Annotated in this window: 44 protein-coding genes and 5 pseudogenes (2 of these 49 running past the window's edge); 41 read left to right on the plus strand and 8 right to left on the minus strand. The window is 38.8% G+C overall.

The window, feature by feature from the left end; translation table 11 throughout:
• The 7 genes from A4H00_RS09310 to A4H00_RS09340 all read left to right on the plus strand — a co-directional run.
• A protein-coding gene (locus A4H00_RS09310) for a GEVED domain-containing protein (protein ID WP_067090071.1) crosses the window boundary here: on the plus strand, positions 1-7334 show its 3' portion. The gene continues 625 nt to the left of window position 1, outside the view; only the last 7334 of its 7959 coding nucleotides appear in the window; its start codon lies beyond the left edge, outside the window; it ends in the stop codon at positions 7332-7334.
• Between the two features lie 444 nt (positions 7335-7778).
• On the plus strand, positions 7779-12683 hold the full coding sequence (locus A4H00_RS09315; protein ID WP_067090074.1) for a Rib/alpha-like domain-containing protein: 4905 nt from the start codon (positions 7779-7781) through the stop codon (positions 12681-12683).
• Positions 12684-13020: 337 nt separating this feature from the next.
• The gene (locus A4H00_RS09320; RefSeq protein WP_067090078.1) at positions 13021-13506 is read left to right on the plus strand and encodes an acyl-CoA thioesterase; all 486 of its coding nucleotides are present in this window, start codon (positions 13021-13023) and stop codon (positions 13504-13506) included.
• A gap of 288 nt (positions 13507-13794) precedes the next feature.
• Positions 13795-15000 carry an acyl-CoA dehydrogenase FadE gene (fadE, locus tag A4H00_RS09325; RefSeq protein WP_067090081.1) on the plus strand — a complete coding sequence of 402 codons (1206 nt, stop codon included), beginning with the start codon at positions 13795-13797 and terminating at the stop codon, positions 14998-15000.
• A gap of 92 nt (positions 15001-15092) precedes the next feature.
• Positions 15093-15941 (plus strand): 3-hydroxybutyryl-CoA dehydrogenase, encoded by an 849-nt coding sequence (locus A4H00_RS09330; protein ID WP_067090084.1) that lies wholly within the window; start codon positions 15093-15095, stop codon positions 15939-15941.
• Between the two features lie 25 nt (positions 15942-15966).
• A complete protein-coding gene (locus tag A4H00_RS09335; protein ID WP_067090088.1) occupies positions 15967-17145 on the plus strand; it encodes an acetyl-CoA C-acetyltransferase in 1179 nt (392 codons plus the stop codon).
• A gap of 17 nt (positions 17146-17162) precedes the next feature.
• Complete coding sequence (locus A4H00_RS09340) at positions 17163-18362, plus strand: L-lactate MFS transporter (protein WP_067090092.1); 1200 nt, start codon at positions 17163-17165, stop codon at positions 18360-18362.
• Positions 18363-18407: 45 nt separating this feature from the next.
• On the opposite strand, the pseudogene A4H00_RS12450 reads toward A4H00_RS09340, so the two are convergent.
• Positions 18408-18574 (minus strand): annotated as a pseudogene (locus A4H00_RS12450) (transposase); the annotation flags it as partial.
• Positions 18550-18864, minus strand: a pseudogene (locus A4H00_RS09345) (transposase family protein); the annotation flags it as partial. The pseudogenes A4H00_RS12450 and A4H00_RS09345, both read right to left, overlap by 25 nt.
• 410 nt (positions 18865-19274) lie before the next feature.
• On the opposite strand from A4H00_RS09345, the pseudogene A4H00_RS09350 reads away from it, so the two are divergent.
• From A4H00_RS09350 to A4H00_RS09360, 4 genes and pseudogenes are all read left to right on the plus strand, one after another.
• A pseudogene (locus tag A4H00_RS09350) lies at positions 19275-19562 on the plus strand (hypothetical protein); the annotation flags it as partial.
• Positions 19563-19575: 13 nt separating this feature from the next.
• A complete protein-coding gene (locus A4H00_RS09355; RefSeq protein ID WP_067090102.1) occupies positions 19576-20415 on the plus strand; it encodes a hypothetical protein in 840 nt (279 codons plus the stop codon).
• A 125-nt stretch (positions 20416-20540) separates the two neighbouring features.
• Positions 20541-20717, plus strand: a complete 177-nt coding sequence (locus A4H00_RS11675) for a hypothetical protein (RefSeq protein WP_099092171.1) — start codon at positions 20541-20543, stop codon at positions 20715-20717.
• A complete protein-coding gene (locus tag A4H00_RS09360) occupies positions 20717-21328 on the plus strand; it encodes a Fic/DOC family protein (RefSeq protein WP_067090107.1) in 612 nt (203 codons plus the stop codon). Before A4H00_RS11675 ends, A4H00_RS09360 begins: the two co-directional genes overlap by 1 nt.
• 533 nt (positions 21329-21861) lie before the next feature.
• Here the strand turns inward: A4H00_RS09360 and A4H00_RS09365 are convergent.
• Positions 21862-22967, minus strand: a protein-coding gene (locus A4H00_RS09365) for an IS3 family transposase (RefSeq protein ID WP_099092148.1) whose coding sequence is annotated in 2 segments (ribosomal slippage) — positions 21862-22691 and positions 22691-22967 — 1107 coding nt in all. Because the reading frame shifts where the segments join, the coding sequence is not laid out codon by codon here.
• A gap of 477 nt (positions 22968-23444) precedes the next feature.
• Here A4H00_RS09365 and A4H00_RS09375 point away from each other — a divergent pair.
• The 6 genes from A4H00_RS09375 (at position 23445) to A4H00_RS09400 (ending at position 28893) form a co-directional block, all read left to right on the plus strand.
• Positions 23445-24224 (plus strand): enoyl-CoA hydratase-related protein, encoded by a 780-nt coding sequence (locus A4H00_RS09375; RefSeq protein WP_067090111.1) that lies wholly within the window; start codon positions 23445-23447, stop codon positions 24222-24224.
• A 24-nt stretch (positions 24225-24248) separates the two neighbouring features.
• Complete coding sequence (locus tag A4H00_RS09380) at positions 24249-24971, plus strand: CoA transferase subunit A (protein WP_067090116.1); 723 nt, start codon at positions 24249-24251, stop codon at positions 24969-24971.
• Between the two features lie 6 nt (positions 24972-24977).
• Entirely contained in the window at positions 24978-25631 is a 654-nt protein-coding gene (locus tag A4H00_RS09385; protein ID WP_067090119.1) for a 3-oxoacid CoA-transferase subunit B, read from the plus strand.
• Positions 25632-25924: 293 nt separating this feature from the next.
• Complete coding sequence (locus A4H00_RS09390; protein WP_067090122.1) at positions 25925-26830, plus strand: LysR family transcriptional regulator; 906 nt, start codon at positions 25925-25927, stop codon at positions 26828-26830.
• Between the two features lie 34 nt (positions 26831-26864).
• Entirely contained in the window at positions 26865-27953 is a 1089-nt protein-coding gene (locus tag A4H00_RS09395; RefSeq protein WP_237334198.1) for an acyl-CoA dehydrogenase family protein, read from the plus strand.
• Between the two features lie 16 nt (positions 27954-27969).
• Positions 27970-28893: an MBL fold metallo-hydrolase gene (locus A4H00_RS09400; RefSeq protein WP_067090129.1), complete on the plus strand. Its 924-nt coding sequence runs from the start codon at positions 27970-27972 to the stop codon at positions 28891-28893.
• A 135-nt stretch (positions 28894-29028) separates the two neighbouring features.
• On the opposite strand, the gene A4H00_RS09405 is transcribed toward A4H00_RS09400, so the two are convergent.
• A protein-coding gene (locus A4H00_RS09405; RefSeq protein WP_099092172.1) for an ISL3 family transposase occupies positions 29029-30284 on the minus strand; the annotation gives its coding sequence in 2 pieces (ribosomal slippage) (positions 29029-29108 and positions 29108-30284; 1257 coding nt in all).
• 450 nt (positions 30285-30734) lie between these two features.
• Between A4H00_RS09405 and A4H00_RS09415 the strand changes: the two genes are divergently transcribed.
• Positions 30735-32024, plus strand: coding sequence for a poly(R)-hydroxyalkanoic acid synthase subunit PhaE (locus A4H00_RS09415; RefSeq protein WP_067090137.1), 1290 nt, complete (start codon positions 30735-30737; stop codon positions 32022-32024).
• An 18-nt stretch (positions 32025-32042) separates the two neighbouring features.
• Positions 32043-33113 (plus strand): class III poly(R)-hydroxyalkanoic acid synthase subunit PhaC, encoded by a 1071-nt coding sequence (phaC, locus tag A4H00_RS09420; RefSeq protein ID WP_067090140.1) that lies wholly within the window; start codon positions 32043-32045, stop codon positions 33111-33113.
• 5 nt (positions 33114-33118) lie between these two features.
• Here the strand turns inward: phaC and A4H00_RS09425 are convergent, their stop codons facing one another.
• A complete protein-coding gene (locus tag A4H00_RS09425) occupies positions 33119-34018 on the minus strand; it encodes an alpha/beta fold hydrolase (RefSeq protein ID WP_067090144.1) in 900 nt (299 codons plus the stop codon).
• Between the two features lie 57 nt (positions 34019-34075).
• On the opposite strand from A4H00_RS09425, the gene A4H00_RS09430 reads away from it, so the two are divergent.
• Complete coding sequence (locus tag A4H00_RS09430) at positions 34076-34477, plus strand: MaoC family dehydratase (protein WP_067090147.1); 402 nt, start codon at positions 34076-34078, stop codon at positions 34475-34477.
• A 112-nt stretch (positions 34478-34589) separates the two neighbouring features.
• Positions 34590-35519 carry a nitronate monooxygenase gene (locus A4H00_RS09435; protein WP_067090151.1) on the plus strand — a complete coding sequence of 310 codons (930 nt, stop codon included), beginning with the start codon at positions 34590-34592 and terminating at the stop codon, positions 35517-35519.
• Between the two features lie 453 nt (positions 35520-35972).
• Here A4H00_RS09435 and A4H00_RS09440 read toward each other — a convergent pair.
• Positions 35973-36341: pseudogene (locus A4H00_RS09440) on the minus strand (helix-turn-helix domain-containing protein); the annotation flags it as partial.
• A gap of 228 nt (positions 36342-36569) precedes the next feature.
• Here A4H00_RS09440 and A4H00_RS09445 point away from each other — a divergent pair.
• From A4H00_RS09445 to A4H00_RS09465, 6 genes are all read left to right on the plus strand, one after another.
• Positions 36570-37448, plus strand: a complete 879-nt coding sequence (locus tag A4H00_RS09445) for a helix-turn-helix domain-containing protein (RefSeq protein ID WP_067090158.1) — start codon at positions 36570-36572, stop codon at positions 37446-37448.
• A 219-nt stretch (positions 37449-37667) separates the two neighbouring features.
• Positions 37668-37790, plus strand: coding sequence for a hypothetical protein (locus tag A4H00_RS12295; RefSeq protein WP_257721972.1), 123 nt, complete (start codon positions 37668-37670; stop codon positions 37788-37790).
• 287 nt (positions 37791-38077) lie between these two features.
• Positions 38078-38365, plus strand: coding sequence for a hypothetical protein (locus A4H00_RS09450; protein WP_237334199.1), 288 nt, complete (start codon positions 38078-38080; stop codon positions 38363-38365).
• Between the two features lie 3 nt (positions 38366-38368).
• Positions 38369-40567 carry an ABC transporter permease gene (locus A4H00_RS09455; RefSeq protein ID WP_067090165.1) on the plus strand — a complete coding sequence of 733 codons (2199 nt, stop codon included), beginning with the start codon at positions 38369-38371 and terminating at the stop codon, positions 40565-40567.
• 4 nt (positions 40568-40571) lie between these two features.
• Entirely contained in the window at positions 40572-41156 is a 585-nt protein-coding gene (locus A4H00_RS09460; protein ID WP_418080447.1) for an ABC transporter ATP-binding protein, read from the plus strand.
• Positions 41157-41273: 117 nt separating this feature from the next.
• Entirely contained in the window at positions 41274-41498 is a 225-nt protein-coding gene (locus A4H00_RS09465) for a hypothetical protein (RefSeq protein ID WP_067090169.1), read from the plus strand.
• Positions 41499-41939: 441 nt separating this feature from the next.
• On the opposite strand, the gene A4H00_RS09475 is transcribed toward A4H00_RS09465, so the two are convergent.
• A protein-coding gene (locus tag A4H00_RS09475; protein ID WP_099092173.1) for an IS3 family transposase occupies positions 41940-43045 on the minus strand; the annotation gives its coding sequence in 2 pieces (ribosomal slippage) (positions 41940-42769 and positions 42769-43045; 1107 coding nt in all).
• A 76-nt stretch (positions 43046-43121) separates the two neighbouring features.
• Positions 43122-43991 carry a LysR family transcriptional regulator gene (locus A4H00_RS09485; protein ID WP_067090181.1) on the minus strand — a complete coding sequence of 290 codons (870 nt, stop codon included), beginning with the start codon at positions 43989-43991 and terminating at the stop codon, positions 43122-43124.
• Between the two features lie 345 nt (positions 43992-44336).
• Here A4H00_RS09485 and A4H00_RS09490 point away from each other — a divergent pair, with 345 nt between their 5' ends.
• The 14 genes and pseudogenes from A4H00_RS09490 to A4H00_RS09555 all read left to right on the plus strand — a co-directional run.
• Positions 44337-44852 (plus strand): YbhB/YbcL family Raf kinase inhibitor-like protein, encoded by a 516-nt coding sequence (locus tag A4H00_RS09490; protein WP_067090185.1) that lies wholly within the window; start codon positions 44337-44339, stop codon positions 44850-44852.
• Between the two features lie 194 nt (positions 44853-45046).
• Positions 45047-45283: a helix-turn-helix domain-containing protein gene (locus A4H00_RS09495; protein WP_067090188.1), complete on the plus strand. Its 237-nt coding sequence runs from the start codon at positions 45047-45049 to the stop codon at positions 45281-45283.
• Positions 45284-45631: 348 nt separating this feature from the next.
• Positions 45632-45865 (plus strand): DNA-binding protein, encoded by a 234-nt coding sequence (locus tag A4H00_RS09500; protein ID WP_067090192.1) that lies wholly within the window; start codon positions 45632-45634, stop codon positions 45863-45865.
• 74 nt (positions 45866-45939) lie between these two features.
• Positions 45940-47447: pseudogene (locus tag A4H00_RS09505) on the plus strand (tyrosine-type recombinase/integrase).
• Between the two features lie 90 nt (positions 47448-47537).
• A complete protein-coding gene (gene ylqF, locus A4H00_RS09510; RefSeq protein ID WP_067090196.1) occupies positions 47538-48389 on the plus strand; it encodes a ribosome biogenesis GTPase YlqF in 852 nt (283 codons plus the stop codon).
• Positions 48376-49167, plus strand: a complete 792-nt coding sequence (locus A4H00_RS09515; RefSeq protein WP_067090199.1) for a ribonuclease HII — start codon at positions 48376-48378, stop codon at positions 49165-49167. The genes ylqF and A4H00_RS09515 overlap by 14 nt, the downstream gene beginning before the upstream one ends.
• Positions 49154-49708: a sugar O-acetyltransferase gene (locus A4H00_RS09520; RefSeq protein WP_067090202.1), complete on the plus strand. Its 555-nt coding sequence runs from the start codon at positions 49154-49156 to the stop codon at positions 49706-49708. Before A4H00_RS09515 ends, A4H00_RS09520 begins: the two co-directional genes overlap by 14 nt.
• A 186-nt stretch (positions 49709-49894) precedes the next feature.
• Positions 49895-50737, plus strand: coding sequence for a DNA-processing protein DprA (gene dprA, locus A4H00_RS09525; protein WP_067090206.1), 843 nt, complete (start codon positions 49895-49897; stop codon positions 50735-50737).
• Between the two features lie 100 nt (positions 50738-50837).
• On the plus strand, positions 50838-52922 hold the full coding sequence (topA, locus tag A4H00_RS09530; RefSeq protein ID WP_067090209.1) for a type I DNA topoisomerase: 2085 nt from the start codon (positions 50838-50840) through the stop codon (positions 52920-52922).
• A gap of 300 nt (positions 52923-53222) precedes the next feature.
• Positions 53223-54569, plus strand: coding sequence for a methylenetetrahydrofolate--tRNA-(uracil(54)-C(5))-methyltransferase (FADH(2)-oxidizing) TrmFO (gene trmFO / locus A4H00_RS09535; protein ID WP_067090212.1), 1347 nt, complete (start codon positions 53223-53225; stop codon positions 54567-54569).
• 89 nt (positions 54570-54658) lie between these two features.
• Entirely contained in the window at positions 54659-55099 is a 441-nt protein-coding gene (locus A4H00_RS09540) for a MerR family transcriptional regulator (protein WP_067090216.1), read from the plus strand.
• A 4-nt stretch (positions 55100-55103) separates the two neighbouring features.
• The gene (locus A4H00_RS09545) at positions 55104-56009 is read left to right on the plus strand and encodes an amidohydrolase family protein (RefSeq protein WP_067090220.1); all 906 of its coding nucleotides are present in this window, start codon (positions 55104-55106) and stop codon (positions 56007-56009) included.
• Between the two features lie 11 nt (positions 56010-56020).
• On the plus strand, positions 56021-56662 hold the full coding sequence (locus A4H00_RS09550) for a putative quinol monooxygenase (protein WP_067090225.1): 642 nt from the start codon (positions 56021-56023) through the stop codon (positions 56660-56662).
• Positions 56653-57671, plus strand: partial view of a low temperature requirement protein A gene (locus A4H00_RS09555; protein WP_067090230.1) — the 5' portion only. Its footprint extends 97 nt past the window's final position; the window shows 1019 of its 1116 coding nt (coding positions 1-1019); the start codon lies at positions 56653-56655; the stop codon falls past the right edge of the window. The genes A4H00_RS09550 and A4H00_RS09555 overlap by 10 nt, the downstream gene beginning before the upstream one ends.

Here is a 57671-nt window from a genome sequence, read left to right on the forward strand (position 1 = left end):
ATTTGAAGATTCAGCCTGCTCTTCAAGGTTACAAATTGGCAGAGAACCAAGCTGAAACGCAGGCAGCCCTCGTTGTAGAGCGTGGTGGACGTAACAACCTTGTCAACTTCAATGTGGTTCGTGACGACCAAGCTGCTGCTGGTAATAATGATATCGAAGGCCATACTGGCTTTAGAACAATTCCAGCAGAAAAAACGCCAGAAGAAAATATCGAAAAACTGTATAATCCATCTACAGCAGAAACTGCAAAGCTCTATGAAGAAGAGGCGGCAAAAGATGTTAGCTCTCTGAAAGCACAGCTGAATTGGCTGGATTGGGGAGACCCATCAGCTGCCCATAATCTAGATGGTGATAAGCTTAAGGTTGGTTCTTATTATGAAAAAGAAATCTACCCAGGTTATGTTGTACGGGTAGAAGTAGTAGGTTTAAAACCTTTCAATGCTTCTGATACTTACAAAAAACGTGTAGAGGGAACAGAAGCAGAGTCAACTTATGATCCTAATGCTATTAATAACCAAGCAGGAAATAAAAATATTCCTAAGGAAGTTATTGTAAAGCCTCAAAATGGTTATTCTAATTTATTACAACAAGGTCTTAATGCCGGGAATAAACCAACCATTGGTGCAAATGGAAATGGTGGAAATATCGGTGTTCAATTCAAACTAAAGGCAACTTATCTTGGCAAGGAAGTTCCAGCTAACTTTTTCTTGGCTACTGGAGAGGAAGCAAGAGGAAATGAAGCTGAAATCTTTGTGACAGATGGAGAACCATTTGAGTTGTTAGCTGAATTATCAGAAGGGAAAACTAAAGGCTCTTACTTTCCAGCAACAGATCAGAAGGATAATGGTGGTCTTAATGACTTAATTAGAAAGCTGAAAGCACAGCCTAATCCTGAAGGTTACGAAGTCAAGTATCTTGCGAATGTCAATCCTGAAAAATCTAGAATCGGTATTGCCACAACTCTGGATGGTAAGCAAGTTGTTTTTGGAGATGGGATAGGTACACGAGTGGCTGGTCCAAATGTAACGGAAAGATGGAGAAGGTCTGTTCCGCTCATCGTTTCGCGAAATGCAAAAACTGCTGAGTTATATATCATTAGTAATGGTCAACAATCCTTGATGATGGGGGTGGCTGTATTTGATGAAGGAGATGCACCAGAGTCATACGGACCTGTTGCTCATATGATTTCAGACAAAGTCGTTCAACCATATTTAGGAAGCAAGAAAGCAGACCTTGATATTACTGATCCAAGCAATCTCAAAGTAGACTTTGAAACGGATGACTTGTTCAATACAGGAGACGAGGGAGTGCGTCAGTTGGTCGGTGAGGACAAGGTACATCGAACAGGTAGCGGTAAAGAAACTTATATCTTACACAAGGCGCATGATAAGACCTATACATTGGAATTCAAAGCGAGCAATGGTGCAGAGGCTAGCGATGCTGAGCAACCTACGGCTTATGCTTATGCGTGGGCAGACTTCAATAACAACGGGAAGTTTGACGAAGGCGAACGTTCTGAACTGGTAACAGTAAACAATGCAACAGGTGATTACCAGTTTACTTGGAATAATGTGCCACAGATGGTGGATCCATCCGTTCGGAAAGTGGCAGTCCGTGCCCGTATCGCCAAAAATCAAAACGACATCGCAAAACCAACAGGAATCGCTTATTCAGGAGAGGTGGAAGATTTCCAAGTACAAGTAACTCATCCACCACGCGGAGATAAGGAAGAGACCAAAGGCTATGTTGGAGAAAAACAGACTATCAATGTTGAATATATAGTAGGAGGTACTAATCCAGTAAAAGACACTTCTGGCAATGGTCGTGTCGAATTTACAGCTTATGGACGTCAAGACTATGACTTTGATACAGATAATTTGATTGAAGACAGTGCAGAAGTGAAAATCGTTGCTCCAAATGGTGATCTAGTGGACAGTTGGAAAGAGCCAGGTCAAGGTACTTATACTATTGAAGGTAAAAAAATTACCTTTACACCAGAAGTAACCTTCACAGGAAAAGCTAAAGGTGTTGTCCTTCGTGTAACTGATAAAAATGGAGCAAGCACAGGCTGGGAAGCAGCAGATCGGAATGCTTCTGAAACAAAACTTGAGAATGTGAACAACGGAAGTCATACCATTGAAACTAAGACGATGGATGCAGTTTATATTCCAGAGGTTATCAATAACAAGCCAAAAGGTAAACCAGCTGAAACAGAAGGACCTCAAGGTGTTGCTCAAACAACAGATGCAAAAGCAATGTTCAAAGAGTACACAACAGATGACCAAGGTGCACCAACTGACACTGTAACAGACAAGGAATCCTTGAAGCTTGACTCCTTGACCTTGTTGAATGCATCTGGTGAACCAACAACTTCTGTCACCGTAGACGGTCAAGGTACTTATACACTAGCTGATGGTGTGATTAAATTCCAACCCCTACCAACCTTTACAGGAACAGCTACACCGGTCAAAGTCCGTATTGCCGATGCAAGTGGTGATCAAGCAGAAACAACCTATACCCCAACTGTTAAGCCAATTAAACCAACAGCAGTTGAATCAACAACTTCAGGTATTCAAGGGGCTAAACAAACATCTCCAATCGTATTTGGCGATGACAGCCAACCGAACTCAGTGAACTTCAAAGCAGGTGCTGAATCAGCTCCGATTGATAAATCAACTATAACCTTGTTAAATGCCGAAGGGGAACCTGCTACAAGTGTAGAAGCAGTGGATGAAACCGGTAAGAAAGTAGGTACGTATAAACTTGATGGGGAAACGGTTGTTTTCACTCCAAACAAAGATTTCGTAGGAACACCAGTAGCAGTAACGGTACAAGCAAAAGACGCAAACGGAACACCAGTTACAACAACTTACACACCAACAGTTGAAGGCGTTACACCAACAGGAAAAGATGATACGTCAACAGGTAAACAAGGACAACCACAAGAGGGAACTCCGACATTTACTGAAGGTGATCCAGCTGTGCCAGTGAACATTTCAGCAGAAAATCCTGCTAAATTCATTGATCCAACAACAGGCGAACCAACTGAAAAAACAGAACTTCCGGCGAAAGATAAAGATGGCAAAGAAGTTGGCAAGTACACGATTGATCCTAAGACTGGTAAAGTAACCTTCCAACCAAATCCAGATTTCGTTGGAACAGCAGAACCAGTGACAGTTCAAGCGAAAGATGCAAACGGAACCCCAGCAGAAGCAACGTACACACCAACAGTTGAAGGTGTTACACCAACAGGTAAACCGGTAGACTCAACAGGTAAACAAGGACAACCACAAGAGGGAACTCCGACATTTACTGAAGGTGATCCAGCAGTACCAGTGGAGATTTCAGCAGACAATCCAGCAACATTCTATGATCCAGTAACGAAACAACCAATTACTGACACAACTATCCCAGCGATGAAAGACGGTAAAGAAGTTGGTAAGTACACGATTGATCCTAAGACTGGTAAAGTAACCTTCCAACCAAATCCAGATTTCGTTGGAACAGCAGAACCAGTGACAGTTCAAGCGAAAGATGCAAACGGAACCCCAGCAGAAGCAACGTACACACCAACAGTTGAAGGTGTTACACCAACAGGTAAACCGGTAGACTCAACAGGTAAACAAGGACAACCACAAGAGGGAACTCCTACATTTACTGAAGGTGATCCAGCAGTACCAGTGGAGATTTCAGCAGACAATCCAGCAACATTCTATGATCCAGTAACGAAACAACCAATTACTGACACAACTATCCCAGCGATGAAAGATGGTAAACAAGTTGGTACTTACACGATTGATCCTAAGACTGGTAAAGTAACCTTCCAACCAAATCCAGATTTCGTTGGAACAGCAGAACCAGTGACAGTTCAAGCGAAAGATGCAAACGGAACCCCAGCAGAAGCAACGTACACACCAACAGTAACAGCAGTAACACCAGCAGGTAAACCGGTAGACTCAACAGGTAAACAAGGACAACCACAAGAGGGAACTCCTACATTTACTGAAGGTGATCCAGCAGTACCAGTGGAGATTTCAGCAGACAATCCAGCAACATTCTATGATCCAGTAACGAAACAACCAATTACTGACACAACTATCCCAGCGATGAAAGATGGTAAACAAGTTGGTACTTACACGATTGATCCTAAGACTGGTAAAGTAACCTTCCAACCAAATCCAGATTTCGTTGGAACAGCAGAACCAGTGACAGTTCAAGCGAAAGATGCGAACGGTACTCCAGCAGAAGCAACGTACACACCAACAGTTGAAGGTGTTACACCAACAGGTAAACCAGCAGAGTCAACAGGTAAACAAGGACAACCACAAGAGGGAACTCCGACATTTACTGAAGGTGATCCAGCTGTGCCAGTGAACATTTCAGCAGAAAATCCTGCTAAATTCATTGATCCAACAACAGGCGAACCAACTGAAAAAACAGAACTTCCGGCGAAAGATAAAGATGGCAAAGAAGTTGGCAAGTACACGATTGATCCTAAGACTGGTAAAGTAACCTTCCAACCAAATCCAGATTTCGTTGGAACAGCAGAACCAGTGACAGTTCAAGCGAAAGATGCGAACGGTACCCCAGCGACAGCGACCTACACACCAACAGTTGAAGGCGTTACACCGACAGCAGAACCAGCAGCAACAACAGGCATTCAAGGAGCTAAACAAACATCTCCAATTGTCTTTGATAAAGATGATACCGCTAAGTCTGTGAACTTCAAAGATGGCGATCCAGACGTTAAAGTGGATCCAGAATCTGTAACGCTATTGGATGCAGAAGGTAATCCAGCTGAATCTGTAACTGTAACAGATAAAGAAGGCAAACCAGTCGGAACGTATACAATTGAAACTGGAGAAAATGGCAAAAAAGCGGTAGTCTTTACACCAGAAAAAGACTTCGTAGGCGAAGCACCAGCTGTGACGCTGCAAGCGAAGGATGTGAATGGAACAGCAGTTACAACAACTTATGAACCAACAGTAACACCGGTTAAACCAACAGGTGAATCAGCAGTATCAACAGGTAAACAAGGACAAACTCAAGAAGGAACACCAACATTTACGGAAGGTGATCCAGCTGTGCCAGTGGAGATTTCAGAAGACAATCCAGCTAAGTTCATCGACCCAGAAACTGGAAAAGAAACAGATGCAACAGAACTTCCAGCGAAAGATAAAGATGGCAAAGAAGTTGGTAAGTATAAAATTGATCCAGCAACTGGTAAAGTGACATTCACACCGAATAAAGACTTTGTCGGAACCCCAGTTCCAGTAAAAGTCCAAGCGAAAGATGCGAACGGAACCCCAGCGACAGCAACTTATACACCAACAGTAACAGCAGTAACACCAACAGGTAACCCAGCAGAGTCAACAGGTAAGCAAGGACAACCACAAGAAGGAACTCCAACATTTACGGAAGGTGATTCAGAAGTACCATTAAGTGATGAGCCAGCTAAGTTAATTGATCCTAAGACAGGAGAGGAAGTAACAAGCGTTACCATTCCAGACGAAGGAACATACACAGTTGATCCAAGTGGTAAAGTAACGTTTACCCCAGAAAAAGGCTTTGTAGGTAAAGGAACGGGTGTAACGGTTAAACGTACAGATAAAAATGGTACGCCAGTAGATGCTAAGTACACACCAACAGTTGAAGGCGTTACACCGACAGGAAAAGATGATACGTCAACAGGTAAACAAGGACAACCACAAGAAGGAACTCCGACATTTACGGAAGGTGATTCAGAAGTACCATTAAGTGATGAGCCAGCTAAGTTAATTGATCCTAAGACAGGAGAAGAAGTAACAAGCGTTACCATTCCAGGCGAAGGAACATACACAGTTGATCCAAGTGGTAAAGTAACGTTTACCCCAGAAAAAGGCTTTGTAGGTAAAGGAACGGGTGTAACGGTTAAACGTACAGATGCAAATGGTACGCCAGTAAAAGCCAAGTACACACCAACAGTAACACCAGTGACACCAACAGGTGACAATGATTCTTCAACAGGTAAACAAGGTGAAGAGCAAGAAGGAACCCCAACCTTCAAAAACGGCGATGGTACACCACTTGTTCCAGATGCTTCTAATCCAGCTAAGTTAATTGATCCTAAGACAGGAGAAGAAGTAACAAGCGTTACAATTCCAGGCGAAGGAACATACACAGTTGATCCAAGTGGTAAAGTAACGTTCACGCCAGAAAAAGACTTTACAGGAACAGGAACAGGCGTAACAGTTGTTGCTAAAGATAAGAATGGTACACCAGCTAAAGGTGTATATACACCAGGAGTTATTCCAAATACTCCTCCAACAGGTGTTTCTCCGACAGTAGTTGTACCACAAGGAAGCACGCCAATCAGTGATAAAGACTTAATTGCTTCTGTCATTCCAAATGACAAAGAAGATGGTAAAGATGTGACCGTCACGATCAAAGATAATCCAGTTGATTACAATGTACCAGGAGTTTACGAAGTAACCTTCTTGGTAACTGATAAAGGTGGTCTGACAACAGAAGTTAAGAAGACTGTAGTCGTTACACCAAAACCAGAGAATCCAGCAGTTCCGACAACTCCAATTGTTGTGGAGCAAGATACACCAATTACACCAGAAGATGTAGCTAAAAATGTGAAGTTGCCAGAAGGTGCCAAGGTGAAAAACGTTGGTAAAATTCCAACAACTGAAATCCCAGGTGTGAAGCCAAGTGTGACCGTAACGGTTGAATTACCAAATGGTGACTTGGTAGATGTAGAAGTCCCAGTGTTTGTTACACCAAAACCAGTGGTTCCAAATACGCCACCGACTGGCACCTCCCCACTTGTGACAGTTCCACAAGGAAGCACGCCAATCAGTGATAAAGACTTGATTACTTCTGTCATTCCAAATGACAAAGAAGACGGCACGGATGTAACCGTCACGATCAAAGATAATCCAGTTGATTACAATGTACCAGGAGTTTACGAAGTAACCTTCTTGGTAACTGATAAAGGTGGTCTGACAACAGAAGTTAAGAAGACTGTAGTCGTTACACCAAAACCAGAGAATCCAGCAGTACCAACCACTCCAGTGGTACCGGTTGTTCCGCATTCTCCAGTAGTGCCAACCACTCCAGCGATACCAGTTGCTCCACATTCTCCAGTAACTCCGGCAGTTCCAGCAATATCAGTCATCACTCCTTCTTCAGAAGTTTCAACGCCAAAAGAAACTCCAGTCAAAGAGAGCGATGCGCAAATGTTGCCAAATACAGGAGATACAGCGGATGGACTAGGTACAATGTACGGCATTGTCGCACTAGGTCTTGCTGGTCTGGCACTTCTAGGAAAGCGAAAAAGAGAAGAATAAGGAATCTATTCTAGCGTTAGCAGATGAGATGCCCCTCATTCTTATAGAATGATAAGACGAAGAGGGCAGGAAAGGCGGCATTTAGCCTACCTTGTCTTCTCACTTGTGCTCATCATATATCGTTCATTACTTCATTAATCAAGTCATCGTAGAACGAGATTATCAAGTTTCTCTATCAAGACCGAGAGGGATGCTTCTACTTCCCTCTTGGTTCATTGGTGGAGTATATGGTTTGCATATATATATATATATATATATATATATATACTTACGCATGTATGTAATTATGTATGTATATATGAGAAGGATACCGAACTACATTAGTAACGTTTGAGACTGATAAACGAAAATAGCTGATTGAATATCAATGATGGATGTACAAGAGATAATGAACGAATGAATACTTGATAAAACACTTAAATAGTTTTATTAAAGGAGAGAAAAATGAATTTAAATAAAAAACAAAAATTTGCAATTCGGAAATTGACAATAGGCGTCTGTTCTGTCGTGTTTGGCATTCTTATGACAACACCAGCAGTTTTAGCTCAAGAAAATACGACTGCATCAGGAGATGATTCTACTACAGCGGCTTCGAGCGTTGCAGAAACGAATAAGGTGGCAGAGAATCCGGAGCTTACTGAACCTAAAGCCGAGGATGGACAAGTTCCGAAAAATCCTACTTCACAGGGCTTTATGGTCAATGAAGAAACTCGTGAAGTAGCTGAAACAACTCCTTGGCGGGACTCGTTTGACAAAGGGGATTTTGACGATGCAGTTGAAAAAACAGCAGAGCGTGAACATGTACTAGGCTTCTATCCACAAAAGGGTGAGCCACCAGTTGAGGGTAAAGAAGAGATTGGTTCTATTCGTTACAAATGGAAAGAAAAAGAAGTAACGAAAGGAGAAGAATATGAAGGCTGGACCTTGAAGTCTGGTAATAGCTTTAACGTTGTTCAACCTGAAACTCCAGAGTATATCAAGCAAAATATGGAACGCTACCAACGGAGAAAGGTGACAGGTGATAAGGGTGAAGTTTCGTATGTTATCGAAAAAATCGATCCGTATGAATTGGGTGACAAGGATAAGTCTAAGGTTTATGAGATAAATAAAGCTGATGTATTGAAAAAAACGGACGGTATTTCTGGAGAGGGTTATTTAATTAAGGGAACACCAAAACCAGCGAGTATTGCTGCAGAAAGTGCTTCTATTGCCCCTACAAATTACTATCGTAGTCCAACTTCTACACGTTTTGTAGAGTTGAAAAACCAAGGAACTGAGATTCAATCGCAACTTTATAAAGTCAATCCAAATTCAACCATTCGGTTCCATTTCTCTTATAAGGGAGCTTTTGATAGCTGGGAGCAACGTTCAGGAGATGGTGAACAAGGGATTGGTTACCTTGTGGATCAAGACGGGAATGTTTTAACAACAGCAGATGGCAAAACGACTGAAATTGTCAATTTAGGTGGAGGTGTCTTTGGTTATAGTGAAGGAGGTGCTTTCTACAAAATTCCTGAAAATGTAACAGGTGTCCGTATGGTGCTGAAAGCTGGCGAAAAATCAAAACTTTATCCAAATCATCAGGATGCTGGATATATCTTTGATAACGTCGGTCTTGAGCTTGGAGCTGCGTTGAACCATAAACAGACTTTGACAAAGATTCCTAAAGAAGGTGCTAATGTTACTGGAGAGGGAACTTACGGAAAAGATGATGTTTATACTCGTGGTGATAAGATTAAGTATGTACTGAACGTGAAAAACGAAGGCGGGATTACTGCTGCTAACGTTAAGACGAAAATCGTCGTGCCAGAAGGGGTTTCTCTGGATGGACCATTACCGGCAGGATACACCTATGATGAGGCAAGTCGCACTATTACCGTTCCTGATGCTGTTTACGGTGCTTCAGGTGATCTATCAAATGGGTTCCAAGATTATTCGGCAGGACCAGCTTTAGCTGTTATGAAGAGTCGAGACATCACCTTGAACTTCAAGGTTGATGATAATACTGACAAGCAAGGAGTCTTCTTTAAAGCGACGACAACCTATACCAATAGTACTTATACATGGAGTAATGGTGTCTCTGTCAGAGGTTCTGTAACGTCACAAGAGGGTCTCACAGGACCACAACAACCACTTTATATTGATACCAAAGCACCAGTTGCGCCAATTGTAGACTCTATCAATACTGCAGCTAAGGTCATTCCAGTGGATGTGACAGCAGCAGAAAAAGAAAATACAGAAGAATACACAGACGGTGGCGGAATTAAGTTGAAACTTTCTGTTATCGATCCAGCTTCTCCTGATACACCTATTTTCACAGTTGAAGCAACCAGAGATGACAAGGGTGTTTGGACTTTACCAAATGGAACTGTCGTAGAAAAAAATGCAGAAGGTAAATTAGAACTTCCAGTTCCAGAAGGAACAAAATTGAAAGAGTCTGAGTTATCAATTGTAGCGACGATTCAAGATAAGTATAAAAACGAATCTGGAGCAACAAAAGCAAACATCACTAACAAAGCCCCAGAATTTGAGGTACCAACAGCTGATAAGCCAGCTGATCCAATCGAAAAAGGATCTACATTTACAGATGACCAAATCAAAGCCTTGGTAACGAACATTACAGATGAGGAAGACGATTCGGATAAAGCTGATACGAAAGAAATTGGCGCCGTTATGATTGTTGATAAAGGTGGCTTTGATCCGAATAAAGTAGACGAGTACACGATTAAAGTATCTGTAACCGATAGCGATGGTAAAAAAACCGAGAAAACATTCGTCTTGAAAGTAGAAGATAAAACAGCTCCAAAAGCTCCTACAATTGGTACAGTTGATACGGCAGCAACCAAAGTTCCAGTAACACCAAAAGATGATGACGTGACCTCTGTTGCTGTTACCTTCCCAGGGGAGAAAGATCCTGTTATCGTAGAGAAAGACAAAGAAGGAGTCTGGAAACTTCCTGACGGAACAGAAGTTTCAGTAGATGAAAGTGGAGCACTTCAAGTACCAGTTCCAGCAGATGCTAAGCTTGTACCAGGTGACGACAAGATTACAGCAACAGCGACAGATGCTTCAAAGAATACATCTGACGAAGGTAAAGGCAAAATCACCAACGAAAAGCCAGTTGTAACAGCCAAAGATCAAACTGCTGAAACTGGTAAATCAGTTGATTTGACAAAAGACGTTGTGATTACAGATAAAGAAGACGATGCTTCAGATCAGGATGCTAAGACTACACAACCTCCAACCTATCTCATTGTGAAACCGGATGGAAGCAAGGTAACCTTAACAAAAGAGGAAGCAAAAGCCTTTGTCCCAGATCAAGCAGGTGAACACACCGTGACGATTGTGACTCGCGATAGTGATGGTTTAGAAGGTAGTACGACAGTTAAGTTGGATGTTGTAACCGCTGCTCCAAAACCAAAACCAAGCCTTGACAAAGACAAGTATCAACCAGGTGTTGGAATTGTCACAGTTCCCCAAGGCACTCGGATTACCAATGATGATGTCCTCGGTAAAGTCACTATTCCAGAAGGTTCAGGAGGTACTGCAGTTGTTACAGGTATGATTCCAAGTACTGACCAACCAGGCGATAAAGGTACTGTTACAGTCGTTGTGACATACCCAGATGGTAGCAGCGATTCAGTTGAAGTACCCGTGAAGGTTACCGAAGTTCCAAAACCAGTTGAAGAAAAGGACAAAGACAAGTATCAACCAGGTGTCGGTATTGTTACAGTTCCCCAAGGCACTCGGATTACCAATGATGATGTCCTCGGTAAAGTCACTATTCCAGAAGGTTCAGGAGGTACTGCAGTTGTTACAGGTATGATTCCAAGTACTGACCAACCAGGCGATAAAGGTACTGTTACAGTCGTTGTGACATACCCAGATGGTAGCAGCGATTCAGTTGAAGTACCCGTGAAGGTTACCGAAGTTCCAAAACCAGTTGAAGAAAAGGACAAAGACAAGTATCAACCAGGTGTTGGAATTGTCACAGTTCCCCAAGGCACTCGGATTACCAATGATGATGTCCTCGGTAAAGTCACTATTCCAGAAGGTTCAGGAGGTACTGCAGTTGTTACAGGTATGATTCCAAGTACTGACCAACCAGGCGATAAAGGTACTGTTACAGTCGTTGTGACATACCCAGATGGTAGCAGCGATTCAGTTGAAGTACCCGTGAAGGTTACCGAAGTTCCAAAACCAGTTGAAGAAAAGGACAAAGACAAGTATCAACCAGGTGTCGGTATTGTTACAGTTCCCCAAGGCACTCGGATTACCAATGATGATGTCCTCGGTAAAGTCACTATTCCAGAAGGTTCAGGAGGTACTGCAGTTGTTACAGGTATGATTCCAAGTACTGACCAACCAGGCGATAAAGGTACTGTTACAGTCGTTGTGACATACCCAGATGGTAGCAGCGATTCAGTTGAAGTACCCGTGAAGGTTACCGAAGTTCCAAAACCAGTTGAAGAAAAGGACAAAGACAAGTATCAACCAGGTGTTGGAATTGTCACAGTTCCCCAAGGCACTCGGATTACCAATGATGATGTCCTCGGTAAAGTCACTATTCCAGAAGGTTCAGGAGGTACTGCAGTTGTTACAGGTATGATTCCAAGTACTGACCAACCAGGCGATAAAGGTACTGTTACAGTCGTTGTGACATACCCAGATGGTAGCAGCGATTCAGTTGAAGTACCCGTGAAGGTTACCGAAGTTCCAAAACCAGTTGAAGAAAAGGACAAAGACAAGTATCAACCAGGTGTTGGAATTGTTACAGTTCCCCAAGGCACTCGGATTACCAATGATGATGTCCTCGGTAAAGTCACTATTCCAGAAGGTTCAGGAGGTACTGCAGTTGTTACAGGTATGATTCCAAGTACTGACCAACCAGGCGATAAAGGTACTGTTACAGTCGTTGTGACTTACCCAGATGGTAGCAGCGATTCAGTTGAAGTACCTGTAGTGGTCACTGAGAAGACAAATTACCCATCAATAGGTTCAACTCAAGGTGGTCATTCTAGTCATAATAATCAGATACCTACCCCATCGTCTACTAATAGCTCTACTCTAAATCATAAGGGGAATGTGGACGTTTCCAATAGTCCTGTGCTTAATAACAATATCGTTTCTAAAGCAGATACAAAACGGGCAACTATTACAGATAGCAAGAAAGCAGATGCTCCAGAAGCTTCTTCGGCAAATTCTGATATGAATTCTATGAAAGATCAGGAGAAACGTTTACCAGATACTGGTGATGCTGCTGCGCATCATGAATTTATCTATGTTGCGACTGCGCTTAGTCTAGCAGCTTTAGGTATGGTTGGCAAAAAAAGGAAAGGAGAAGAATAGCGAAAGATGAAAGAGCAAGAATCTAGTTTGTGGTATGACAGTAGAACATTCATTTGTAAAAGATGTGGCCGAAAAGTAACTACTATCCAAGGAAAATTGGATCGTAGGACTGTGTTTTGTAGTGCTCTTTGTAGCAGACGCTATTGGCGACATCCTGATAGACGACGTCGAGCAAGTGAATGTGTCTCATGACAATCTAATGATTTTTAAGGGAGAAGGCAAATGTCTTCTCTTTTTCTATTGGATAGACTGTCAATAGCAAAACAAAGTATTGGAAACCGCTTCCAAACTGTGATATGATGAAACTATACTACAAATTGTAGATGGGAGAACAATAATGATTCAAGTTGATAAAAAAATTTCTATCCAAGATACATATGGCGATCGCTTTCAGCATTGTTGGGGCTGTGGACCTCAAAACGATAACGGATTGCATGCGAAGTCTTATCCAAGCGCTAATGGTGAACAGTGTATTATGACTTATACGCCAAATGGGCAATACACTGGTGGTGTTCCTGCAAATATTTTTGGCGGACTTATTGCTATTTTATTTGACTGTCACGGCACAGCGTCAGCAGCTTGGTTTGCGCACAAGCATAAGGGTCTTGAATTGACAGAGGAGACGGTGATTAGGCGTTTTATTACAGCAAGATTAGAAGTGGATTTCAAAAAGCCACTTCCCATCCATGAAGAAATCATAGTTACGTCAGAAGTCGAAGAAATAGGCGAGAGAAAGGTGATTGTCAGAATGGAGATGGAGGCAGCAGGAGAAGTTCGTGCCAAAGCTAGAATGGTGGCAGTTGCAGTAAAAGACCATATGTGAGAAAGAAGAAGTGGATTCTATTGTGGTTTCTAAGAAATCACGGTGGAGGTCTGCTCTTTTTTTTAGAGTTGTTTGATGATGTGCTGGTGCATTTGCCTAGAATTATTCAGGTGAGCAGGGATAGTTGCTTTTGAACGTACTTGTGAAAAATCCTTCAAACTCTATCAGTTTTGCTAATAAGTTGATTAATTTTTCTTAAGTAGATTTTTTAGGAAATCCGCGTTATGATAAAGATGTCAACAAAATGTAAACGCTTTACAATTCAAAAACAAAGGAGACTAACTAACCATGTCAGTAAAAGAATTAGCAAAAGAATTATATCCAGAGGATTTGTTTGGGTACGCTGAAAAGCTTACAGAAGGAGAATTAAAGGTTCTTAAACACTTACGTCAAGAAATGGAAGCACGGATTCGTCCAGTCTTGATTGACTCTTATGAAAAAGCATTACTACCACGTGAGGAAATTCTTGGAGCATTTGCAGCAGCAAAAATTATGACTCACCCAGATCTTTTTGTCGGTAGAGAAGGTTCTTGGAAAGCTGGTGAACTTTATAATGCCTTCCTTTATTTGGAAATGGCTCGCTTTGATCCATCAGTAGCAACATTTTATACTGTTCATGGTGGTTTGGGCTACAACACTATTCTAATCGGTGGTAGCCCAGAACAAATTGAACGTTTTGCTACTCCAGTTCGTAATTTTGAAGCTCAAACTTGTTTCGCCTTGACTGAGCCTGATCATGGTTCAGATATTGCAGGAGGTCTTGCAACTACAGCTGAGCGTAAAGGAGATGTCTGGGTATTAAATGGCGAAAAACGTTGGATTGGTGGAGCAAAAACAGCTGATTTCATCCCAGTATTTGCTCGGGATGTCGAAACGAAGAAGATTAAATGTTTCATGGTGAAAAAAGACAGCCCAGGCTTGACAGTGGAAAACGTTGAACATAAAATTGCTCTTCGAATTGTCAATAATGGTCATATCACCTTAAAAGATGTTGAAGTAGCAGAAGCAGATCGTCTTGTTAACATCAATGGATATGGCGATGTCGCTAAAATCTTTGTTCGTACTCGTGCAGACGTTGCTTATATTGCAATGGGAACTGCAGCAGGTGCTTTCAATGCAGCACTTCGCTTGACAACAACACGTGAACAGTTTGGTCGCAAACTTGGTGGATTCCAGTTGGTACAAGAAAAATTGGCTCGTATGCAAGCAAATGTGCAAGCGGCTATTGCTTATTCTGCACGCATCGCTGAAATTCAAGAATCTGGAACAGAAGAAATGCTCAATTCCTCACTTGCAAAACTCCACAACTCTCTTCGCATGAGAGAAACAGTTGCTTTGGCTCGTGAAGTCTGCGGAGGTAACGGTATTACTTATGAGACAGAAGTAGCACGCTTCTTTACAGATGCAGAAGCTATTTACACTTATGAAGGTACTCACGAAATCAACGCTATGATTGTAGGACGTGAATTGACAGGAATTGGTGCATTTATTTAAGAAATACGGGGAGTGTATGATGCCCTTATCATCACTCCTTACTTTTTCTCATCAAATAGTTCGATAAAATATAGTTATAAAAAGGAGAAATCATGGAAATTAAAACTGTAATGGTGATTGGTTCAGGTCAAATGGGAAGCGGTATTGCTCAAGTATTTGCGCAGGCAGGTTTCACCGTTTATCTTAATGATATCAAAGAAGAATTTGTAGAACGTGGCCTTTCAGGTATTAAAAAACAATTTGCACGCGCAGTTGAAAAAGGTCGAATGGAAGAAGCAGATGTAGAAGCAACATTGGCACGCTTAATTCCTTCAGTAGATTATGCAGATGCAAAACATGTTGAATTGGTCATTGAAGCAGCGACAGAAAATCGCGACATCAAATTAGGAATCTTTAGACAGTTGGATGAAATCACGCCAGCAGAAACAATCTTAGCTTCCAATACATCCTCTCTTTCTGTGACAGACATTGCTGCTGCGACAAAACGACCAGATAAAGTGCTTGGTATGCATTTCTTTAATCCAGCACCATTGATGAAACTAGTAGAAGTTATCCGCGCCATTCAGACCTCACCAGAGACAGCTAGTTTGGTTGAAGAAGTAGCTGGAAAAATCAATAAAACAGCTGTACGAGTAGCAGACTCCTACGGATTTGTTGTCAATCGTATCTTGATTCCAATGATAAATGAAGCAATCTTTGTATTGGGAGAAAGTGTTGCCACTGCTGAAGAAATTGATACAGCGATGAAATTAGGTGCTAACCATCCGATTGGTCCGTTGGCATTGGCAGATTTGATTGGACTAGATGTTGTATTAGCGATTATGAATGTCCTAAATAACGGCTTTACTGATCCAAAATATCGTCCAGCACCATTATTGAAGAAAATGGTAGAATCTGGTAAGCTAGGGCGCAAGACTGGCCAAGGATTCTTCACTTACTAGTATGAATGAATAAGGAGAACAAAAAATGAAAGAAGCGGTAATTGTTTCAGCAGTACGTACCCCAATTGGTAGCTATGGAGGCAGTTTAAAGGACGTGCCAGCTGTTGATTTGGGTGCGCTAGTTGTTAAAGGAGCGTTAGAAAAGATTGGTCTTTCTGCCGATAAAGTAGATGAAGTTATCTTCGGGAACGTTTTGAGTGGTGGTCTCGGACAAAATGTGGCACGCCAAGTTAGTATTAAGGCAGGTATTCCAATCTCTAGTCCTTCCTTTACGATTAACAAGGTCTGTGGTTCAGGGCTTAAAACAGTTCAATTAGCTGCACAAGCCGTCTTGTTAGGCGATGCAGAGATTGTCGTAGCAGGTGGAACAGAGAATATGAGCCAAGCTGCTTATGTGCTTCGTAATCAACGCTGGGGCTCTCGTATGGGAGATAGCCAAGTGATTGATACGATGATCAACGATGGGTTAACGGATGCATTTCATTCAATCCATATGGGGATTACAGCTGAAAATGTTGCTGATAAATATGGCATTACAAGAGAAGACCAAGATATTTTTGCAGTAAACTCTCAGAAAAAAGCTATTGCAGCTATTGAAGCAGGTCGATTTAAAGACGAAATTATCCCAGTGGTTATTCCGCAAAGAAAGGGTGAACCAATTGTTTTTGATACAGATGAGTTCCCAAGAGCTAATGCTTCTCTTGAAGGTTTAGGAAAATTGAGACCCGCCTTTAAAAAGGATGGCAGTGTCACTGCAGGAAATGCTTCTGGTATCAACGATGGTGCTGCTGCAGTTATTGTCATGAGCAAGGAAAAGGCTATTGAGTTAGGACTTCCTATTCTTGCTACAATCAAATCATATGCTAGTGCAGGTCTCGAGCCAGAATTAATGGGATGTGGTCCAATTTATGCCAGCCGAAAAGCTCTTGAAAAAGCTGGCCTATCAGTAGATGATCTTGAATTGGTCGAATCAAATGAAGCATTTGCTGCCCAAGCATGTGCGGTAAATAAAGAATTAAACTGGAATACAGACATTGTCAATGTAAATGGTGGAGCGATTGCCCTTGGACATCCAATCGGTGCATCTGGAGCTCGTATTTTTGTCACACTAATCCATGAAATGCAAAAGCGTGATGCAAAATGTGGTTTAGCAACGCTTTGTATTGGTGGAGGTATGGGAACAGCAGTTATTGTCACTCGATAGGAAAAAGGTGGAAAGAGATGAAAAAAACAGCAAATCGATGGCTTATTTTAATCGCTGCTATCCTCACCAATCTTTCCTTAGGAGCTGGCTATGCCTGGTCTGTTTTCCAAAAAGCCTTGTTGGAAACAAATGCAAATCAAGGTTGGGTGCAGGCACAGACTTCGTTAGCATTCAGTATTTCATTTGCTATGGTGCCGGTAGGTATGATTCTATTTGGTCCAAAGGTGGATGAATTAGGCCCTAAGAAGTTTGTCTTTCTAGGAGGTATATTATTTGGTTTAGGCATGTTTGCAACTGGTTTTGCCACCTCTTTACCAATCCTATATATGACCTATGGCCTTGTGCTAGGGTTAGGAATTGGTGCAGCTTATGGTGCATCAACTTCAGTAGCAACAAAGTGGTTTCCTGATAAAAAAGGCTTAGCAGGCGGATTGACAGCTGCTGGATTTGGGCTCGGTCCACTTATTATTGGTCCCGTAGCCAAGTCTATGATTGCATCTATGGGGATTTATCGAACATTTAATGTATTAGGGATTGCTTTATTGCTCATCATTTGTGCTTCATCTATAGTGATGGAAAAAGCACCCGCTGTTACCCCTGCTGGAGGCAGTGTGGCTCCAACTGGCAAGACTCATAAGGAAATGCTCAGAGAAGGTAATTTCTGGCTATTATGGTTGATTTATGTGCTAGGTGCAACTGGCGGTATGATGATTATTGGTAGTGCGGCAAGCATATCAGATCAATATAAACTAGTCAGTGAAGCAACATTTTTTGTCATGCTGGTTTCGATTGCAAATACGTTTGGACGAATTTTTTGGGGAATTGTTTCGGATAAAATCGGTCGGTATCCAACGGTTATTGCAATGTTTGCAACAGTTGCAGGAGGCTTATTCTTAACAGCAACCTTCAAAGGAGAAGGGAATATTTTAGCTGTCCTAGGTGTCATGATGGTCGCGTTATCCTTCGGTGGATTTCTAGGGTCTTTCCCCGGAATTACAGCGGAAAATTGGGGTGTAGCGAACGTTGGAACCAATTATGGATGGATGTTTACCGCTTATGGCGTTGCTGCAATTGCAGGTCCACAACTAGGCGCACGCTTAGCTCAGGCAAATGGCGGAGATTATACACCTGCATTCTTTATCGTCATTGGAATGGCCTTAGTTGGTATTGTACTACAACTATTTTATATGACAAAGAGCCGAAAAAATAAAGAATAATAGAAAAAAAGTGGCTCTTTGTCAACTGTAGTGGGTAGATGTCAGCTAACATCTAGAGAGGACCAGCTTGGTCTTCTCTTTTTTGATATTGATGGCAATCAAAATCCGCTTTTTGAAGTTTTCATCTTCCTGAAACCAAAGGCATTTCGTTTAATGACTTTGATAAGATTATTGGTAGCTTCCAATTTAGCGTTGGAATAAGGTAATTCCAATTAACAATAGGAGTTTCAGCGACCGCTATTTTCCCACATTCCTTGCACTTGAAACGACGCTTTCGAAGGCGGATAAGTAGCGGGTAGCCAGCAGTTTCTAAGTAGGGGATTTTAGAGGCTTTCTGGAAGTCGTACTTAGCCATTTGTCCCTTGCAGGAAGGGCATTTAGGGGCTGTGTAATCCAAGTGACCGTGGAGTTCTAAGTGTGTTCCCATGTCGCATTCATTAGTGATAGTGATATTTTTGTCTTTAATTCCCAGCAGTTGTGTGATAAAATGAGTTTGTTCCATATGAGTCTTTCTAAATGATAGTTTTGTCGCTTTTCATTATAGGTCATATGGAACTTTTTTCTACACTGAAAAAGGCTCCATAATCTCCACAGTGGATTTACCCACTACAGAAATTATAGAACCAAAAATAGTCGTTTATAAGGTATGATTTCCTGAATTCCATGGGGGTCATGCCTTTTCATTTTTCCTGAGGTCTATCGCAGTTATACCATTCAATATATTCTTTCGCTTGTTAGCTTCAATCTTTTTTACTATTTGGTGGCAATAATAGGAGAGACTCACTCTTGAGATGGGAGAAAAATTCTGAACTGCTGGTCAGAGAATTTTGGGGGATACTTTAAATATACTTTTTTCAAATTAAGCTTAAGTCAAACTTTCTAAAGAATTGTTGGAAGAATATTTGGAGTTTTGCTATGTCCTTTGATAGCCTGGACTTCATTGAGAGAGCAGAGAAAATCGCAGAACTCTTTAGCACTTTTAAAAATCCTGATAAGGAGACCGTTTTAACCCCATGGCGCGTGGTTAATTTACAGACAAGTAAAAGTGTTGGTGGCTTAAATTTTTATGATGATCAGTTTGAGTCCTTGACAGGGGATGGGAAGCCTAATCTTCATTGGGTCGAAAATCAGCTGACTTCATCTGTTTATCATCCGAATACCAAAATCTTAGATATTAATGGAAAGACAGGTCTTTATCCGCATAGGTTAAAATATGGATGTTGAATTTTTTGCAGAAAGATTAGAAAATCTTGAGAAATCTATTGAACTAGTGGATATTATGGAGGATAGTATATCAAATGATTCAGTTCCTCACAGAGAATTAGCAAATAAAATAGGTATTCGTTATGGGGAGTTACGTAATATTTATAAGGCACAAGAGCTGAAATTACTAATAGACTATTATACATTTTGTGAGCAGCTTATGAAACAATTTATTTATTCTGTGTTAGATTTCCATGCGACAGATACAAATTCACATAGAAAAAAGTATTTAAATGATAATCTAAATCCACGAACTTTTTCTCCGAGAGTAAAGTATAAAGAGATAGAAGATAATCTTAATAAATACTTGGATACTTCAACAAGAAAGATAAAGTTACTTTCATTTTGTATTGAATCTGACATAATACATAAACATAATGAGTTAATTTCAGCACGCCACACTTATGCTCATAAAGGAGAGGAACCAAATTTTAGTATATTAAATTACGTGAAATCAAATATTGTGCTTTTAAAGCTTCTTTTAAATGATTTTCAAAATATAGAAGTACACCTTTCTACTAGATTAGAATTACAGGAATCCGTTTCACAACTATTTAAGGAACAGAAAAAGTTGCAAAAGTTAGATGTACGGAGTAAGAACTGGAAAGAAAGGTTTGGTAATTTAAGGGAAATAGCTTCGAATGCTTACAGATTATTTGCTCAACTCGAAATAAATTCTGACGGTTATCTTTTGTTAAAGTCACAATTGCGAGAATTCCAAGAGATTGACTTAAGATGTAATTTAGCTAGTAATAAGAGAATTATTCAAAGAATTGTATTTGAAATTTGATGAAATTATATACAGTAGTACCCGTGGTGCTAGTTGATTATATATTCAATTATCAGACCTAATAAATAATGAAATTATGAATTTATCAGGAAAGCATGGTATAATCTAAATAACGGAGGTGGCAGATGACTCTAGACATCAATACAAAGAATATGACAATTATGGGAGTAGCTTTTGAAAATCGGTCAGTATTCAAAAGTGTTTGGTATGCATTGAGTACAAATATGATTGAAGGCTGGCAGCCCACTGTTGGGGATGTTGAAAAACTTCGTGATGAAGCTCTGGCATTAGGTATTGTTTAATGGGAAGAAAAAGTTACGAAGGGTATGATTATATTGACCCAAATAATATTTACACTTATAAGGATTCATCAGTTCTAATCAATAAATTTAATGAACTTGATGAGCAGAAAGCTAGTGAACTTGAATATCGAATGGTAGCAAGTCAAAGTTTGAAGTTATTTGCGACTCCGATTGAAGTTCGTGGTGTTGATGATATTTTAAAAATTCATCGGTTTTTATTTGAAGGGATATACCATTGGGCAGGAGAGTTTAGGAAGGTCAATATCTCAAAGAGCGGTAATGCCTTTTTGCCTATTCAATCTTTCCATACAGCGATACCTTATCTCGACAGATTAATTGCTGATTTTCATCATAACTCTCATAAACGAGATGAAATAATGACAGGCTTAGTTGACATTCTTGATAATCTTAATTATTTTCATCCTTTTCGTGAGGGAAATGGGCGTACTCAGAGAGAAGTTATCCGTTCATTAGCCTTGATGAAAGGATATGAGTGTGAAATTTCTATTGGTAATGATGATGAGATTTATGATTTGTATATGGACGGTACAGTCTATGGAGATAAAGTTAAATTGACTGAGTTGTTTGAAAAAATTCTTGTCAAATTATAATTAGATAAAACTGGAAGTGTGTGATTTCTATTATTTAATTTCTCAACTCCATAAACTGATTTTTGGTAATCCATTGTTTGTAAGATTTGGTTATAAGTGTTTATTTGTAATGAAAATGGACTTTGAAAGCGTGATTTAATAGTCTTTTACAGGTATTTTACTTAGGTCACCCAAAACCAGGTCTTAAGAAAGCACGTAAAGCTAGCCAGTTCTCAAAACGTTAAGAATCAGCTACAATACAGCAACTACAACACTTCATGGTTCACTCCATGAGGTATTTCTCTACCATTTGTCAAGTATAACAAGGTGTTAAAGCGAAAATATTTTGAGGACAGTCGCTAAATGTCGGTTATTGCCCTCTTTTTCTGTGCTAAGGAGTGATAAAAGTGTACACAAAAGGAACATCTTATCTAGCCTTTTTAAAAATAAGGTGTTAGAATACTAGGGCATAGACGGCTTTACTGATTTTGGGTCGAAGTATAATCGAAATGAAAAGGCAACAGTTTTCTGTACAGTCTTATAAAGTGTTTTTCTTAAGCGATACCTCGCTTAGCTATGGGAGTTTGGTAATTGAGACTACCGTGAATACGATGATGGTTCCACCAGTGGACATAGTCTCTTGTCTTGATGGCCAGTTCTTCCAGTGTTGAAAATTGTTCTTGATAAACAAACTCAATCTTGAAAGCACGGTAGGTGCTTTCAGCCACGGCATTGTCATAAGGGCAACCAGCTTGACTAAGAGAACGGGTGATACCAAAGGCCACTAGCATCTCATCAATCAGCTGATTATCGAACTCCTTGCCACGGTCAGAATGAAAAAGATTGACCTTGGTTAAAGCATAAGGGATACTCTGAATTGCTTGCTTTACCAGATCTGCGGTCTTCTGCCAACCGACTGACAGGCCAATGATTTCTCGATTAAAGAGGTCGATGATGAGGCAAACGTAAGCCCAACGCTGGTCTATACGAACATAGGTCAAGTCCGTGACAAGGGCTTCTAAAGGCTTGTGTTGGTCGAATTGTCGATCTAAGAGATTAGGAATGGGAGCTTCGTTCTTCCCTTTAGAACGAGGCTTGAAGACAGCTTTCTGGTAAACAGAGACCAAATTTAGGCGCTTCATGATGCGCCGAATCCGTCGGAGAGACAAGCAGATGCCTTCAGCTTCCAGGCATTTCTTGATTTTCCTAGCCCCGTATCTGGACTTGCTTTCAGAGAAAATGTTTCTAACCTTTCCTTCAATCTCTGCTTCAGATACAGGTTCAACGGCTTTGTAATAATAGCTAGAACGCGGGATATTTAAGCAACGGCACATGTCTACAATTTTGTATTTATCTTTATTAGCGGTGATTACTTCCCTTTTTGCGCCATAATCACCGCTGCTTGCTTTAAGATGTCAACCTGCATTTCAAGCTCTTTGTTTCGTTTTCTGAGGGCAATCAGCTCGCGCTGTTCAGCAGTAAGGTTATCAACGGTCTTAAACGATCCAGTTGTTTTGGATTGTTTCACCCACTTATCGAAGGTTGAAGGGGTTAGCTCATATTCTCTGATGAGCTCACTACGCTTTTTCCCTGCTTGGTAAAGGTCAACGATTTGTTTTTTGAAATCATCGGTGAAGTGACGACGTGGTTTTCTAGACATAAGGGATTCCTCTTTTCTTTAGTTCAGTGTAGAACACTTTATAATTTTTGTCTAGTTTAGTGTAACCTATTCAGAAAAGTTTGTTATGCGTTATGAGGTCATACATTGTCCTTATGAGACGATGTATAGAGGCAATCGTGTGTGGCTTAGTTGAAGTCATCTGCGATTGTCTTTTTTTCTACACTCAAAAAGGCTCCATAATCTCCATAGTGGATTTACCCACTACAGAAATTATAGAACCTTGATTTTAACAAATCACAGTATCTCACTTTTTATTTTTTTATTAGTGAAAAATAGAGTTTTGTTGGTAATAGATGTATAAGAATTTCTAATACATCTATTAATTTTTCTTAAGTAGACGGATGCCTAAAAAGTAAGTATACTTAAAATGTAAGCGTTTAACATTTTGTCTAAGAGAATAGTTGCATTTGTTGACACTCCGCAATTATTCAACCAATTTATTAGGAGAATGTTTGTATGAACAATACAGTATTACTAGAGGTAAAGGAAGGGATTGGCTACATCACCATTAACCGACCTGAAGCCCTCAATGCCCTCAGTTCACAGGTTTTAGCAGATTTGAACCATGTTTTGGATCAGGTTGCAACAAGTGAAGAAATCGGCGTAGTCATCGTTACTGGTGCAGGCGAAAAGTCTTTCGTAGCTGGTGCAGATATCAAAGAAATGGATAAAATGACTCCAACACAAGCCTTTGAATATATGACTTATGCTAATGACACCTTTACAAAATTAGCTAACTTACGCCAGCCATCTATTGCTGCCATCAATGGCTATGCTCTTGGAGGCGGTATGGAATTAGCACTGTCTACAGATATTCGTCTGGGGCATGAAAAAATCTTATTAGGATTCCCAGAAGTTGGTCTAGGAATTATTCCTGGATTTGCTGGAACACAGCGGATGGCTCGCTTAATCGGCACAAGTAAAGCAAAAGAATTAATCTTTACTGCTCGAAATGTGAAGGCACAAGAAGCACTTGAGCTAGGAATTATCAACCATTTAGTGGACGTTGATTCTCTCATGAGTGAAGCCGAAAAACTAGCGAAGGCAATCTTGAAAAATGCTCCATTAGCAGTTGAAAAAGCAAAACATGTTATCAATATCGGTATTGATTTACCTTTATCTCATGCGATTCGTCTTGAAACAGAAGCAGAGTCTCTCCTATTTTCTACGGAAGATAAGATAGAGGGAATGGGAGCTTTTGTTGAAAAACGTAAAGCAGTCTTTAAGCGTAAATAATGCTCAACTGACGAGGAGAAAAACATGGCAAAAATTGTAACATTAAAAGAAGCAATTTCATTTGTTCAACCAGGCCATATTGTGGGAATTTCAGGATTTCTAGGGGTCGGTGAACCGTTTGAATTGATAGAAGGCCTTGTCGCTCAAGGAACAAGAGATTTGACTCTTACTTCTGTCGTTACCTCACATCCAGGAAAAGAAGTTGGGGTTGGTCGCTTATGTGAAAATCACCAAGTAAAAAAATATATTGCAGCCCATGTTGGGACATCTCCAGCTGCACAAAAATCCTATTTTGGCGGAGAAATGGAAGTTGAATTTACACCAATGGGAACAGTTGTTGAACGGCTTCATGCAGCAGGTGCAGGTCTCGGTGCTGTCCTAACACCAACTGGAGTTGGAACAGTCTTGGAAGAAAACCAAGAAAAGGTTGTTCGTAACGGACGTGAATATCTCGTATATGATCCATTGAAGATTGATGTTGCCCTAATTAAGGCGACAAAAGCAGATAAATACGGGAACCTTTACATCAATGGAACAACTAAAAATATCTCTTTGCAATTAGCACTGGCAGCAGATACTGTTATAGTAGAAACCAATGATATCGTAGAAGTTGGGGAAATTGCACCAGACGATGTATATATTCCAGGTATTTTAGTTGATTACTTGGTTCAAGGTCTATCTCCACAAGAACACTATGAAATGATGGGCTCTTTGTGGACAGAGACACGAAAATTAGCAGAGGGGTAGTATATAATGAACGCTAAAGAAATTATCGCGCGCCGTGTGGCCTTGGAATTTCATGACGGCGATGTTGTGAATCTCGGTTTCGGGATTCCTAATGCTTCTGCAGATTATATTCCAGAAGGAGTTAATGTGATTCTGCAAGCTGAGAATGGTGCGCTACGCTTTGGTGAAACACCTACCAAAGATACTTATCAGCCAAACTTAGCCAATTCAGGTGGCGCACCTATTACGTTGATGCCAGGTGCTTCAACATTTGATATTCAAACCTCGTTCTCAATTATTCGAGGCGGACATGTCGATGCAACCGTCCTAGGTGCTTTAGAAGTAAGTCAAGATGCAAGTATTGCAAACTGGATTATTCCTGGTAAATTTGCGCCTGGTATGGGAGGAGCAATGGATTTGCTTGTTGGTGCTAAGCGCGTGATTGCAGCTTTGCAGCACACAGATAAACATGGCGAATCAAAAATTTTAAAAGAATGCTCCCTTCCATTATCAGCTAAGGGAGTTGTCTCCATGGTGATTACTGATTTAGCTGTTTTGGAGTTTCAAGATGGTAAATACCTACTGAAAGAAGTAGCGCCAGGTGTAACAGTTGAGGAAGTTATTGAAAAAACAGCAGGAGATATCATTGTCGCAGAAGATATCAAGACAATGCCAATCTAACAATAAGACTCAAACTACAAAAGTAGATGTGGACTAGATGAAAGAAACGAATAAATAGGGACAGGGCTTACATCAGTAATATATCTACTAGAGTAACCAAATTAGGTACGATTGTAGCTAAGGAGTTGGGAAACTATTCTCAGCTCCTGTTTTTCTCAGTATATCCCTATTTATATGAGAATAATTTCACAAGTAAAACGCTTTCATTAAGAAAGATACATATGTTAAAATAGCATTACAAGTGGCATATGGTACTTCGAAAATAGAAAGCAAGGAGAGGAACGGAGACAGGAATGGATATTGTTCAAATGGGATACTTTATTAGTATTGTTGAATGCCGTTGTAATTTGTCACTAGCAGCAAAGAAAATTCATATTAGCCAATCAGCGTTAAGTCAGTTTATTACTCAGTTTGAAGCTAATGAAGGTGTTCAGCTTTTTCACAGAAAAAATGGTCGCCTAGATGGTTTAACTGAGGCTGGGGAGCTAGTGTTTCGGTTTGCTACTGAAATTTTAGCAAAACATGAAGAGATGGAAATCATGATTCAAAGAGAGTCAGCCAAACAACAAGGTACCATTCGCATGGGAGTCCCTTCCTTAATTTTGAGAGTCTATTTCTCTAATATCCTGCCCGACTTCCTACTTGCTCATCCAGATATTGATATCCAGATTAGTGAAGGTGGAGGGATTGAGCTATTACAAAAGTTTCTGATTGATGACTTGAATTTTGCTCTCCTGATTGAACCAACAAAGTTGGATAGTGAAAAATACGAGCAGCACATTATCCAGATGGATGAGTACGTAGCCTTTATGGATAAAGACCATCCATTGGCGCAAAAAATAGATTTGGAGTGGAAAGATATCCGCCCGTATCCAATTGCTACCTTTAATAAAAGTTTTACGACCTATCATATGATTATGGAAAAAATGAAGAAAGAGAGAATGAAACTGAATTTGGCCTATCTTTCTTCATCTTGGGATTATCTAATTGAAGCAACACATGGAAATGAAATCATCAGTATCTTACCAAGACCAGTGGAAGAATTGATTGACAAAGACAGATTTACGGTCGTCCGTTTCCGCGACTACATCCCTTTTAATATATGGCTGTGTCGACCATATAAGTCAAAATATGGCGAGGTCGAATCATTCGCCTATGAAGAATTTTTGAAATTATATTATTCCCCTGTTGTAGACTAGACTGGAGTTCCTTATGCTGTTTGAGGAGAAGTTATTGGAAAAGGTAAAAAGTTTTATCCAGACAGATGTGATGGATAAGGCCCGTTATTATGACATAAATGAAGTATTTCCAGAACGATTATGGAGAATCTTAACACGAGATTTGAGGATTTTTGAGTTATTAGTAGATTATCCAACTAATAAAAAAGGATTCCGTACCTTTTTGGAGATTATTCGATTGCTTTCGAAAGAATTTTCTTCTCTAGCTAGTATCGCTTTCACCCAAGGAATTTATGGAGTTATCTTGTTACAACAATTTGGAACTCAGCAACAAAAAGAAGCCTACTTAGCAGATTTTATTTCTTGTCAGAAGATGGTGTCGTTTGCTTTTTCTGAAAAAGATATTGACCTTGAACGGGAAGCTCCTACGACAATTGCGCGCCAAACAGAAACTGGATGGGTATTATCAGGACACAAACATAAAATCGCAAATGTCACAATGGCTGATGTTGTCCTTATCCTCGCTACGACAATTGATCCATATGGAGAAAAGGGAACTGGTATTTTTATAGCGGATCTCCCTAACAAAAAAGTGACCTTAGGACCTTCTATTGATAAGATAGGGTTGCGGGCAATGCCACTAGCTTTTTTGCACTTTGATAGCCTGACCTTGTCTAAAGAAAGTCTACTTGGTCAGATTCAAGACGGTTTTTTCCAGTGGGGAAAAATTATTCAAGTCATGTGGCTTGCTAGTGCTGCTCAGTCACTTGGTATTGCTGAAGGGGCTTTTGAAAAGGGGTTAAGCTGTTGTCAACTCAAACGGAATTTTGGTAAGCGTCCGATTGATGTAGAGATTAATCAATTCAAATTTGCAGATATGAAGACCAAGTTAGCAGCATGTGAAGCTTACTATAATAATTGCATTTTACATCAGATGGAAGATGAAAATGCAGCAGCCATTCTTCGGGTACTAAGTTCTGAAACAGCCCGAGTTGTTGCTGATGAAGCGATTCGGATCACAGGCACTTACAGTTTTGTTGCGGGAAATGATATTGAAAGATACGTTAGAGATGCAGCTGTAGCAAGTATCTATGGTGGTTCTACAGATGGTTTGAGACGTAAAATTGCAAAAGATTGGCTTTGAAAAAAAGGAGGAAAGAATGTTACAGACATATTCATTTGGTGAAATGGTCATTACTTGGCTTCGTGGGGCAGATAAATATACAGATGCAGGTACGCTATTTGGGCCTGTGCCACGCGCAGTTTGGTCACGTTTTTATCCCACGACAGATGATGGCCTGATGGCTGATGTCACAGATCCCATTTTGATTGAATATAGAGGTAAGCGTTATCTAATAGATACTAGCTTAGGGACTGAAAAGCTTACGGACAAGCAACGTCGAAATTTGGGTGTTTTATCAGAAAATAGGATGTTGGACAGCTTGAAATCAAAGCATCTCCAGCGAGAAGATATTGATGTGGTACTCATGACGCACATGCACAATGATCATGCGGGTGGTCTAACCATGTTAGAAGACGGTAAGATCGTTTCCACTTTCCCTAATGCACGTATTCTGATTAACGAGATTGAATGGGATGAAGTGAGGCATCCAAACCCTCGAACACGTGGAACCTATCTACCTGAAAACTGGGAGGCTATCCAAAATCAGGTTGAGACATTTGGAGAATATTTGGAAGTTGTAGATGGAATTGAGCTGCATCATACAGGCGGGCACAGTAACGGGCATTCAATTGTGCTGCTCAAGCAAGGTGAAGATACTATTATTCATATGGCAGATATCGTTTTGACACATGTCCATCGTAACCCACTATGGGTAGCAGCAGTCGATGATTATCCAATGGACTCGATTGCTGCTAAGACAAAATGGATAGCAGAAGCGTATGAAAAAGGCTACACGTTTCTCTTTTATCATGACCCTTTTTATGCTCTTTTGCGCTTTGATCAGACCGGTCAAGAAGTTACAGCCTATATGGAACGCCTCCGTCCTCCAAGAATTCCTTTCACAGATAAGCAGGATAAACAACTGCTTATACCAGAAACGGCCATTCGCTTAGGAGAATAAAATATAGCCTATCAAATGAACTATTTTTATTCAAAAAACAGGATATTATACTAAAATGAAAAGCTGGGTCAGTCGTCTATATTGGCTGAACCGGCTTTTTTAGGCTCTTTGTCAACTGTAGTGGGTAGATGTCAGCTAACATCTAGAGAGGACCAAGTTGGTCTTCTCTTTTTTGATATTGATGGCAATCAAAATCCGCTTTTTGAAGTTTTCATCTTCCGAAATCCAAAGGCATTACGCTTGATGACTTTGATAAGATTATTGGTAGCTTCCAATTTAGCGTTGGAATAAGGCAATTCCAAGGCGTTTAAAACCTTGTCCTTATCCTTTAGAAACGTCTTAAATACCGTCTGGAAAATAGGGTTAACAGTGGCTATTTCTTGCTCAATTAGGTCAAAGAAATGATCTGAGTTTTTCTCTTGGAAATGGAATAAAAGAAGTTGATAGAGTTCATAATGTTGTCGTAACTCATCTGAGTAGGATAGGAGCTTGTCTAAGATTTCCTTATTGGTCAAATGCATGCGAAAAGTAGGGCGATAAAACCGCTTGTCACTGAGTTTACGGCTATCTTGTTGTACCAGTTTCCAGTAGCGTTTGAGCGTCTTGTATTCATGCGATTTGCGGTCAAAAGCATTCATGATTTGGGTACGGACACGGTTCATAGCACGGCTGAGATGTTGCACAACGTGGAAGCGATCCAGCACGATTTTAGCATGAGGAAAAAGTTGTTTGGCTAGTTGATAGTAAGGGCTAAACATGTCCATAGTGATGATTTTAACGCGGTTTCTGACCTTTCTAGGGTATCTCAGAAAGTGATTTCGGATGGTTGCTTGCGTTCTTCCATCAAGGATAGCGATGATGTTATTTGTGTCAAAATCTTGAGCGATAAAGCTCATTTTCCCTTTCTTGAAGGCATACTCATCCCAGGACATGACTTCTGGAAGCTTATCCCAATCCGTTTCAAATTTAAACTCATTGAGTTTTCGAATAACTGTAGATGTAGAAATGGAGAGTCTGTGTGCGATATGTGTCATTGCTTGCTTTTCGATGAGTAATTGTGCGATTTTCTGGTTGACAGCGACAGAGATTTGATGGTTCTTCTTAACAATAGGAGTTTCAGCGACCGCTATTTTCCCACAGTCTTTGCACTTGAAACGACGCTTTCGAAGGCGGATAAGTAGCGGGTAGCCAGCAGTTTCTAAGTAGGGGATTTTAGAGGCTTTCTGGAAGTCGTACTTAGCCATTTGTCCCTTGCAGGAAGGGCATTTAGGGGCTGTGTAATCCAAGTGACCGTGGAGTTCTAAGTGTGTTCCCATGTCGCATTCATTAGTGATAGTGATATTTTTGTCTTTCATTTTGAGAAAATTTGTGATAAGATTTAGTTGTTCCATATGAGTCTTTCTAAATGATAGTTTTGTCGCTTTTCATTATAGGTCATATGGAACTTTTTTTCTACACTGAAAAAGGCTCCATAATCTCTGTGGCGGGCGTACCCACTACAGATATTATAGAGCCCTTTTTTATGCTTTGTACTCGTCAAAAATCATCATCTGATATCGTTAACTTACCTTACTACCTAGTTCTACCTGCGGTTTCCTTACTCAGCCAGATTTTGATTTCTATAGAGTATTACAAGCAGATAGAGTGACTAGGGAAGCGCGAAACCAAACTATTACTTTTTCTACTAATGACTATTACAAATTGTTAGATGGAACTTGGCTCATATATATTGAAAAGCATCCTCATATAGCATAAACTGAATATATAGGCAGACTGTCCCTATTTGTCTGGCGATGATCAACAGCGGTGATCAGATTAATGGAACCTTAAGGAGGAAAACAATGGCAAATCTTGATATGATGAATCAGTGGTTTGAAGCACAGAAAAAAATGGCTGAGCAGTGGCAAAGCTTACTGCCGTTTGGTCAAGAAAATAGTGATAAAAAGACGGAGACTGAGTCGCTTTTAAATGCTCAGCAGCAATTTTTTAAAGAATATACGAAAGCGTTTACTAATCCAGCTAGTCTTGTCCCAGGACTTCCTTTTACAAATCCAATAGTAGATTCATGGAGCAATTGGCAATCCACATGGGCTGAGCAACTGGAAAAAAATTGGAAAGATAGTCCATGGGCCAACTATGTGGCACAATTTCCTGATATGAATACCTATTTGGATTTCTATAGGAGACAGTTTAATCCAAGTCAATTAGCTGATGTGATGGATAGTGATTCGTATGCAATGTTTTTAAAGATGATGGATGCAAATCAACACTTTGTCTCTTTTTATCGTTACTTTGATAAGATAAGAGAATTATATACTAAGCCATTGGAAACAGATGGCAAGGAATGGGTAGAAAAAGTTTTGGTTGATCAACAGCGTTTTTATACAGACTTTGTCCAACCGTTTATTCCATCACAATTAAGACAAGTTTTAGAAGCACCTTATGAACTTGGATCAAGTTTGAAGGAGAGCTGGGGGAAATTTTTAGAGCCTTGGGCAGGCTCATTCTTTGAGTTGGCACGGCTTTATGTTGAAGGAGCAAACGGTGATACAGAAAAGTTAGCTGATTATTTCAAGCTTTGGAAGGCCCAATACGAGGAAACAGTGGCTCCATTTTTACGCATTCCAGGAATGGGAAATCATACAGAGAAGCTAGAAAGGCATAATGCTTTTATCGATAACAGTATTGAGCTTATTTTAACGAGTATTGAATTCCAGCAACGCCTATCTAATGTAACACGAAAACGAGCTAAGAGCCTATTTGAAGAGTATCTTGAACTAATTAAAAAAGGCGAACATCCGCAGACCTATAAAGAATTTTACCAACATTGGTCTAATGAAGTCGAAAAGACCTTGCAAGAGTATTTCTACTCAGATGAATTTTCACAACTTTTAGCACGATTTGGCACTGCAAATTCTCAATTTATTATTGCACGTAATAAATTGTTGGAATTATCTTTGCGCAATCTTCCGGTAGTGTTGGAAAGTGATGCTAGGAGCTTGTACAAAAAGGTACAAGAGTTAAAACGAGATGTCAATCTCTTGAAACGTGAACTAAAAGACAAAAAAGAACCTCTGGAAGAACCAAAGGAAACAAAACCAAAATCACCTAAAAAGGCAAGTACCAAATAAGTAGAGGGAGGATAAAGAATGTTTGATGATTTAGTAACATTACCAAAACGAAATTTTCAAGATGCTTTAGAAGCACAGCATCGCCTTATCAAAGGGATTGAAACATTAACAAAATTAGAGCGTCCTAAGGGTGGAGTATCTGAAAAAGAAGTCATTTATACAGAGGATAAGTTGACGCTTTATCACTTTATTCCGAAAGTTAAGCGCCCTTTAAAAACTCCGATTCTAATTTCTTATGCGCTTGTCAATAAATATTATATGTTAGACCTGCAAGAAGGAAACAGCTTTGTTGAAGACCTATTAAAAGCAGGGGGAGATGTCTACGTTATTGACTGGGGTTACCCTACAAAGGATGATATGTTTATCACAATGGAAGATTATATCCAAGGATACATGTATAATTGCGTAGATGCTGTATTGGAGCATGCCGGAGTTGATAAGGTAAACTTTTTTGGAATCTGTCAGGGTGCAAATTTTGCAACCATTTTTACAGCTCTCAATCCAGATAAGGTAAAAAATTTGGTAACAGTTGTCGCCCCAATTGATTTCTCACCATGTGATAAATTACTTTTCCAATGGGGAAAATACCTTGATGCAGATAGCATGGTGGAGGCCTATGGAAATATTTCTGGTGAGATTATGAATAATGGATTTTTATTATTGTCACCAATTAAATTAACGACCAATAAGTATCTGGATTTAATTGATAAGTTGGACAATGAAAAGGCAATGACAAATTTTCTGGCTTTAGAATCATGGATCTTTGATAGCCCAGACCAAGCAGGTGCTACGATTCGGCAGTTTACAAATGACATGTACCACGACAATAAATTGGTAAAAGGTGAGCTACTGATTGGTAAAGAGACTGTACAATTAAAAAATATTAAGCAACCTGTGCTCAATATTATTGCCAAAAGAGATGACCAAGTTCCTACTTTAGCATCAGAACCACTTCCGAAATTAGTTGGTTCAAAAGATACAGAGACAGTTTATTATGATTCAGGGCATATTGGTCTGTTTGTCAGCAAGCGGTCACGTGAACAAGTGATTCCGAAATTAATTGAATTTTATAGTTTACGTGATGAGTAGTATCATTATCGCTCAGCTGTACACATTTCTTTGAGCAGGGTGGTTATTAATTGATCTAGCTGATCCGTTAAAATAGAATGCCCTGCTTCAAAGAGATGAAGACTGGCTTGAGGGAGGTAGGATTTAGTCTGGTAGGCTGTGTCAATATGAATTATCGAATCATTTTTCCCGTGTAAAATAGCAACGGGACAAGTCACCTGTTTAATTCGGTTATTGCCTGTTACAAGCCCATTATATTGCTCTGTCATATTAAATGTCAGAAGGTTACGAAAGACATCCGAGTAGTTCCGCTGTTGATAGGCAGCTTCAAGGTAGATTGCCCAGTCTTGTTGGGAAATAGGGGTATGGCTGTAGAGTGGTTTGAGTATCTGTTTGACAGTCTGCTCTTGACATTGAGATAAGGCATATTCTATGCGTTGTAACATCGGATTCCATTTGAACAGTTCTGCTTCAATGCTGCTAAAAAAAGGTAGAGGCTGCAGTGGAGATAATGAAAAAGACCCTTCCTGCAGATAACCTTTTAGACCAAGGGAGGAAAGTAAAAAGAGCTTTTTGATAGCCTGTGGTCGTGCAGCGGCCATCTCCAATGCCACGCCACCGCCTGTTGACCATCCTAAAAGGTAATAATGATTGATTCCCAATAAATCTAAGAATTCTAAAATATCAAAAGCAAAATCTTGGAGAGATGTAATGGGGGCATGATAGGTAGACAGACCAAAACCTCGCATATCGATAGCCAGTAGTTGATAATCAGCTTCAAGCGCGTGCATGAGTGATTGAAAGTGCCGACTAGAAGTTAGATTGCCATGTAATAAGACAAGAGTAGGACCGCTAGATCCAGTTTTAAGATAGTGGAGTGTCTCTCCGTTGGACAATGGCTGAGTGTAAGAAGGATAAAATTTCATAGCTCTCCTTTCACTATCATTATACACAAGCAATTTTAAAAAGCAAGAGGAGAAAATATGTCACAAAAATTTACAATTGGGCAAACTGCTCATTTTTCGAAAACAGTCACCGAAACAGATGTTGTATTATTTGCAGGAATATCGGGAGACTTGAACCCTGCACATACAAATGAAGTAGAAGCATCGCAAGGGATGTTTAAAAAACGGATTGCTCACGGGATGTTAGGAGCATCTTTTATCTCAACCGTCTTAGGAATGTATCTTCCAGGGCCTGGAACCATTTATTTAGGGCAGAAATTAACGTTTTTAAAACCAGTTGCAATAGGAGATACGCTGACTGCTACGGCTACGATTACAAGTATTGATGATAAAGGTTGGCTAACTCTTGAGACGATTGTCTGCAACCAGGAAGGGAAAACGGTCATTAGCGGACAAGCGCAGGTAATACCTCCAAAATAGTGGGTATTAAAATATATGAATCAAGCTATTAAATTTTGTAATAGTAGATAGATTGAAAACGCAATCATTTTATGGTATCCTTGTGATAGTTAGGATAATCTAGGAGGAATTTATGAATCGCATCACTGAGTTACTGGGTATTCAATATCCCATTTTTCAAGGAGCTATGGCTCAAATTTCACGTCACCAATTAGTCAGTGCAGTATCAAATGCTGGAGGTTTAGGAATATTAGCTTCTGGTGGGTTGACAGCAGACGAAGTTCGTGACGAAATCCGTAAAACAAAAGCGCTGACAGACAAACCATTTGCTGTTAACCTGATGTTGATGATGGATAACGTAGCTGAAATTGTAGAAGTTCTGATAGAAGAAGGCGTTAAAATAGTGACAACTGGTGCCGGAACTCCTAAACCGTATATGCCACGTCTAAAAGAAGCAGGGGTTATTGTCATACCTGTTATTCCATCTGTAAAATTAGCATTGAAAATGCAAGAATTAGGCTGTGACGCGGTTGTAGCTGAAGGAATGGAAGCAGGTGGTCATATTGGTGAGATGACAACAATGCCATTGACACGCCAAGTAGCAGCCCATCTCGATATTCCAGTAGTTTGTGCAGGAGGAATAGCTGATGGTCATGGCTTTGTTGCTGCTACTGCACTTGGAGCTGAAGGAGTACAGATGGGAACCGTCTTTTTAGCCGCTGAGGAATGTCCAATTTCTGCAGCTTATAAACAAGAAATCCTTATCTCAGTTGATACTTCGACTGTCGTGACAGGTCGTAAATTTGGCGCCCCAGTCCGATGCTTACGGAATCAATTAACAACAAAATATTTAGAATTGGAAAATCAAAATATTTCTCGACATGAATTAGAAGCAATGACCATGGGAGCTCTTACAAGAGCAGTCGAGGATGGTGATGTTGACAATGGTTCCTTGATGGCTGGTCAGATTGCTGGTTTGGTTTCTACTATACGTCCAGCAAAAGCAATTATTGAAGATGTTATGACTGAGGCGAAGGCTGTGTTGGAACATCTATCACTTTAATACTGTGTACCATTTTATAATCTATTTTCTGTTTCAGCAGGGAGTAATAGGAGTGCGCAAGCCCTTCTTGACTCCCTGCTTTTTATAGTTCTATTTTCCATTGGCTAATTTTGACAAGCTTTAAATGAACAAGCAGCAGCATCGTAGAACAATAGTAATCAGATGAGCCATATAAAAAAATCATAAATAATTAACGGAAGGTTCTGATAGATGAGGCTTTGTAAAATGGCACTTAAACTTGTGATGCATCTTCCATAAGCTATTGATAAACTTTCCAAGTACGCTAAATTCCCAAACTAACTTCCATAGCCTCTTCAAGTGGCCGTTAGTCTGATAAAACCATTAAAAACCAGTGGAAATCCATGTCAGAGTAAGTTCCACTGGTTTTTACAATTGTTGATTTCATGGCTTTTTTAGGCGAATGGTAGTTGAAAAAAGAGCGCACAAAAACCCCCCATCTGAAATGATTTTATCCATGTCCCAGAAGGTTTGAGAATTGAGAGGTGTTCCTTCACGAGCCTCAACGAGAGTTTGTTCGTATTGTTTTTGAGCTTGTTTGGCGAAGTAGAATATTTTTTTATAGCCACAATTTTGTCTTCTCTTAGGGCAAGCGTTACAGACAAAAGGAGCCTTATCAAGGAGAGGGCAAGGAAGCCCATCACTAGTAGACGTTCTGATCTGTCTATTACGTTTGACTTCTTTGGAAACAGTAGTAGGATCTTTAAGGATGAATTGTGCGATGGTTTTGAAGGATTCTCCTCTTTCTAATCCTAGCTGGATATCATTGCGGTCTGAGAGGGTAAGGTGTTTGTATTTTGTCATCGTAAGAGCTCATTTCTAACCCAAACGTCTCAGACTTAATTCCACCATAAAAATCCGTTTTAGACTAACTTCCGCTTCGAAAACGAAAGAGGAACTTACTTTGGGAAATTACCCTACATATCTAACATGTCATGTTTTTATAAAAAAGATACATTTTTAGATTAAAACATGTTATAATGATGAGGGAAGAAATATAATTTTAAAATTAGTGACTGGAGGCTAGTCAAAATGAACAGAATACTAGGTGTCCGTTTGAAAAATAAACGAAAAGAATTGGGATTGACACAAAGTGAGTTAGCAGCAGGTATATGTGAACAAAGCCAAATTAGCCGCATTGAACAGACCAATTTTGCACCAAGTTCTGATATTTTGTATATGCTGTCGAAAAAATTAGGGGTGACAATGGAGTATTTTTTTGATGAAACAATTCAAGAGAATTTTTCTAATTTAGCACATTTTAAAACTTTGATAGATACTGCTTTTACCCGCCGAGATTACAAGACCATTGGATATTTACTACAGATGGAGAAGGGACGTGATATCTTGTTATCAACTGAGGACTCCTTATATCTTGAATGGCTACAGGCCATAGTATTGTATAAATTAAATGATGAGTTAGATCATGCAATTACAAAATTAGAAAACTTATTACCTAAAGTCCAATACTATTATTTTTATTATTTAGATTTCCTAAATTCTCTTTCGATTTGCTATGACGAGACGGATAGACAAGAAGATTACTTTAAGATTCATAGTTTAATGATGGAAGCGATAGACAATATTAATTTATCTGACAGCATACAATTTAAAAAAATGATTAAAATGAGATATAATTATGCACGATTTTTAATCAAGATGGCAAACATTAGAGAGGCAGTTAAGGAAATATTAGAGCTTATTGCTCTACTAAAGGAGAGCGATAGTAGTTATTTATTAGCTGATTTATATTGTTTGTTGGCAAGCAGTGGCGAGGTATTTTTAGCAAAGGATGAGGTATTAAATTATAATAAAAAGGCTGCAGTTCTTTACAATATTTATGGAAATGATTTGATGTATCATTCTTTAAAACAGTATTTGTCGCAGTTTAGTTTAGAGGATGAGATATAGTCCCTGATATAATTAATCTTTGGAGTTAGCTATATATGGTGTTAGCTCTTTTTATTTTCATTAAAAAAGAGAAGAAAAAATCTTTAAAAAGATTTTTTAAAACAAAAAAAAACAAAATAATATTTTTTTAAAAAAATATCCAAAAACATATAAAAATTATTGACAACGCTTCCATAGTATGGTATTATTAAAGCATAAAAACATAAAGGAGAAAAAGCTATGAAGAGAAATTTCTTATTAGCTATAAGTTTGTCGTTTTTGATATTAACAGTATCGTTAGTAAGTCACTCTCCTGCTAAAAATCAAGGCTTTGATCCAGGACCTGTGTTTGTTGCTAAGTAAAAATAATTTTAATAGTTTAATAAGAAAGGAGGCTAGGATACGAGTTACCACTTACCTAGTAGATTTAAAAACGGAGATTTTTAATTGACCTAGAATACTTCTTTATTCTGTTATATATAGTAAAGGATAATATATTTCTAATCAATACTTTATCGTTATCGTCAGATATTATAATATGAATTAATTTAAGAAGTTTTGTGTGGTAAATAACTGGTTTATATTTTTAGCTTTTGATAAAGACGAAGATCTTTTAGAAATTAGTTGGGGATAAAATCATGAAAAATACATTGAAAAAAATTGCATCTACTACTCTGATTGGACTCTCTCTACTTGGTATTGGTAGTTCAGTGGCTTCTGCGGCAACTGTATATTATAAAGGAAGTACAGTATATTGGGACTATGGTCGTACAGCAGCTATATTTAGTTATTCAAATGTTCAATCATCAGTTTATGAGCATACAGCAACTGCGAATGGTGTTTCTTCTGGGTGGCAAGCTCCTGGAGTAATGGCCTCTGCGACTGCGTTTATCGGAGGCGGCACTGCACAATGTTACTGGAATTGTCGAGGGTACTAGCCTATGACTAACAAAAACATTTTTCTAGGAAAATTAAAATACCTAGCCCTGTTTTTGGTTGCTGTTCAGAGTATATTATTTGCTCTGACAGCAATTTTTTTTACAGGTGTATCTTATCAAGAAACATGGCAGCAGTATAATCAGGAAAATCGAACTCTAACACTGTACCTTCAAAAGCTAAATCCAATTCAGCAAGAAAAAGCGTTTCTGTATTTAAATGGGAGAAGCGATTTAGCTGTTTGGACTCATCGAATCATTCAAGATTCTAAAGGAAATGGCATACAAAAACATTATATAGATGCCATGGGAAATGCTGATTATTTTTCCGATTTTAAATTTCACCATTCAAATACTTTAACTAAGTCACAGCTAAAAGTTTTACTAGAGCATGAAGATAGTAAGAAAACGATAGGACTTGCCGAGGCTTCTCATGATATGCTTTATGAGCTACCGAGACCTTTATTTACTACTCCGGTTGTTATTGATCGATTAGAGCAAGTTTATCAAAAAACCAATACTTTAACGGGAATCTATCATGTAAATGGTTTAGAATCAGAAACAGACAGAAGTGAATTTATCAAACAGTTTGTGAGTGACACAGGCTTATCAGAGGAAAATTTTCTAAAGGAAAAATTTGGTAGTCGTCGTGATTATGGTTTAGTTCCTTTTGTACTCATAGGTTTTCTTTCATTTACAATGTTAACTTTGTTAATATTATTACTTGTAATTGTTCTTCAGGCCTATGAAAAATTTGGTAGTCTAACCCTATTGGGATGGAGTCGAAATGAATTTTGGTCAGCATTATTTAAACCTATTATTTATCCATCAGTTCTTAGTACACCTATATTAGCTGTAAGCATTTGGTGGTTGGCAGGCTGGTCTCAAGTTTCCTACTATATTTTGATACCTATCATGGGTCATCTAGTATTTTCCATGCTGGCCTTAGCTACTATTCTGATTATTCCTAGTTTGATAGTCTATTCAGTTACTGCTTTGTCTGCTATTCACAAACGTTTTCCAAGTAGACTATTGACTATTTTAGGAATGTGTTCCTACATTGCGTTGAGCAGCATCTTGGTTGCTACCAGTTATGGCCTAGATGGTCCTTTGTATCGTTTTATGGATAATGTCCATATTGCTAGGGCGTGGAAAAGTGTTGAAAATATGCAAGTAATTGATTCCTTTTCTGAAGGCGATGACTTGGGAACACTAGCAGGTACGAGTAATACATTAGAGTTAAGTATGTATCATCTTTATACCAAGATAGGCCATGATGAAGGTATCTATTTAATCCATAGTCAATACTATGGGCAAGATTTTTTGGAGAACGTGACTGCTTATCAGAATCTGCCTAGTAAGCCATTTTGGTATCTAGTTTATTCTTATAATTATTTAACTGAACTAGGTTTTCAGTTTTCTGAAGAAGAATTAAATGAGATACGAAGTGGTAGTAGATTGTATCTGATTCCAGATAGTTATACAACCGAGGAGCAGCAACGTATGCGAGCGTATTTAGAAGAAAGTGTCAAAGTTTATGATGGAGATGTGGAGACACCATTTACACAAAATCGTCAGTTCGTTTATAAAAGCTATTCCGCGACTAAAGCTATTTTCCTTTGGTCTACAAATTTACAACAAGGAGTAACAAGTAAGGAGCCGATTATTTTTGTAGCTAGTCCTGAAAATCTTTATTTTAACGAAAGTGCAAATCTTGTTGTTTCAGGTTTCAATGGTTATCTCAAAATACGTAATCAGAATATTCTGACTCGCGTTAAGGAAGAGATAACGACTCATTTTCCAGATCTTATGGATAATGATATTCAATTTACGCCAGTTAGTCGATATATTGATGGACGTCAGAAAGAGTTGAGTTATACTTTTTATTTATTTGGCAGCGTTATCGTAGCTATATTAATTAGTTTAACCTCCATACTAATCGCTTTAGTATTGATGTATCGAATTACTTATCAAGATCGTTTAATGGTGCAATACTTTTTAGGATTTAGTTTATGGGCACGTTATAAAGGAATTATGATTTTGATGATTGCTTCTGCTATTATAGAGATACTAATTAGTTTCTTATTGAAAACAAAATTGGGTATAGTGTCCGCCGCTTTATCTCTATGTTTGCAGTCAGTCCTTCTATATGGTTTTCTTTTGCGGAAAGAACAGCAGAAAATCCTAAGTATATTTAAGGAGTAAGAATATGCCAACTATTTCAGTCAAACAGTTATCGAAATATTACGGTGCAAAACGTGTTATTGAGAATATTTCATTTGAGGTTTCGGATAGGGAATTTGTTGCGTTAATTGGTCCATCTGGTTCAGGAAAATCTACGCTACTCAACCTTATTGGCTTATTAGAAACTGTTGATGGGGGAATAATCACGATTGATGGTGAGACTATACCACAAGTTAATTCTAAAAAGGCAACTCATCTCCGTCGAAATGTATTAAATTATTTGTTTCAGTCTAATGCCTTGATTCCAAATGAAAGCGTCAGAGATAATTTGCTGCTGGCACTTCATTATACTGATTTAACTAAAAAACAAAAAGATGAAAAAATAAGAACAGTCTTATCAAAAGTCCACATGGAATCTTTTTTAGAGAGTCGTGTTAATGAGTTATCAGGTGGCGAACAGCAGAGAATTGCTATTGCTCGTGCTATCTTAAAGCCAGGAGAGTTGATTTTAGCAGATGAGCCAACAGGTTCTTTGGATCCACAAATGGCTCAAACAGCTTTTGAATTGCTGAAACTGTTACGGATGAATATGGAAAAACGATTATTTTAGTGACACATAATATGGAGCAGGCTCAGCAATGTGATAGAATTATTGACTTAGAAGGCTTAAAAAGCTGATTTGACACATTTTGCTACATAAGTTGCCCATTGTTAGGGGATGATAGTCATGAAAAAATTTAATTATTATTGCATTGTAAAACAAGATAAAAATAACCCTGGTCGTTTGCAGTATATTTTAGCGATTGAGAATCTCGTTAATGATTTACTCAAATTGACTTTGTATATTAACCAACAAGAAGTAGAAGTTTTGCTTATTCATCCATTTCAAAAAAGGTATCATACTTTACAAAATTATTCCAAAGAACAGTGTATCAAATTAATTGATGATTGAAGAGTTTTCTAAAAGGGATATACTTTCTTCAATTTTAAAAATAGTGTAATCAGATATTTATCTATACCTAGATTCCCATCTTAGCAATATTGTAAAACATTATTTCTAAGATTTTTTGGCTCTTTGTCAACTGTCGTAGATGACTTATAACGAACTTCTAGAGAGGACTATCTTAGTCTTCTCTTTTGTTGTATTCAAAGAAAGGAAAAATCATTTTTTAAAGTTTTTAAGATTCCTATATCCCAAATCATTTTGTTTAATGTCTTTGAAGAGTTTATTGGTAACTGCTCCACAACGAAGTATATTGAAAACGCTCCAAAGTCAAGTTGACTCTGGAACGTTTTTCTATTTATGTGACTTTTAGTCCGTCTCGCTCCGATAGGTGCGAGACAAATCATGAAAAGGCAACAGTCTTCTGTACAGTCTTATAAAGTGTTTTTCTTAAGCGATACCTCGCTTGGCTATGGGAGTTTGATAATTGAGACTACTGTGAATGCGATGATGGTTCCACCAGTGGACATAGTCTCTTGTCTTGATGGACAGTTCTTCCAGTGTTGAAAATTGTTCTTGATAAACAAACTCAATCTTGAAAGCACGGTAGGTACTTTCAGCCACGGCATTGTCATAAGGGCAACCAGCTTGACTAAGAGAACGGGTGATACCAAAGGCCACTAGCATCTCATCAATCAGCTGATTATCGAACTCCTTGCCACGGTCAGAATGAAAAAGATTGACCTTGGTTAAAGCAAAAGGGATACTCTGAATTGCTTGCTTTACCAGATCTGCGGTCTTCTGCCAACCGACTGACAGGCCAATGATTTCTCGATTAAAGAGGTCGATGATGAGGCAAACGTAAGCCCAACGCTGGTCCATACGAACATAGGTCAAGTCCGTGACAAGGGCTTCTAAAGGCTTGTGTTGGTCGAATTGTCGATCTAAGAGATTAGGAATGGGAGCTTCGTTCTTCCCTTTAGAACGAGGCTTGAAGACAGCTTTCTGGTAAACAGAGACCAAATTTAGGCGCTTCATGATGCGCCGAATCCGTCGGAGAGACAAGCAGATGCCTTCAGCTTCCAGGCATTTCTTGATTTTCCTAGCCCCGTATCTGGACTTGCTTTCAGAGAAAATGTTTCTAACCTTTCCTTCAATCTCTGCTTCAGATACAGGTTCAACGGCTTTGTAATAATAGCTAGAACGCGGGATATTTAAGCAACGGCACATGTCTACAATTTTGTATTTATCTTTATTAGCGGTGATTACTTCCCTTTTTGCGCCATAATCACCGCTGCTTGCTTTAAGATGTCAACCTGCATTTCAAGCTCTTTGTTTCGTTTTCTGAGGGCAATCAGCTCGCGCTGTTCAGCAGTAAGGTTATCAACGGTCTTAAACGATCCAGTTGTTTTGGATTGTTTCACCCACTTATCGAAGGTTGAAGGGGTTAGCTCATATTCTCTGATGAGCTCACTACGCTTTTTCCCTGCTTGGTAAAGGTCAACGATTTGTTTTTTGAAATCATCGGTGAAGTGACGACGTGGTTTTCTAGACATAAGGGATTCCTCTTTTCTTTAGTTCAGTGTAGAACACTTTATAATTTTTGTCTAGTTTAGTGTAACCTATTCAATGTTAAATTTTATTTTGTTCAGTAGCTATAAATTCTTCGAACTCATATTTAAAACATTCAATACTATTAGAAGTTTTACGATTCATTATATATGTAAATGAAACAGGAGTTGTAATATTAGTCGAGATTCTATAGTTAATCTTTTTATCAAAAGCTGTTTTTAAATAAAGTGGTAAGTATGATATACCTTGTCCCATCTCTATAAGCTTTTCAGTTACTGAAATATCCTTAATAGATATAAAGTGCGATTCTGGAACAAGAGTTGAAATTTCTGCTTTTACGTTATTCCAATAATTGGGGTGATTGTCAGAAAGAATTTTATAATTTTGATACATTTGTATCTCAGATAAATTTTCAGCAACTTGAGGATAAAATAGTGCGATTTTACCTTCGCAGATAGCCTTTGATGTAATCTTTTTAGTAAATGGCTCTTCACGATCAATTCCGACATCAAATTGATTATTTTCGATGGCATTAGCTATCTTTCCTTGTAATACAGAAATAGAAATTTTAATAGAAGGATATTTATCAAAAAAATATGGTAGGAATTTTGGTAATAAATATGTAGCAATGTATGGGGAGGTTGCAATACTCAGATGATCCTCAAATTGTTTATCTTTCAATTGGATTTTTTCAATGCTCTCTTCATAGGTTTTTATAAGTTTTTTAGTTATTGGAATAAATTCTTTTCCTGCACGAGTCAAAGATAAATTTCTACCTATCGTTTCAAATAACTTTACTTGAAGATGCTTTTCTAGCTTTTTTATTTGTTGATGCAAAGTTGGCTCAGTTAAGAAAAGTTCTTCACTAGCTTTATGATAATTTAGGTGTTTTGCTAAAATTAAAAATGTGTAGTACCAATCTAAATTCATTTCAATATGCTCCCATCTATTAACAAATAACTAACAAATTATAAAATTTTTCCAAATTTTAAAATACTTTACGATATTATATCATACTTATTGTGCTTGGAATGATATTCTTAGGTCTTGCCTCTGGTCTTACAAGACCACAAACTATTAAGGCTTTGAAGAAGAGTGGAGAACTTACTCAAGATTTAAATCAAGGAGAATTAATCTACTCTATAATAAATTTTGTTTTCTTAATCGTGGGTGGTTACACTTATCAGTGGTTTAACTTTAATGGTCCACTATTTATTGCAACACTGTTACTATGCATTTATTGCATCATTCAATTATATTTTAGGAGAAAAAATAATGAAAATTCAATTACCTTTTAATAATAATATATTACCTGAATATTTTGGGAAAGAAGCTGATTCTCAGGATATTCTTCAAGAAAATCCTGTCCGCTCATTTCCGTTTGAAATTCTAAATATCCCTGATGGTACAGAGTGCCTAGCTTTTACATTAATTGACTATGATGCTGTGCCAGTCTGCTCTTTTCCATGGATACACTGGTTAGTGACTGATGTGAGCGTTGAGGGCATTACTAAGACTATTCCTGAGAATTTTAGTATTGATTATAAGAGAGAAATTATTCAAGGGAAAAATAGCTTTTCAAGTTTCTTGCTACAGGGAGATTTCTCAGAAATAGAAACATTATTTGTAGGACCAACTCCACCAGATACAGATCATCGCTACACGTTAAAAGTTTTTGCGCTTTCTGAAAAGACGAATTTACAAAATGGCTTTTTCTATAATGAGCTTATGGATGCAATGAAAGGCCGTATTTTAGATACTGTAGAAATTGAAATTATTGGTTTATATTAAATATCAATTCTGAAATTTACTAATAAATAGAGAGTCCTAAGAGTACATCTTCAGGACTTTTTTAGCATTCTCGACTATCCCACTTAATTAGTATGAAAGTTAGAAAATTTTTCTAACTTCTTTGTGACCAATTGTCACATAAATCCAAATTCTCTTCAAACATAACTATACTTGAGCTAATTAGGAGGGATATTATGTTCGTTCGTATTCGAAATTTGCATGAAGATGCTGATTTGACACAAGAAAATATTGCTTTTTTATTAAATTGTAGCAGATCCACTTATTCAAGGTATGAAGAGGGGAATAGAATGATTGGCATATATGATTTAATAAAATTAGCTGATTATTATGACGTTAGCCTAGATTATTTAGTTGGTAGAGTAGATTTTAGATATGGACACCGATTGCAACTCAGAAACAAGGAAATTTAATTGATAATAGTGACGGTTTGTCACAAAAATCAGAGTTAATCAGTAGATTGTTTATACTAATTTTAAGGTTATTTTCAAAGCGAAAATAAGTGTGTCCTTTGACAATTGAATAAACCAAGGTGGGACTTTCTTATTTATCGAGCAAGAGGTCTAATACGCGAAGATATGAGCGATAACTTTTAGACCCAAAATAGGTTGGTCACCTATCTGCCAAGATGACAAATAATTATAATGATACTTCTGAACGTTCAGGCTGCCAGCGAAAAAGGACAGCGGGTGAGATGCCCATGAATGATCTAACCAATCATACCCACGGAGGTTAATAATATGAAATAGAGAGAAGCTACTATGAAAATTAAATTTGTATCGGTTGAGAATAGTATAGCTGAGTGGGCAGATAAAAAAGCTATATTAAGGCGATGGGAAGGCCTGAATCAATATACACTGAATAGATGGTTAAGTGAAATGCGAGATAATAAGCAGTTTAAAGATTATGTGATTAACCCAACTCATAAATTGGTCTTTATTAATTTGGAAGGCTTTGAAGAATTTTTAAGATGGAAACAAAGGGCAGTAAAATAAAGAGAATCATGGTATAATATAGAATGGTTATATTTCTATGATTGATTTTTCATTTCAAGTTTAGGGAAACGAAAATGTACTATAGAACAAAAACTAATTCAAAAGGAATTACCCGATACGAGGTTGTAGATAAATATAAGGATCCGCTAACTGGCAAGTGGAAGACAGCTGTTGTAAGTTATTATAAAAATACGAGTCGCGCTCGAAAACAAGCAGAACGAGAGCTCGAAGATAAAATTGAGACATTAATTAATGGCAGTGAAGCCAAATTTAATCCCCAGTTGATAAAAACTTTCGGAGAATTAAAAATGAGTTGGCTAGAAACTTGGTCAGTATCTGTCAAGCCTCAGACAGTCAAAAGAGAAGCTTTTGTGATAGAACGACTTGGTGAAATTATTGGTGATGATTATTTACTCGAACGTCTAACACCGTTATTAATGAAAAAGTGCTTGACTACCTATATGGAGAAATATAATGCATCACAATCTACTATGATACATATAAAAAGCACTTGTAATAAAATTTTTAACCATGGTGTTCTTTATAATGTTATTCAATTCTCACCAATGTCTGTAATAAAATTAGAAACGTCTCTTGAGAAAAAGCGTGAAACAAAGAAAAAACGAGAAGCTAAGTTTTTGGAAATACATGAGATTAGGGCTTTCTTTGAAACACTAAGTCGAAGAAGGAATCCGAATTACTACGACTTGGCTATAGTTTTACTATTTTCAGGACTTCGAATCGGAGAAGCTGCTTTTACGAAGGAAGATTTTGATGCTGAGAAAGGTGTACTTCATATTGATAAGGCTTTGCAATATCATGATTTGAAAGTTTCAGAATTCTACTTTGATGAGACTAAAACAATAAATGCTGATCGAGATGTTGCTTTACCTAAGGTGGCCTGTGATGCTATATTAAGAGCTATACAACGCAGTGAAGATTTTGACCGCTATGCGATTGAAAATCCTTGCGAAGCATTTACATTCTCTGAGAGTGTTTTTAGGACAGAATATGGTTCCCCAATAACTTCGCATTCTTTTCGAGAAGTACTTGCTCGTGTTGAAACTGATCTTATTAAAAACTGCGAAGAGAGATACGGTTTCAAATGGACAAAGCATGTAACCCCACATTCCTTTAGGCATATGCATATTACCTATTTACAAAGTGAGGGTATGTCAGTTGCTATAAAAGAAATTATGGAACGTGTCGGGCATGCCAATTATGAAACAACTATGTTGTATACCCATAGTCAAGGATTATCTCAAGGTCAAACAATTAAAGCCTTAGATAAATTTATTGATAGGAATCATTTTAGATTTGAAGCATTAAAATCTTGGTCTAGTAAATATTCTAAAATTGTAAATGATGAAATAGAAAATAATTTTGATTCAAAAATACTTGAATTTTCTTTAGCTGATTTTAGAGAAAAACTTGGTCTAAAATCAACTTATACACCTAGACATATCACTGCAAATATAATTCCTAAGCTTAAGAAAGATTTATCAAAATATTATAAGTCATTTGATATTCTTATTTAAGAGAAGGGAAACAAAAGGTTGTTGGTTATAGACTAACTTGGTGACTACAAAATTTTGGTGCCTGCTTGGTGCCTAATAGAAAACAGGCAGGTTTTACATATAAAAAACCTTGCTACGAAAGGAAATATAAACTCATGGCTACTATTCAATGGTTTCCAGGCCACATGTCTAAAGCAAGACGGCAGGTGCAGGAAAATCTTAAATTTGTTGATTTTGTAACGATATTGGTGGATGCACGCTTGCCCTTATCGAGCCAAAATCCGATGTTGACAAAGATTGTGGGGGAAAAGCCGAAATTACTGATTTTAAATAAGGCAGATTTGGCAGACCCAGTGGCGACCAAGGAATGGCGAGCTTATTTTGAAGCACAAGGCATTCCAACCTTGACTGTCAATTCCAAGGAACAATCTACCGTCAAAAAAGTAACAGAAGCCGCCAAAAAATTGATGCGTGAAAAAATCGAACGCCAAAAAGAACGAGGCATTCAGATTGAAACCTTGCGTACTATGATTATTGGCATTCCCAATGCAGGAAAATCAACCCTGATGAATCGCTTGGCTGGTAAGAAAATTGCGGTCGTTGGCAATAAACCAGGTGTTACTAAAGGACAACAATGGCTTAAATCCAATAAAGATTTGGAAATCCTTGATACGCCGGGGATTTTATGGCCAAAATTTGAAGATGAAGAAGTAGCTCTCAAATTGGCTTTGACTGGGGCGATTAAGGATAATCTTCTACCAATGGACGAGGTCACGATATTCGGATTGAATTATTTCAAGACCCATTATCCAGCAGCCTTGAAAGAGCGCTTTAAGCAGATGAATCTGGATGATGAAGCCCCTGAAATCATCATGGATATGACAAAAAAACTTGGTTTCCGTGAGGATTATGACCGCTTTTATAGCTTGCTTGTGAAAGAAGTAAGAGATGGTAAATTAGGTCTCTATACCCTTGATACAGTCGGAGATGAAGATGGCAACGATTAAGGAAATAAAAGCCCTCCTTGAGACCATCACAGATAAAGAGGACACGCGTTTAGAGGAACTGGTTAAGGATACTCGAGCAGGAGTGCAAGCCCTACTCCAGAAGAAACACAAGGATTTTCTAGCAGAAGAAGCAGAAGATGCTCGTTTAGAGCAGATGCTTTCCTATGAAAAAAACTTGTATGCGCAAGGAATTGAATTGATTGCAGGCATTGATGAGGTCGGTCGTGGCCCCTTAGCAGGTCCTGTTGTAGCAGCTGCCGTTATATTGCCAAAGGGTTGTAAAATTCGCTTTTTAAATGACTCAAAAAAAATTCCCAAAAGTAAACACCAAGCCATCTATGAAGAAATTATGGACAAGGCAGTAGCTGTAGGAATTGGCATCAAGGACAGTCAGGTCATTGACCAAGTAAATATCTACGAAGCGACCAAGCTAGCCATGATTGAGGCTTTAGAGCAATTAGCTGTTCGTCCGCAGCATTTGCTGATTGACGCGATGAGATTGGATACGCCGATTGCACAGACCTCTATTATCAAAGGAGATGCCAATAGCCTGTCCATTGCGGCTGCTAGTATCGTTGCAAAGGTGACAAGAGATCGTTTGATGGCTGAGTTTGAGGCGAAGTATCCAGGTTATGATTTTGCTAAAAACGCAGGTTATGGAACTGCCAAGCATTTGGAAGGCCTGCATGAAAAAGGGGTGACCCCCATTCACCGAAAGAGCTTTGAACCGATTAAATCAATGCTTAAGAAGAAAGGGAGCAAAGATGACAGAACGTGAAAAAATGTTAGCAGGCAAACTATACGATGCTAGCGATGCAGAATTAGTCCAGTTACGTAGCTTGGCACGTCGCTATCGCATGGAATTCAATCAAGGATTAGATAGTACAAAACGGAGCAAATTGCTCAAATCATGGTTTGGTAGCACTGGGAATCAGATTTATATTGAGCCAAATTTTGCTTGTGACTATGGTTGTCATATTTACGTAGGAGAAAATTTTTACGCTAATTTCAACTGTACGTTTTTAGATGTTTGTCCGATTCGGATTGGTGATAATGCCATGTTAGGCCCCAATGTACAACTTCTTACACCACTTCATCCCTTGGAGGCAAATGAACGGATTTCAGGTATGGAATATGGCAAACCAATTACGATTGGAGACAATTTCTGGGCTGGTGGTGGTGTGACGATTCTCCCAGGCGTTTCCTTGGGTAACAATGTTGTCGTGGGTGCCGGCTCTGTCGTGACCAAATCTTTTGGAGATAATCTTGTCCTAGCAGGCAATCCTGCTCGTATTATTAAAATACTCGATTTGCCATGACGGTCTTGTTTAAGCCCTAATTCTCAGATTTTAGGAAGAACCTAGTTGATTTGACTAGCACTCTATATTTTAGTTGAAATCCTGAAAAATCTTGACAGGCTATGTTAGGATTTTTTCTTTTTGAAAAATATACCTAGCTTGTACAGAAAAATAGTTTTTTTCGAATAAACAAGTAGAGGTGAAAAAATGAATAACTTTGAATTGTTTAAATTAAAAAAAGCTGGATTGACGAATCTCAATCTTCATAAAGTATTGGCGTATCAAAAGGATAATGGAAGTTCTTTATCGATTAAGACAATTGCGCAGATTTCAGAATGTAAAAATCCAGTTTTGTTTGTAGAGAAGTATAAGCAGTTGGATATAAAAGCTTGCCGTGAAGAGTTCAATCGTTATCCGTCGCTGTCCATTTTGGACGATGCCTATCCAAATGAATTGAAACAGATTTATAATCCGCCAGTTCTGCTATTTTATCAAGGAGATATCGAACTATTAAACAAGCCTAAGTTGGCTATTGTAGGAGCAAGAGCAGCTAGTCAGACAGGAACCAGTTCAGTCCAAAAAATTATTAAAGAATTAGGTAATCACTTTGTTATTGTCAGTGGGTTGGCAAGAGGAATTGACACAGCAGCACATATTTCAGCCTTAAAAAACGGCGGTAAAACAATCGCTGTTATCGGATCTGGTTTGGGGGTGTATTATCCAAAGGAAAATAAGAAGCTACAAGATTATATCGCTCGGCATCACTTGCTACTTTCGGAGTATGAACCGGATGCCCAACCGCTTAAATATCATTTTCCAGAGCGAAATCGGATTATTGCGGGCTTATCACAAGGCATTATTGTCGCAGAGGCGAAAAAACGTTCTGGAAGTCTCATTACCTGCGAACGGGCCCTAGAAGAAGGACGAGATGTTTTTGCTATTCCAGGATCCATTTTGGACGGAAAATCTGATGGATGTCATTATCTGATTCAAGAGGGAGAAAAGTGTACTACATCAGGCTTAGACGTCCTATCAGAATACCAAATGTAAAATGAGTTTTCCTATAGGAAAATAAAAATCTTGACACTTACCTAAAAATAGTATATTCTTGTGAATGTTATAGCAATAAGAATAGATAAAAGGTAAGAATATGGTAACAACAAAGAAGAAAGCAACGACTAAGAAAAATCTTGTCATCGTGGAGTCGCCTGCAAAGGCTAAAACGATTGAAAAATATCTCGGACGAAATTATAAGGTAGTTGCCTCGGTCGGACATATCCGAGATTTAAAAAAATCGAGCATGTCGATTGATTTTGAAAATAATTATGAACCAGAATATATCAATATCCGTGGAAAAGGTCCGCTAATCAATGACCTAAAAAAAGAAGCTAAAAAGGCCAAACAAGTTTTTCTCGCAAGTGACCCGGATCGTGAAGGAGAAGCAATTTCTTGGCATTTGGCTCATATTTTAGGTTTAGACGAGCAGGACAAAAATCGTGTCGTATTCAACGAAATTACAAAAGATGCAGTCAAAAATGCTTTTAAAGAGCCACGAACGATTAATCATGATTTGGTGGATGCCCAGCAAGCACGTCGTGTTCTAGATCGTATCGTGGGGTATTCTATTTCTCCTATTCTATGGAAGAAGGTTAAGAAGGGGCTATCTGCGGGACGTGTCCAATCAGTTGCACTAAAATTGATTATTGACCGTGAAAATGAGATTAGAAATTTCAAACCGGAAGAATATTGGACAATTGATGCAACCTTTAAAAAAGGAACTAAAAAATTTCAAGCCAGTTTCTATGGTGTAGATGATAAGAAACTGAAACTCGAAACAAATGAACAAGTAAAAGAAGTCTTGGCACGTATTAAGGGAGAAGATTTCTTAGTTGAAAAAGTTGATCGAAAAGAACGCAAACGCAACGCACCATTGCCATATACCACTTCAACAATGCAAATGGATGCGGCCAACAAAATCAATTTTCGGACACGAAAGACCATGATGGTTGCGCAGCAATTATATGAAGGAGTTAGCCTTGGAACCGGTGGAACGCAAGGTTTAATTACCTATATGCGTACTGATTCAACTCGAATCAGTCCAGTCGCTCAAGCACAGGCAGCAGATTTTATTACAGAACGTTTTGGTACCAAGTATTCTAAGCACGGTAGCAAGGTCAAAAATGCGTCTGGTGCCCAGGATGCCCATGAGGCTATTCGTCCTTCTAATGTTCAATTAACTCCGGAATCAATTGCCAAATATTTGGATAAGGATCAGTTGCGACTCTATACCCTTATCTGGAACCGCTTTGTAGCAAGTCAAATGACAGCAGCCGTCTTTGATACCATGAGTGTACGGCTCGCCCAAAATGGTGTGTTATTCACAGCAAATGGTAGTCAAGTAAAATTTGACGGATATATGGCTGTTTACAATGATTCAGATAAGAGCAAAATGTTGCCAGATATGACAGTCGGCGACACAGTCCAACGTGTCTTGACCAAGCCAGAACAGCATTTTACTCAGCCTCCTGCTCGTTATTCGGAAGCGACCCTGATTAAAACGTTAGAAGAAAATGGAGTGGGTCGTCCCTCAACCTATGCTCCAACTATCGATACGATTCAGAAGCGTTATTATGTCAAATTAGCGGCCAAGCGATTTGAACCAACAGAACTGGGTGAAATTGTCAATCGTTTGATTGTCGAATTTTTCCCAGATATTGTCAATGTTACCTTTACAGCTGAGATGGAACAAAAGCTAGATGATGTTGAAATTGGTAAAGAACAGTGGCAGAAGATTATTGATAGTTTCTACCAGCCGTTTAAGGTTGAACTAGCCAAGGCTGAAACGGAAATTGAAAAAATTCAAATCAAGGATGAGCCGGCTGGCTTTGATTGTGATGTTTGTGGTCACGAAATGGTGATTAAATTAGGGCGGTTTGGCAAATTCTACGCTTGTAGTAATTTTCCTGATTGCCGTAATACCAAGCAAATTACAAAAGAAATTGGCGTAACCTGCCCAGTATGCCACAAAGGTCAGGTCATTGAACGTAAAAGCAAGCGCAATCGTGTTTTTTATGGTTGCGATCGCTATCCAGAATGCGAATTTACTTCCTGGGATAAGCCGATTGGGCGCGATTGTCCAAAATGCCAACATTATCTTGTTGAGAAGAAGGTACGTGGTGGCGGCAAGCAAGTAATCTGTCCAAATGGTGATTACGAAGAAAAGAAGATTAAATAAGAAGGAACCGCTAAATCGTAAAAATGGGTCAATGATTAAAACTAAGAACTGATCATCTACCTTACAGGTTCTTCTTAAAAGATTACCCTGTCTGCCATAGGTGGAATCCTATGGTAGATTTTTTGATTTCATCATTTGATCAAACATATTGCTTATTCTATTTAATTGGTCTTTGATCGAATTTATGTTATGATAAACAAGTATCAAATTAGAAAGGTTCAGGTGTGGGTAGCCCCCACATCTGGGAAATGAATGGTAGCATAATCTCTTTTTCCATTCATTTTTAGAGGTATTAGTCTATTGTCTCAATCCTATATTACAGTCATTGGAGCTGGTTTAGCTGGCTCTGAAGCGGCTTATCAAATTGCAAAACAGGGAATTCCTGTCAAACTTTATGAAATGCGGGGCGTAAAAGCAACACCCCAACATAAGACAGATCACTTTGCAGAATTGGTTTGTTCTAATTCTCTGCGTGGCGATAGCTTGACCAATGCAGTCGGTCTCTTAAAAGAGGAAATGCGCCGTTTGGATTCGATTATTATGAAAGCAGCGGAACAGACCCGCGTCCCAGCTGGAGGTGCTTTGGCTGTTGACCGAGAAGGTTTTTCACAAATGGTGACAGATGAGTTGCACCAACATCCTCTGATTGAGGTCATTCGTGAAGAAATCACAGAATTGCCAAGCGAAGGAATTACCGTCATTGCGACAGGGCCTCTGACCAGTGATGCCTTGGCAGAGAAAATTCACGCCTTCAATGGTGGAGCTGGTTTCTATTTCTATGATGCAGCAGCACCGATTGTTGATGTCAATACGATTGATATGGATAAGGTCTATCTTAAATCCCGCTATGACAAGGGAGAAGCTGCCTATCTTAATGCTCCAATGACCAAGGAACAGTTTATGGCCTTTCACGATGCTCTTGTCAATGCCGAGGAAGCCCCTCTTAATTCCTTTGAAAAAGAAAAGTATTTTGAAGGGTGTATGCCGATTGAGGTCATGGCAAAACGCGGGGTGAAAACCATGCTTTATGGACCAATGAAGCCTGTTGGCCTGGAATATCCAGAAGATTATACCGGTCCTCGTGATGGAGAATTTAAAACACCCTATGCTGTCGTTCAACTACGACAGGATAATGCAGCAGGTAGCTTGTATAATATTGTCGGCTTCCAAACTCATCTGAAATGGGGCGAGCAAAAGCGGGTCTTCCAAATGATTCCGGGACTGGAAAATGCTGAATTTGTCCGCTATGGGGTGATGCACCGTAATTCCTACATGGATTCGCCCAATCTTTTGACACAAACTTTTCGTTCTAAGAAAAATCCGCAGCTCTTCTTTGCTGGTCAAATGACAGGGGTTGAAGGCTATGTTGAGTCTGCGGCGTCTGGCCTCGTAGCCGGTATCAACGCAGCTCGCTTGTTCAAAAATGAAGAAGAAATCATCTTCCCTGAAACAACGGCAATCGGAAGTTTACCACACTATGTCACCCATGCAGATAGCAAGCATTTCCAACCGATGAATGTTAATTTTGGCATTATCAAAGAGTTGGACGGTCCTCGTATTCGTGATAAAAAAGAACGCTATGAGAAAATCGCTGAACGTGCCTTGGCAGATTTGAGCCAGTGTATGAAAGTGTTGAATAATCAGTAAAGGCTAGGTTTTCCTAGCTTTTTTGACAATCTAGCTTGACTTATAGTTCACTACAAGTGATATAATGATTTGGATAAAGGAGAGGTATAATGACCAATACAGAGAAGACCTATACGATTACAGAAGTCAGCGAACTTTATCAAGTTAACTCCAATACATTACGCTATTATGAGCGTATCGGATTATTGCCGACTATTCCAAGAAAATCAAATGGAAATCGCTATTTTACGAGAGAAATGCTGAACTGGCTTGAAATGGTGATTTGCCTGCGGCATTCAGGAATTCCAATAGAAGCTTTAAAAACTTATGTCAAACTACTACAACAAGGGGAGAAAACCCAAAAAGAGCGAGAATGGCTTCTAAAAGAACAATTAGAGACTCTATACCAGCGAAAAGAAAATTTGCAACGCTCCATCGACCGCTTAGAGCATAAAATTTCCCTTTATGAGAGCGGTGAGATCAATCAAGCTACCTCTTATTTTGAAGAATATGCGATTTTAGAAGATCAGGAAAATAGTTGGAAGGAATAAAAAGATGAAAATTGATGTATTTGCCCATGTTTTATTACCAAGGTTTTACCAAAAAATGCTTAGGCTAGATCCACATTTGCCGGATAAAATGCCCTTTTTACAGAATCCAGTTTTGACAGATATGAAGAGTAGAGCACAGTATCAACACAAAGATACCCAACAAATTATATCTTATGTTAATGTCAATCCAGAAGATTATGTAGAGGCCGATGAGGCTTTAAAACTCGTTCAGGAAGCCAATCAAGAATTATTAGAAACGCTGCAAGCTCATTCGGAGCAATTTGCAGGAGGTGTCGCGATGCTCGCCCTCAATCACATGGATGGAAGTCTTGAGATTTTAGAAAAATTTGTTACCCAAAATCAAAATATTGTAGGTGTCCAATTATTTAGTCGCCATCTTGGTCAGTCTGTTGCTGCACCAGAATTTGCACCTATTTTTGAAACTTGTGCAAAGCTAGAGATTCCAATTTGGCTTCATCCTGTATTTGATGCGAGAAAACCTGACAATAACATTGTCTTTTCATGGGAGTACGAGCAGACACAAGCCATGCTTGAAATAGTAGAAGCGGGCTATTTTAGAAAGTACCCTAATCTGAAAATCATTGTTCACCATGCAGGGGCAATGGTTCCTTATTTTGCGGAGCGAATTCGTCATATCCTGCCAGAAGAGATGGTACAGGATTTTAAGAAATTTTACGTAGATACAGCCTTATTAGGCAATCCAAAAGCTCTGGAATTAGCTGTCGACTATTTTGGTATTGAAAAGATTCTTTTTGGAACGGATGCTCCTTTAGGAATTTTACCTGCAGGTCCTACCAAAGAGATTATTGCTGCGATTGAAGCGATGGCTCTTTCAACAAAAGAAAAACAAGCTATCTTTGCGGATAATTGGTATCGCTTATTGAAATAGAAAGGAAGCTAATGCAGCCTATTTTTAACGTATTTAAGCTAAAAGTAGCTGAAAATCATGTAGAGGAATTTTTTCAGATTGGACAGACAAATTTCAATCAATCCATCACAAAAGAAGAAGGAACTTTAGCGATGTATTTGACAAAAGTTGATGATCAGCAAACATTTTGTGTGATAGAAGTCTATCGTGATGCTATGGCCTATCAAGCACATATCACTTCTTCTCATTTTAAGGATTTTGCTACTTTTGCACAAGATTACATTCCTTACAAAGAACGTGTAGAACTGATTCCTCAAATTTTGTATGAACAAGAACAGCCGGTTCAAGAAGAAGATTTGTCAAGTCTATTTGTTAGATTGATATCTGTGCGTGTGAAAGAAAGTAGGGAAACGGCATTTAAAGACGAGCTTTTTGATGTAGTAAATCAGGCAAAAGACACGAAGATTCTCTATGCAGGCTTTGTTGCAGATTCTCCCAATACATGGTATATCATTGATATTTCTAGTACAGAAAATAGCATAGTAGCAGCATTTTTAGAACAAAACGCTTCTATTGAGCAGCAGGTCAAACAGAACTTCTCACTGCTTGAATGCGTCAACAAAGGGAATTTGAGGTATAGAGCTGTCACAGAAAAGGAGGCAAAATGTCACTAATTCGCCATAAAAAGGTAGAACTAACAGAACTCTTTTATGATTTAGTCTATGTCTATGCCATCTCTCAGATGACTCATCTGTTATCCCATGTTCGCAATGGAAGGTTCCTTTTAGAAAATGTGATTGTCTTTAGTATTGCACTGATTATTTTTATCAATTCTTGGATGATTCAGATGGTTTTTACTAACCGTTTTGGAAAAAATAGCTTGACGAATACTGTCTTTATGTTGCTACAGATGATATGCCTGCTAGTTGCTGCAGGTTTGCTATCCAATGATTTCCAAAGCATGGTCATCCCTTTTTTTAGCACGATGGCAGTTCTCACGGGACTCTTACTTGCACAATATGGTCTCGAGTATCGCATCACCAGAAATACGGCCGATCAATACTTTATCAAGCAATTTTTCTCTATTTTGGGAGTACGAATCCTGAGTCTCTTGTCCTGTCTTTTTCTCCCTTATTCATCTAGTCTAGTAATTGCTGTTTTAGGAATCATTGTGACATGGCTCATGCCGTCTTTCTTACTTAATCCAGCAAAAACCGGTGCTTTAAAGGAATTAACTCCAATTTCGTTTCCTCACCTTGTTGAACGTTTATCTCTGCTTGTGATTATCACCTTTGGCGAGATGATTATTGGGATTGCCCCTTATTTTTCTATCGATAAATTGTCACTTTCTTCCTTCTTTCCTTTTTTGATTGTGGCAAATTTATTTCTCTTTTATATCACAGAGATGGATCACAGGATTGCTGTCAATAAAACGAATGTATCAGGAAACGGAGCTATTTATTATCATTACTTTATTTTCTTTGGTTTAAGCTTTATTACGGCGGCCTTTACCTTATTACAGGAGCATCAGCTATCGAACGATGCTATTGTGTGCCTTCTCTATAGTGGTATTTTCTTGTTTTTGGTTGGAATTCTCCTACATGCACCTTATAACAAGGCAGACTTTAGCTGGACTCCTAAATTTTACCTTGCCGAATTGGCTTTGCTGACTATTGGTTTCCT

This window comes from Streptococcus marmotae, assembly GCF_001623565.1.
Classification (GTDB): Bacteria; Bacillota; Bacilli; order Lactobacillales; family Streptococcaceae; genus Streptococcus; species Streptococcus marmotae.

Excerpts from the sequence above, each read along its gene's own strand:
- A4H00_RS09315 (WP_067090074.1), top strand. The coding sequence starts at position 7,779 with ATGAATTTAAATAAAAAACAAAAATTTGCAATTCGGAAATTGACAATA.
- A4H00_RS09320 (WP_067090078.1), top strand. The coding sequence starts at position 13,021 with ATGATTCAAGTTGATAAAAAAATTTCTATCCAAGATACATATGGCGAT.
- fadE (WP_067090081.1), top strand. The coding sequence starts at position 13,795 with ATGTCAGTAAAAGAATTAGCAAAAGAATTATATCCAGAGGATTTGTTT.
- A4H00_RS09330 (WP_067090084.1), top strand. The coding sequence starts at position 15,093 with ATGGAAATTAAAACTGTAATGGTGATTGGTTCAGGTCAAATGGGAAGC.
- A4H00_RS09335 (WP_067090088.1), top strand. The coding sequence starts at position 15,967 with ATGAAAGAAGCGGTAATTGTTTCAGCAGTACGTACCCCAATTGGTAGC.
- A4H00_RS09340 (WP_067090092.1), top strand. The coding sequence starts at position 17,163 with ATGAAAAAAACAGCAAATCGATGGCTTATTTTAATCGCTGCTATCCTC.
- A4H00_RS09355 (WP_067090102.1), top strand. The coding sequence starts at position 19,576 with ATGGATGTTGAATTTTTTGCAGAAAGATTAGAAAATCTTGAGAAATCT.
- A4H00_RS11675 (WP_099092171.1), top strand. The coding sequence starts at position 20,541 with ATGACTCTAGACATCAATACAAAGAATATGACAATTATGGGAGTAGCT.
- A4H00_RS09360 (WP_067090107.1), top strand. The coding sequence starts at position 20,717 with ATGGGAAGAAAAAGTTACGAAGGGTATGATTATATTGACCCAAATAAT.
- A4H00_RS09375 (WP_067090111.1), top strand. The coding sequence starts at position 23,445 with ATGAACAATACAGTATTACTAGAGGTAAAGGAAGGGATTGGCTACATC.
- A4H00_RS09380 (WP_067090116.1), top strand. The coding sequence starts at position 24,249 with ATGGCAAAAATTGTAACATTAAAAGAAGCAATTTCATTTGTTCAACCA.
- A4H00_RS09385 (WP_067090119.1), top strand. The coding sequence starts at position 24,978 with ATGAACGCTAAAGAAATTATCGCGCGCCGTGTGGCCTTGGAATTTCAT.
- A4H00_RS09390 (WP_067090122.1), top strand. The coding sequence starts at position 25,925 with ATGGATATTGTTCAAATGGGATACTTTATTAGTATTGTTGAATGCCGT.
- A4H00_RS09400 (WP_067090129.1), top strand. The coding sequence starts at position 27,970 with ATGTTACAGACATATTCATTTGGTGAAATGGTCATTACTTGGCTTCGT.
- A4H00_RS09415 (WP_067090137.1), top strand. The coding sequence starts at position 30,735 with ATGGCAAATCTTGATATGATGAATCAGTGGTTTGAAGCACAGAAAAAA.
- phaC (WP_067090140.1), top strand. The coding sequence starts at position 32,043 with ATGTTTGATGATTTAGTAACATTACCAAAACGAAATTTTCAAGATGCT.
- A4H00_RS09425 (WP_067090144.1), bottom strand. The coding sequence starts at position 34,018 with ATGAAATTTTATCCTTCTTACACTCAGCCATTGTCCAACGGAGAGACA.
- A4H00_RS09430 (WP_067090147.1), top strand. The coding sequence starts at position 34,076 with ATGTCACAAAAATTTACAATTGGGCAAACTGCTCATTTTTCGAAAACA.
- A4H00_RS09435 (WP_067090151.1), top strand. The coding sequence starts at position 34,590 with ATGAATCGCATCACTGAGTTACTGGGTATTCAATATCCCATTTTTCAA.
- A4H00_RS09445 (WP_067090158.1), top strand. The coding sequence starts at position 36,570 with ATGAACAGAATACTAGGTGTCCGTTTGAAAAATAAACGAAAAGAATTG.
- A4H00_RS12295 (WP_257721972.1), top strand. The coding sequence starts at position 37,668 with ATGAAGAGAAATTTCTTATTAGCTATAAGTTTGTCGTTTTTGATATTA.
- A4H00_RS09455 (WP_067090165.1), top strand. The coding sequence starts at position 38,369 with ATGACTAACAAAAACATTTTTCTAGGAAAATTAAAATACCTAGCCCTG.
- A4H00_RS09460 (WP_418080447.1), top strand. The coding sequence starts at position 40,572 with ATGCCAACTATTTCAGTCAAACAGTTATCGAAATATTACGGTGCAAAA.
- A4H00_RS09465 (WP_067090169.1), top strand. The coding sequence starts at position 41,274 with ATGAAAAAATTTAATTATTATTGCATTGTAAAACAAGATAAAAATAAC.
- A4H00_RS09485 (WP_067090181.1), bottom strand. The coding sequence starts at position 43,991 with ATGAATTTAGATTGGTACTACACATTTTTAATTTTAGCAAAACACCTA.
- A4H00_RS09490 (WP_067090185.1), top strand. The coding sequence starts at position 44,337 with ATGAAAATTCAATTACCTTTTAATAATAATATATTACCTGAATATTTT.
- A4H00_RS09495 (WP_067090188.1), top strand. The coding sequence starts at position 45,047 with ATGTTCGTTCGTATTCGAAATTTGCATGAAGATGCTGATTTGACACAA.
- A4H00_RS09500 (WP_067090192.1), top strand. The coding sequence starts at position 45,632 with ATGAAAATTAAATTTGTATCGGTTGAGAATAGTATAGCTGAGTGGGCA.
- ylqF (WP_067090196.1), top strand. The coding sequence starts at position 47,538 with ATGGCTACTATTCAATGGTTTCCAGGCCACATGTCTAAAGCAAGACGG.
- A4H00_RS09515 (WP_067090199.1), top strand. The coding sequence starts at position 48,376 with ATGGCAACGATTAAGGAAATAAAAGCCCTCCTTGAGACCATCACAGAT.
- A4H00_RS09520 (WP_067090202.1), top strand. The coding sequence starts at position 49,154 with ATGACAGAACGTGAAAAAATGTTAGCAGGCAAACTATACGATGCTAGC.
- dprA (WP_067090206.1), top strand. The coding sequence starts at position 49,895 with ATGAATAACTTTGAATTGTTTAAATTAAAAAAAGCTGGATTGACGAAT.
- topA (WP_067090209.1), top strand. The coding sequence starts at position 50,838 with ATGGTAACAACAAAGAAGAAAGCAACGACTAAGAAAAATCTTGTCATC.
- A4H00_RS09540 (WP_067090216.1), top strand. The coding sequence starts at position 54,659 with ATGACCAATACAGAGAAGACCTATACGATTACAGAAGTCAGCGAACTT.
- A4H00_RS09545 (WP_067090220.1), top strand. The coding sequence starts at position 55,104 with ATGAAAATTGATGTATTTGCCCATGTTTTATTACCAAGGTTTTACCAA.
- A4H00_RS09550 (WP_067090225.1), top strand. The coding sequence starts at position 56,021 with ATGCAGCCTATTTTTAACGTATTTAAGCTAAAAGTAGCTGAAAATCAT.